This is a genomic window from Halomarina halobia, assembly GCF_029338575.1.
Lineage (GTDB): Archaea > Halobacteriota > Halobacteria > Halobacteriales > Haloarculaceae > Halomarina > Halomarina halobia.
Genome location: NZ_CP119992.1, coordinates 2633866 through 2689655, shown reverse-complemented (window position 1 = coordinate 2689655; position 55790 = coordinate 2633866). Strand labels below are relative to the sequence as shown.

Genomic DNA, 55790 nt, shown 5'->3' with positions numbered 1-55790 from the left:
ATGCGGCCGGGGACCGCCCCCTCGAACAGGCGGACGGGGAGGTCGCCGGCCACGACGGCGTCGTCGGTCGTCGCGGTGGCGCGCTCGTCGGCCGCGAGGTCGTGGCCGCGGCGGTCGCCGTAGTCGATCGGTTCGGGGGTCGCCTCGAACGGCGCCCCGTCGCAGTAGGCGATGACGCAGCGGAAGTACGCCCGCGTCGCCCCTGCCCGCCTGGCGAGTTCGCCGACGCGCTCGACCCCCAGCGTCTCCTCGACGTAGGCGGAGTACGGCCCGGGGAAGCCGCCGAGTCCCTCGACGAACAGTCCGGCGTCGTCCACGATGACGGGGCCGCCGACGTGCGCGTACGCCTCGCGCGCGCCGCGGGCCGCGATCGGACCGAGTTCGTCGGCCTGGATCTCCGTGTAGTCGAAGGCGACCGACTCGACCGCGTCGAGGTAGTCGCGCGCCTCGCGCACCTTCCCCTCGTTGGTCGTGACGTAGCTGAGCATACCGAAGGTGAGCCGGGAGGGTGAAAAGAGGCGTCGATCGGCGCGTCAGTCGACGATGACCTCGACGGGTTCGTCCTCCGTGAGCTCGTCGCGCTCCTTCGCGCTTCGCTCCTGGTAGATCAGCGCGCCCGCGACGCCGAGGACGATCCACGAGCGCCAGTTGGCGAGGTTGAGCGTGTAGCCGATGCCGAACGGCTTCTCGACGAGCATGCCCTCGTCCGGCCGCCAGTACGCCGAGAGCATACGCCCGAGGCTGGGACGTTCGAAGTTGTACGGAACGCCGAACAGTTCGCCGGATTGCGGTCGGTCTGCCATAGCACACGATACGGTCGCGGGCACTAAGTCGTTTGCCACCGCACCGCCGCAGGCGCGGGTACTGTGTAAGGTGGGAGGGACCGATCGGGAATCGCCGACGCGATCCCCTCGAACGCCTCTCCCGCTCATCGAGCGGTCGGTCCCGGTCAGTCCCGCCCCTCCTGGGCGCTCGTCAGACGGCCGCTCGTGTGAACACTGCCGTCGCCTCCACGTCGCGGTCGACGGGGACGCGCCCGCGCTACTGATACCGCCCGCGGCCCTCGACCTCCCGCAGCTGCTCGATCACCGCGGGATCGCCCGCCTCGCGGTAGGCGGACTCGAACGCGTCGAGCAGCGGATCGGGGTCCGCCGCGGTGCCCGCGAGCGACTGTTCGAAAACGTGGAGGTCCACCGCGAAGTCCTCGACGTGGGTCGAGTGGTAACCGAGGCCGAAGTCGATGAGCCACGTCCGGCCGTCCACGCGGACGTTCCGGGTGGTGGGATCGCCGTGGACGACGCCCGCGCCGTGCAGGGTGGCGAGGTGGCGACCCACCGCCCGGACGTGTGCCTCGGTGAGTCGGTCGCGCAGGTCACAGTCGCCGACGCGCTCCATCGCGAGCGTCGCCTCGCGCGGGTCGATATCGCGGACGACCGGCGTCGGCACCCCGAGCCGACGCGCGTCGTGGAGCAGGCGCGCCTCGCCCCGGGTTCGCTCCCGGCGGAGGCGCGCGTCGAGGTCCGGGTGACGGTAGGCCCTCGGCTCGCGGCGCTTCACGACGGCGTCCGAGAGCGCGACGGTCGCCTCCGCGCCCCGCTGCGTTCCGGCGTCCGCCGGGTCCCCGGCGCGGGCGACGTCCTCGTCCGCACGCCAGGTGACGGGCACCTCGTCCGGGCGGAAGTTCGGGCGCACGCGGGACTCCTCGATGGAGATCGTATCGCCCGCGGCGGCCATCTTCGCGCCGAGGACGGCGATCATCCCCGCGTTGTCGCGGAGGAAGCGCGGTTCGGGGGCGTGAAAGCGCGCGCCGCGCTGGGCGCACATCTCGCCGAGCATCTCCTGGAGACGGGCGTTCTGCCCGACCCCGCCGCCGAGGACGAGTTCGTCGTTGCCCGTGAGCGAGAGCGCGCGCTCCGCGACCTCGGTGAGCATCCCGAAGACGTGCTCCTGCAGCGAGAAGCAGACGTCCTCGACGGCCGCACCGTCGTCGTACGCCTCCTTCGCCGCGCTCGTGATCCCCGAGAAGGAGAAGTCCATCCCCTTCACGACGTACGGGAGGGCGACGTACTCGCCCCGTTCGGCGGCGGCCTCGACCTTCGGCCCGCCGGGGTGCGACCAGCCGACGTGGCGGGTGAACTTGTCGATGGCGTTGCCGACGCCCGTGTCCATCGTCTCGCCGAGCACGCGATAGCGGCCGTTGTGAAAGCCGAGCAGGTGGGCGTTCGCGCCGCTGGCGTTCAGACAGACCGGCGAGTCGAAGCCCGCCCGGTGGCGGCCGATCTCGAGGTGTGCGAGCATGTGGTTGACGCCGACGAGGGGCACGTCGAGGCTGCCCGCGACGGCCCGCGCGGCGGTGCCGACGATCCGGAGGCAGGGACCGAGTCCGGGGCCGCGCGAGAAGGCGACGGCGTCGACCGACGGGGCGGAGTCACCTCCGGCCTCGGCCGCCGCGTGGTCGAGCGCCTCCCGGACCACCCCCGGGATGGCCTCGCGCATGTGCTCCGCGGCCTCGCGGGGATGGATGCCGCCGCTCTCGGGACGGTAAGCGTCGGTGAAAATCGCGGTTTCGTCGGATTCGACGGCGTGGACGGCGGCGGACGCCGCCCAGGCCGTCCCTTCGATGCCGAGGACCCGCACGTCAGCTTACAGCCACTCGGTGTAGCCGCACTTGCCGCAGTGCTTGCGGTCCTCGTGCTCGGCGAGGAAGGTGTCCCCACAGCGTGGACACTGCTCCTTCTCGGTCGTTCCGTCCTCCCCGTAGTACTCGTGACGCGGCATCTACGCCTCCTCCGCCTCAGCCTCGACCTCGGCGTCTCCCTCCTCGTCCGCGCCGATCTTGTTGCGGTCGAGCATGTACGCCTGCTCCACGTCGCGGGCGTGGTCGGGGGTCTCGTAGGTCTTCGCGTACCCGAGGGTCTTTCGCATGCCGTACTTCGTGTCCAGTTCGTGGATGACGACCTCGTCCGCGTCCTTGTTCAACTTCGCGGCGAGGCTGTCGCGGACGGAGAGTCGGGAGGGGGTCGCCTCGTCGTGGACGACCACGAACCGCACGTCGGAACGGTGCAGCATCGGGTTCGCCTCCTCCTCGATGATTTCGATGTCCATGGTTCGTTGCCCGTATTTCCTCCCGAGCCGGCTAAAAGGATTTCGAAGCGGTCAGTCGGGAGGAATACGAACACCGGCGGCCGCGAGCGGTCGCGGCGACCACCTCGCGGCCGCGCACCGGAATCCGCGCGGACTACGACTCGAACCCGAGCGCCGCCTCCGCCCCGACGACGTCCCCCTCCATCTTCGCGAGGAACTCGCGCATGGCGGCGCGGACCTCCTCGTCCACCACGACGAGGACCATCCCCTCGCCGGGCTGGCCGTAGACGACGTTCGCCCCCGTCGGGGCGACGGCGATGGCGGGCACGGCGGCGAGGTCCTCCTCGCCGTCGACGACGAGGGCGGTGGTCCGGTCGCCCTCGACGGCCGCCCGGAGCGCGACGAGCAGGTCCCGCGAGAGGGTCGCCGCGGGGTTCTCGACGCGCACCTCGCGGTCGAACGGCGACAGGTCGACGCGCTCGTCGAGGGGCGTGCGCTTCGTCTGTCCGTCCACGAGCGCCACGTCGGGCACCGTCTCGCGGAGCAGGTGCTCGGTGACGACGTCGCCGACGGCGATCAGCGGCCCGTCGCCCGCGTCAGCGAGGAGGGCCGCCGCGTCGGTGTAGATCGGCCCGACCGGCTCCTTCAGTTCGGCGCGCAGCGCGTCGGGCAGGCGGAGCATCGGCCGGTCAGCGCACCTTCAGCGCGTAGGCCCCCGGCTCCGCCACGTCCATCTCCCGGGCGATCTCGCTCTTCTCCGGGTGGGCGATGATGACGTACCCGGCCCAGTCCTCGGAGAGGGAGGTCGAGCCGCAGACGACGCAGGACTGCTCCTCGCCGGCGTCCTGGACGCGGTGGCACTCGCGACAGACGAGTCGCTTCGCCATGCTCACTCACCCGCCGCGGCCTGCTCGTGCTTCTCGCGGAGCCAGCCGTGCTTGCCGAGGCCGGGCTGCTTCGCGGTCAGGCCGATCTTCGAGTCGCGGGGGTTGCGCTCGTCGATGCTCTTGGTGACGATGCGCGCGCGGACGGCGTCGCCGACGCCGAGCGCCTGATTCGACTCCCGGGAGGCGAGCTGCTGGCCCTCCTCGTCGAACGCGAGGTACTCGTCGGAGATCTGCGAGACGTGCAGCAGGCCGTCGACGGGACCGATGCCGATGAACGCGCCGAAGTTGACCACCTCGACGACCTCCCCGTCGATGACCTCCTGCATCTGCGGATCGAACGTGACCGCGTCGAACTCGGCGTCGTAGTAGACGCCGGGGCGGTTGGGGAGGACGGTCCCCTCGCCGATGTCGATGACCTCGACGACGCTCACGACGGAGCCGACCTCCTCGTCCATCCGCCCCTCGAGTTTGTCCTGCAGTAGTTCCTTCACCAACTGTTCCGAGACGTCGTCGAGGAACCGCGGGGGCACCTCGACCGTATCGCGTAGTCTGACCCTCTTGTACATGTTCAGTGGATTGCGAGTTTGTTTCGACCCCTTATACCGATTACCCCGACCGGGAGGCGGTCACGCAGGGGGCCGTCGTTCGTGACCACGTAGTCGCACGCCCCGCACTCGGCGAGTTCGACGAGCGCGTCGTCCGCGTACGTCGCGTCGGTGTCGACCGCCGTACAGCGTTCGGCGAGGTCGCGGCCGACCGAGGCGGCGGTCGCCTCGGTCCCGCTCCCTCGCGCGAGTTCCTCGAGTTCCTGGAGCACCGCGCGCGGGGTGAGACACTCGTACTCCCCGAGGAGACGGTCGAGTTCGTCGAAGACGCGAACGCCGTGCTCGACCGGCATCATCAGCGCGCTGGTGTCCATGGCGACCCTCATTCGGGACTCATTCGGTGAGCGTACCGATGCCGATGAGCCGCCAGCGCGTACCGACGCGCCGGTTGATCGCGATGATCGCGCCGGGGGTCGCGCAGACGGGACGCTTCAGCTTCACCTCGCACTCGTCGGTGCGGGCGCTGGTGACCGCCCCGACCGTGGTCGCCGTGCCGACGGTGAGCATGAGCGGTTCGCCCGTGCTGATGGGGTCGATGTCCTCCTCGCTCCCGACGAGACGGTCGAGCAGTTCGACGTCCATGGTGAACTGGTGCCACGTCGGCGGCAGGCTGCCGGGCGGTCCGGCGACCTGCCCGGCCAGCGAGTCGCCCTTCGTCAGCGACGGGTCCAGGCCCGTGCCGACGCCGAGGAGGCCGCCCGGGGAGACCTCGTCGACGATCTCGCCGCCCGCCTGGAGCGAGCGGATCGACGTGGTGACGGGCAGATACTCCGCCTGGCCGCCCTCCTCGACGCGCCGACCGGGACGGATCTCAAGTTCGTCGCCGACGCGCAGGCGACCCTGCGTGAGGCTCCCCCCGAGGACGCCGCCCATCAGCCCGTCGAAGGTGGTGCCCGGTCGGTTGACGTCGAAGCTGCGGGCGACCTGCATGCGCGCGTCGGCGTCGGGGTCGCGCTCGGGCGTCGGGATGGACTCCTCGATCGCCTGGATGAGGAGGTCCATGTTGACCTCCTGCTGGGCCGAGATCGGCACGACCGGCGCGTCCTCCGCGACGGTCCCCTCGACGAAGGCCTCGATCTCCCGGTAGTTCTCGCGAGCGCGATCGGCGTCCACGAGGTCGACCTTGTTCTGCGCGATGACGATGTTCTCGATGCCGATGATGTCGAGCGCCATCAGGTGCTCCGCGGTCTGGGCCTGCGGGACGGGTTCGTTCGCCGCGACGAGGAGGACGGCACCGTCCATCATCGCCGCGCCCGAGAGCATCGTCGCCATCAGCGTCTCGTGTCCGGGGGCGTCCACGAACGAGACGGTCCGGAGGACCTCGCTCTCGCTTCCGTCGGGACAGGTCTCCTCGACGGTGTAGCACTCCGGCGCGTCCATGCCAGGGCACTGCCGGAACGTCGCGTCGGCGTAGCCGAGACGGATGGAGATACCCCGCTTCATCTCCTCGGAGTGCTGATCGGTCCACTCGCCGCTGAGCGCCTGGACCAGCGTCGTCTTACCGTGGTCGACGTGGCCGACGAGTCCGATATTCACCTCCGGTTGACGGTGGTTCCCTGTCATGAAGTAATAGCGTGATATCGCCGCGTCGCGGATTTAACCTTGGCGGTTCACGGTGCCTCGGCCGTCCTCCGCCGTCGTCGTTCGGGGAGCACGCAAGGATCGGCGTCTCCGCTCGCCGCGCGGACGCCGTACGCCGTCTCCAACGATTCAGGCCGCGTAGGGCGGTCGGGGGCGTCGACCGTTCCCGTCGCGCGCGACGGTCGAGGCGACGGCTGACGCGCGTCGAACGGCCGTCTGACACCTGCGAAACGCCTTTAGGAGCGCTCCGCGACGTTCGCGGCATGCCACGCTGGCGACGACTCCCCGGCCTGCTCGCCGCGAGCCTCGCCGGGTTGGCCCGTCGAGGTCGTCGCTCGTCGCGCGACGACCTCGACGGGCGGGAGATCCCCGTCACCGAGGAGGAGTGACGCTGCCGGCCGCCCGTTGTGACGACAGTGGGCACCTCGGCCGGCGGCGGACAGCCGGCGGTAGAGCGACCGAAGCGACCTCGCGTTCCCGCGGACGAGCAGGCCGGGGGAGAGGACGACGTCGGCAATCGACGCCCGCGAACCGGGGGACTGACGCGGTTCGCTCCCGCGTGACTTTTCTCGCCGCCCGTCCAACGGCGACCGTGCGCGAGTTCGCGTTCGAGACGGCCCTGTGCGCCCGCCTGGAGAGCGAGGGGTGCCTCGTCAGCCGGCAGCTCGGAGTCGGTACGCGGGGGCGGCGCGTGCTCGACGCGCTGCTCGTCGAACCCGGCCCCGACTTCGACGCCCGGACGCGCATCACGCCCGAGCGCATCCCGGACGCGGCGATCGAGGCCGACGTCGGGACCGGGCGGGCGCGCTACTGGAAGGACTGCTTCGACTGTCACCCCGACCGCGCGCGGAGCGCCGTCGAGCGCGCCTGCGAGGTCGGGTTCTTCGAGCGCGAGCGGCGCTCGGGGCGCACGTACGTCAGGCAGACCGTACGCTACCCCAACTGGTTCTCGCGGCTCGTCGGGATCGAGAACAAGCCCGATCTCGGGCGGCCCGGCGACCTCGAGACGCAACTCCGGAAGGACGTGAGCCTCGCCGTCGTGGACGAGATCGTCCTCGCCACCGAGTCCTACGTGACGCGGGCGCACCTCAACCGCATCCCCGAGCCGGTGGGCGTCTGGCGGGTGCGGGGGGAGGCCGGCGCGTACGAGGTGGTGCGCGAGCCGACGCCGCTCCCGGTCCGCGGGGCGGGCGTCGAGGTGCTGGAGGAGCGCCCGAGCCGAACGAAGGTGCGCGTCGTGAGCGCCGGGGAGAAGGCCCGCCTGCGTCGCCGCCTCGCCGAGCGCGCCTACGGCAAGGGCTGGCGCGTCCCCTTCCCCGACTGCCCGCACGTCGAGGACCGACCGATCGCTGGCGTCGGTGGGATCCCGTACTGCACCCGCGAGGGGCGCGTCGTCGGCCCGGCCGACCCGTGCGCCTGCGCGGAGGGTGAGGGCGGGAGCGGCGAGGACGAGAGCGACGAGGCCCCCGACGTGGACCTGGACGCCCGCCGCGACGAACACTCGCCGTGGGTGCGCGACCCGGCGGGCGTGCGGCGCGAGCAGGTGGGATTGGATCGGTTCTCGTAGACGTTCAGCCGAGCGAGTACACGTCGTACCGTTCGAAGAGGTCTCGCGTCCGCTCGTCGCGGTGTGCGCGGAGGACGCTGATCCCCGCGATCTCGCCGTCCGCCGACTCCACGAGATCGCACGCGGCGCGCATCTGAGCGCCGGTCTCGACCCAATCGTCGACGACGAGTACCCGATCACCGCCGTCGAGCGCGCCTGCGGCGAGTTCGAGCGTCTTCCCCTCCCCGGAGTAGTCTGTCACCTCGCATCGGAGCATCTCGTCGTCGCGGAGCGGTAGCTTCCCGCCCTTCCGAACGGGGACGAAGCCGACTCCGGCCTCGCAGGCGGCGGCACCGCCGAGGACGAACCCGAGGGCCTCGATGCCGACGACGCGGGTGTAGTCGTCCGCAAACGGGTCCAGCAGGTCCGAGACGAGATTCGCGAACACATCCCCGTCGGCGAACAGCGGGGTCACGTCGTAGCGGCCGACGGCCTCGGTGTTCATCCGCTCGTAGTAGTACGCGTAGTCCATCGTCTACAGTACGTACCGCTCGCCGTCGACCGCCGCGGGGTCGCCGAACGCCTCCTCGGGGGTCGGGAAGTGTGAGACGTGGACGAGTCGCACCTCGGCCGCCCGCAGGTCGTCGGCGAGCGCGAGCGCCCCCTCGGTGGTCATGTGCTTCGTGCCGAACGTGCGCGCCACGCCCTCCTCGTCCTCGTGTCCCCCGCCGAGCGGGTGGTACTCGCAGAGGCGCGCGGGGACGATCGCGTCCGCGAGCAGGAGGTCGGGGTCGGCGAGCGCCGCGCGGGAGTCGTCGGGGATCCCGTAGCTCGTGTCCCCCGACAGGGAGAGCTTCGCGCCCGTCTCGGGGTCCTCGATCGCCAGGCCGTAGCAGAGCAACGGCGGGTGGTCCACCGGGACGAGCGTCACCCGGAGCCCGCACGCCTCGAACGGCTCGAACGGCGTCTCGTGGCGCACGTCGAGCTGATCGAGGTAGTCGAACTTCGAGGCGACCGTCTCCGCGACGCTCTCGCCGGTCTCCGGGTCCGTCTCGTCCGCGGCGTGAACCGGGAGGTCCCCGAGCAGGCGGTAGGCGTTGCCGAGGCCGTCGAGGTGGTCGAAGTGGACGTGCGTGACGACGACCTCGTCCGGAAGCGGCGTCTCGTGGGTGAGAAACTGGTGTCGGAAGTCGGGGCTCGCGTCGACGAGCAGCGACTCGCCCCGCCGCTCGTTCTCGACGTGGACGGAGAAGCGCGAGCGCTCGACCCCGCGCTCGCGAGCGGTCTCGCAGGTGTCGCACTCGCAGCCGACCGTCGGGGTGCCGGTGGTGTCGCCCGTCCCGAGGAGGGTGACGCGCATCCGTCAGGTCCCGTCGGCGGGGCGGTCGTGCGCGTGCGCGTGGTCGTGATCGTGACTGTGGCTGTCGTGACCGTTGCCCGCGATGAGCGCGTCGGGATCGCCGTTCATCATGTCCATGTTCTTCAGGTTGTCGCGCTCCTCGAACCCGGCGACGGCGTCCTCCAGGTCCCCCTGGGTGAGCGTCGTGCGCTCCTCGGTGAGCGCGTCGAGGACCGCCTCCCGGAGGACGAGGCGGAGGTCGCTGCCGGTGAGGCCCTCCGTCTCCTCGGCCAGCGCCTCGGGGTCGAAGTCCACGATCTCCATCTGCCGGGTGATGACCCGGAGGATGTCCGCGCGCATCTGGTGGTCCGGCTTCGGGAAGTTGACGATCTCGTCGAAGCGCCGCCAGGCGGCCGCGTCGAGCTGGTCGGGGTGGTTCGTCGCGCCGATGAGGAGCACCTCGTCCTGGATGAGCGAGATCTCGTCGATACTCTTCAGGAGCGTGTTGACGGCGCGCTTGATCGCCGCGTGCTCGTCGGAGGAGCGCGTCTTCGCCACGAAGTCGAACTCGTCCATGAAGAAGATGCAGGGGGCGAGCCGCTTCGCCACCTCGAAGGCCTTGTCGACGTTCTTCGCCGTCTCGCCGAGGTACTGGCTCGTGATCATCGACAGCTTCACCTCGACGAACGGCAGGTCGAGGTCGTGGGCGAGCGCGCGGGCGCTGGTCGTCTTCCCGGTCCCGGGCGGGCCGACGAACAGCAGCTTCCCGATCTCGCGCAGGCCGATGCTGGCGAGGTAGTCGCGGTGCTCGATGGCCTTCACGATCTTCAGGATCTCTCCCTCCTGGTCGGCGGTGAGCACGAGGTCGTCGAGGGTCATCTCGACCTCCTCGGGCGCGCGCACCTCCACGAGGTCGAGCATCTCCTCGTCCTCCTCGTCGAACATCTGTTCGAGCAGGCTGTCGATCCAGACGCGGTCGGCGTGGATCGGGCGGTTGCGCGCGAGGGCCGTCTCGTAGTCCACGCCCTCGAAGTCCTCCTCGAAGTAGAGCGCGAGCGTCGGGTTCGAGAGCAGCCGCTCCGCGGTGGTCCGCTCGCGGTACCACTTCTCGGCCATCCCGAGGTCGGTGAACTCGATCGCCCCCGAGAAGTCCTTCTTCTCGGTGAACATCAGTCCGGAGATGGCGTCCCAGGGGTGGCCGTACCCCGTCGCCTCCGTGATGGTCGTGGCGGTGACCGAGAGGGGACGTTCGATGCCGCCGGGCGCGGGCCGGCCCGTCGACTCGTCGGGTTCGGCGTCGGCGCTCCAGAAGGCGCGCCGGTAGGGCGGCGGGAGATCACCGGGGTCGAGCTCGCGGTTGTCGGAGTAGACGCGCGCGGTGAGCATAAATTCGACAATGTCGAGCGCCGGGCCGGTCATTTCCCGATTATTTGATTCGCAGGAGGTATAAGACCGTCGAAGACCGTCTGAGCGCCCGCACCCCCGTCAGCGACGCACAAACCCGCGATCGGTGGTCAGCAGTTGTTAGCAATTCGTACGGTGAAGTTTAACACTGTGAAGCTACTGGTGCGGGTATGGCAGATTCGACACCGGTCGTCGTCCGCGCGTACCGCACCCCGCAGGGGAAGGAAGACGGCGTCTTCGCCGACGTCCGCAGCGAGGACCTCTCGATCCCGCTCGTCGACGAGATACTCGCCGAGACGGGGCTCGCGGGCGAGGACGTCGACGACCTGATGTGGGGGTGCGCCCAGCAGCGCGGCGAGCAGGGCAACAACCTCGCGCGGGTCATCGCGCTCCTGTCCGACCTCGGCGAGTCCGTCCCGGCCACGACGATCAACCGCTGGTGCGCGTCGTCGGCGCAGGCGATCATCAGCGCGTCCGACGCGGTACGCGCCGGCCAGCGCGACGCCATCATCGCGGGCGGCGTCGAGAACATGTCCCGCGTGAAGATGGGCGAGAACACGGGGAGCGTCCACCCCCGGATGAACGAGTACTACAACGTCGCCGAGCTCTCGATGGGGATGACCGCGGAGAAGGTCGCGGAGGAGTACGACGTCTCCCGCGAAGCGCAGGACGAGTACGCCCTGCGCAGCCAGCAGCGCGCCGCCGAGGCGACCGACTCCGGTCGCTTCGAGGACCAGATCGTCCCGATCGACAACGGGGAGAAGCTGGTCACCGAGGACGAGGGCATCCGCCGCGACACCTCGCTCGAGGCCCTCGGAAAGCTCCCGACGGTGTTCAAGGCCGACGGCACGGTGACGCCCGGCAACGCCTCGCAGATCTCCGACGGCGCGGCGGCCCTGCTCGTCACGAGTAAGGCCTTCGCCGAGGAGCGCGGCCTCGAGATCATGGCCGAGGTGGGCAACAACAGCGTCGCGGGCGTCGATCCGACGGTCATGGGGATCGGCCCGGTCCCCGCCGTCCGGAAGCTGCTGGAGCGCACCGGCCGCACCGTCGAGGACTACGACCTCGTCGAACTCAACGAGGCGTTCGCCAGCCAGTGTCTCTACTGCCAGCGCGAACTCGGCATCGACGACGAGAAGTACAACGTCAACGGCGGCGCGATCGCCATCGGCCACCCGCTCGGCGCGAGCGGCGCGCGCCTCCCCGTCGCGCTCGTCCACGAGATGGCGCGGCGAGACGTGAACGCGGGCATCGCCACCGAGTGCGTCGGCTTCGGACAGGGGGCGGCGATCGAGTTCTTCCGGTAGAGGTTCACACCCCCATCTTTTCACCCACCGCGAGCGGAGCGAGCGGGCCGAGGAGCGACCCCCGGAGCGCTCACCCCGTTCGCGCTCCGACGGGAGTGACGACGTGCTTTTGATCGAGCTTTTGCCGAGCGCGCGCTCGGCAAAAGCTCGTCGAACGACGCGCGCCTCCTCACGTGAACAGTGTTCCGAATACGCACGGTTCGATTAGAACCGTCCTCGGCTGCCCGTTTCTCGATGAGAAGTACTTTCGATAGTCGGAGTGAACAGCCAGGACGCCCTACCGGTAGTGAGATGACGCCGATACTCGAGACGCGAAACCTCTCGCGGACCGTCGACGGCGAGCGCATCGTCGACGACGTCTCCGTCGAGATCCCCGAGTCGACGGTGCTCGTCGTCGTCGGCCCGTCGGGGTCCGGGAAGTCGTCGTTCCTCCGCCTGCTCGACCGGCTCGACGAGCCGACGGCGGGGACGGTGCTGGTCTGTGGCGAGGACTACCGGACGATCCCGCCCCGGGAGCTCCGCAGGCGGGTCGGCCTCGTCCCGCAGGATCCGGCGCTCGTCCCCGGGACGGTGTTCGAGAACGTCGCCCGCGGCCCGCGGCTCCGAGGCGACCCGGTCGACGAGTCGCGGGTCGAGGAGCTGCTCCAGCGGCTCGGCCTCGCCGGCTACGGCGACCGGGACGTCGAGGACCTCTCGGGCGGCGAGCGACAGCGGGTCGCCGTCGCCCGCACCCTGCTGAACGAGCCGGACGTTCTGCTGCTCGACGAGCCGACCTCCCACCTCGACTCGGCGGCCGAAGCGCGCGTCGAGGGCCTCCTCTCGGAGCTGATCTCCGACCTCGATCTCACCGTCGTGATGGTCACCCACGACGAGGAGCAGGCGCGGCGGATGGGCGACCGCGTGATGGTGCTGCGGGACGGACGCCTCGAACGGGTCGGCCCGGTCGAGGAGGTGCTCCCGTGATCGAGACCGTCGTCGAGCGGCTCCTCGAACAGCTCTCCGATCCCGTGCTCCTCACCGGGGTGACGCAGGTCGCCGCCGCGGGCGCGCTCGCGGCGATCGTCGTCGGGCTCTCGCGGTTCCGCGGGCTCGCGCTGGAGCGCGAACTCGGCGTCGCGCTGGCCCGGGGGCTCGTGCAGATCGTCGCGATGGGGTCGATCGTCGGCGTCCTGCTGACCGTCGATCTCGTCTGGAGCGGCGTCATCCTGCTGTCCATGATGGGCGGGGCGACGTGGATCTCGAAGGAGCGCGGCGAGGGGCTCCCCGGCGTGGTCCGCGTCTCCTTCGTCGCGATCGCCCTCGGCTCGGGGCTGGTGATCGTGACGATGACACTCGCCGGCGCGATCGAGGCGACGGTCCGCAACCTCGTTCCCGTCGGGAGCATGATCATCGCGAACGCGATGCAGATCAACTCGCTCGCGCTCGACCGGTTCAGGGGCGAGATCGCGTCCAACCGCGCCGAGATCGAGGCGGGCCTCGCCCTCGGCGCGCCGCCCGCGGCGGTCGTCTCCCGGCACGTCCAGACGGGCGTCCGGGCGTCGCTCATCCCCGTCATCGACTCGCTGAAGAGCCTGGGATGGGTGTGGATCCCGGGGATCATGGCCGGGATGATCCTCGGCGGGGAGAACCCGATCTACGCCGCCCTCTACCAGTTCGTCATCATGGCGATGATCTTCGGCGCGGGCGGCCTGACGAGCATGACCAGCAGCCTCCTGATCGGGAAGTACGTCTTCACGGAGGCCGAGCAACTGAGGGAGATCGACGACGGCGAGTGACGACGCGAAACGCCCGCTCCCGTCCGAGCCGTCCGCCCCACCGGAACGACTTACCCCGACGACACACCATCGAGAGGTATGCCCATTCCCGACTACGAGCACGCGACGGGACGCCACTGCGGCTCCACGTCCCTGCGCAACCTCTCTACCTACTACGGCTGGGGGTTCGACGAGCCGACCTGCTTCGGCCTCGCCTCGGGGCTCGGGTTCACCTACTTCGAACTCCCGAACTCGCCACACCGGGCCTTCTTCGGCCGGCCGCCGTACCTCGAACGCGCGTTCTTCGAGAACCTCGGTATCGGGTACGGGGAACGGTCGGGCGAGGACTGGGCGACGGCGTGGGACGAGATTCGGGCGCACGTGGATGCGGGCGACCCCGTGCTGGTCTTCGCCGACATCTACCACCTCGACTACTTCGGGACGGACACGCACTTCTCGCCGCACGCGCTGCTCGTCGTGGGGTACGAGCGTGAGTTCGAGCGCGAGGGGGAGAAGGAGGGGGCGGAAGACGAGGGCGACGGGAGCGAGGGGGGCGGAGGGGGCGACGGGACCGGAGGGGAGTACGTCGTCCTCTCGGACAGCGAGTTTCCGGAACCGCAGCGCGTGCCGGTCGAGTCGCTGCGGGCGGCGATGACCGTCCCGCCCGAGGAGGGATACCCCACCCGCAACCGCTACCTCGTCGTGACGGACCCCGAGATCCGGGTACCCGTGGAGAGGGCCGTCGCGACCGCCACGGAGGCGACGGCGCGGTACATGCTCGACCCGCGCGACGCGGTCCACGAGGTCGGCGAGTTCGGCGTCCACGGGCTCGACGGCGTCCGGGCGCTCGCCGCCGACCTCCCGGGGTGGACCGCGCTCCCCGACCCCGCCTGGACGACGCGCTTCGCCTACCAGAACGTCGAGCGCCGGGGCACGGGCGGCGGGGCGTTCCGCGGCCTCCAGCGCGACTTCCTCCGGACCGTCGAGCACCCCTACGGCGAGCGCGTGACCGAGGAGATGGCCGCGATCACGGACGCCTGGACCGACGCGGGCCAGACGTTGAAAGAGGCGAGCGAGGCGGACGGGGCGGAGCTATCGAGGGGGCTCGCGGCGGCGAGCGAGGCCGTCGCGGAACTCGCGGACCGGGAGGAAGCCCTCTACCGGTCGATCCTCGACTGAGCCTCCTCGACGCCGGCGGTCCACGGCGTCTCGCCGGTCACGTCGCCGGTCTCAGCGCTGGTCGGGGTGGCAGAACGTCATCGCCTCGCGGACGGCGTCGTGTCCGCCGAGAAGCGTGATCCGGTCGCCGTGCTGGAGTTCGAAGTCGGCGTCGGGCACCTGCGCGTCGCCGTTGCGACTGACCAGCGCGATGAGACAGCCCCCCGGGAGTTCCGGGCCGACCTCGCGGACGGTGCGGCCGACGAGGTCGTCTGCCGTCACCTCGATCTCCTGGACGTCGCCCGTGTCGCCGAGGCCGGAGACCCAGTTGGCGAGCGCGGGGCGCTCGATGAGGTCGTCGAGCGCCTGGGCGGTCGCCATCGTCGGCGAGATGGTCTTCACGCCGAGATCCTCGAACGCCGCGACGTTGTTCGGGTTGTTCACCCGGGCGATGACCCGCTCGATCTCGAAGCGGGAGTTAGCGAGCTGTGCCGCGAGGAGGTTCACGTCGTCGTCACCGGTCGCGGCCACCAGGGTCTTCGCGTTTCCGGCGCCGGCCGCCTGGAGGACGTCGGTGTCGGTGCCGTCGCCGATGTGAACGGTGTGACCCGCGTTGCGGGCCGTCTCTACCATCTCTCCGTCGTTGTCGATGATGACGACGTTCTCTCCCCTGTCTTCGAGGCGCTCCGCGAGCGCGCGGCCCACGGTTCCGCCTCCGATGATGAGTACGCGCATGGGTATGACGTCGAGGAATTCCGCGATGTACCGCGAGAGTCCCCCCTCGAAGAGGACCGTCGTGAGGATGACGAGAAAGACCGTCCCGGCGAGGAGCGTCGCCGCGGCGGCCTGCCCCTCCGCCTGCAACTGGACCGCGAACAGCGTGGCGACGGACGCGGGGATGATACCGCGTGGAGCGACGAGGCTCATGAACACCCGCTCGTTGAGGGTGAACCGACCGCCGATCGTCGAGACGAACACGAGCGCCGGGCGAATGACGAGCGCGACCGCGAGGACGACCGCGATACCGCCCAGTCCGAGCTGGACGATGTCCGCGAACCGAATGAGCGCCCCGAGTGCGATGAAGACGAACGAGAGCACGATGAGCGAGAGATCGCCCTTGAAGTCCTCGATGTCCTCCTCGTACGGGATGTCGAGGTTCCCGAGGATGATCCCCGCGGTCGCGACGGCGGCGATGCCCGCCTCGCCGCGAACGATGTCGGCGGCACCGTAGGCGACGAGTGCGCCCGCGAGGACGAGCAGGCGGGCGTTCTGGGGCGCGTTGCCGGGCGAGAGATCGACGTACCGGAGGCCGAACCGCAGCGCCGCGGCCATGACGATGCCGACGAAGACACCCACCCCGAGCCGGACGACGAAGTCCTCGAGGAGCGTCGGCCCGGTGACGCTCTCCAGGACGACCGCCTCGAAGACGACGACGGCGATGATCGCCGCCGTCACGTCGTTGACGATGCCCTCGGTCTCCATCGCGGCCTCGACGCGGTTCCGCGCGGGCACCACCTCGAGGATGGGCGTGATGACCGTCGGACCCGTCGCGACCAGCAGCGCCCCGATGAGAAACGAGAGGTCCCACGGGGCGCCGAGGGCGTAGCGAACGACGACGGCGGTGCCGACCAGCGCGATGGTGGCCCCGACCGTCACCAGTCGGACCGTCTCGCGGGGGGCCTGGCGGAGCTTATCGACGTGGAGATGGAACGCCCCCTCGAAGACGATGATGGCGACCGAGAGCCCGACGATGGCGGGGAGCGCGTCGCCGAACGCTCCCCGGGAGATGAAGCCGATACCGGCCGGGCCGAGCCCGATACCCGCGAGTATGAGGAAGATGATACTCGGGATCCGGAAACGGTCGCCCAGTAGCTGGGCGATCACGCCGACCGCGATGATGACCGCCACGAGGGGGATCAGTTCGCTCGACACGGTGCTCTCTACGAGCGGTTGACGTCCGCACGTGCTTAAAGAACACCGGTACGCCCTTCGATTCTCCGTCGATGGTGACTGCGCGACGGCGACGAACCGTCGCGGACCGCCTTCGACGCCGTTCGCTCACGCCCGCTAACCGGCGCGAGCGCCCACGGGACCCCTCATCGATCGCGAACGTCGAGATAGCGGAGGACGCCGCGCGCGTTCATCCTCCCCTCACCGCGGGCCTTTCGCTCACCCCAGACGTCGCCCATGCGCGCCGCCGTCGCGTCGGCGAAGTGCTCGGCGACGGCCGCGTCGTCGCCGAGGTCCGCGCGGACCGCCTCGACCTCCGCCACCCAGTCGACGAGGCGGTTCGCGTACGCCGCGAGGTAGCCGTCGGCCGGAGCGGGACCGTAGTGGGCGTAGAGCAGCGTCTCGGGGTCGAGCGATTCGATCATCTCCACGTCGGCGAGGCTCTGATCGAAGTCGAAGTTCGGCGGCGGGGTGGTCGGCTCGACCGCGTCGATCGCCGGAACGTAGATGCCGGCGGCGTCGGCGGTGAAGACGGCGCTCGCGTCGGGGAGTTCGAACACCACCTGGTGGGGGGCGTGTCCCGGGGCGTGATGGACGCGGAGTTCGCGGTCGCCGAGGTCGATCGCGTCGCCGTCGGCGAGCGTCACGACGCGCTCCTCGGGGACGGGCAGCGGGTCGGCGTAGAACTCCCACTGATCGCCGACGGCGCGCTTCGTCCCCTCGACGAGCCGCTCCGGATCGACGAGGTGCGGCGCGCCGATCCCGTGGACGTGGACCGACGCGTTCGGGCACTCGCGGGCGAGGTAGCCCGCGCCGCCCGCGTGATCGAGGTGGACGTGAGTCGGCGCGATGACCGCGAGGTCCTCGGGCGCGATGCCGAGACGCTCCATCGCGGCGAGGACGGCCCCGTAGTGCGTCCCCATGCCGGTATCGACGACCGCGGGCCGCTCCGCGTCGACGACGTAGACCGCGCCGTACGCCGGTCTGTCGTACAGTCCCACGTCGACGTAGTAGCAGCCCTCACACGCCTCCGTTCCCACCTCGTACAGGTCGCCGATCGCCATGCGTGAGTGGGCGTCCCGGGGAGGCAAAAGCGGTTCGGCGAGCCTCAGACCGAGAGCCAGCCGCCGTCGACGGGGTACGTCTGTCCGGTGACGTAACTCGCGGCGTCGGACGCCAGAAACACCGCGATCCCCTTGAGCTCCTCCGCGCGGGCGAGCCGCCCCAGGAGGGTTCGGCGCTCGATCTCCTCCGTGAACGCGGCCATCTCCTCCTCGGAGACGTCGACGTCGGCGAACAGCGCCGTCTCGACGAAGCCGGGGGCGATGGCGTTCACGCGGACGCCGTGGGGCGCGAGCGAGACGGCCATGTCCCGGGTGAGGTTGACCACGCCGCCCTTCGCCGCGGTGTACGCCGGCGACGCGCCGTTGAAGCTCCCGACGAGGCCGTAGATCGAAGCCGTGCTCGTGATGCTGCCGCCGTCCCCCGATTCGATGAAGTGCTGCGCCGCCGCGCGCGCCGTGAGGAACACGCCCGTGAGGTTCACCTCGACGACGCGCCGCCAGTCGCCGAGGTCGTGCTCGGCGAGGGGCGCGATCGCGCCGCCGACGCCCGCGTTGGGGAAGACCGCGTCGAGCCCGCCCAACTCGTTCGCTGTCTGCTCGACGGCGGCGGCGACGTCCTCCTCGCTCGTGACGTCCGCCGGGACGGCGATGGCGTCGGTCGGGAGCAAGTCGGCGGTTCGGGTCGCCGCGTTCCCGTCCACGTCGACGCACGCGACCGCCGCGTCCGCCTCGGCGAGCCCCTCCGCGTACGCGCGGCCGATGCCGCTGCCCGCGCCGGTCACGAGCGCCGTCTGGCCGGTCAGGTCGAACAGCTCGGGAAGTGTCTTCGCCATGGCTGGTCGTACTTGGTCCCACAGCGACAAGAAACGCGCCGCTGCGAGGTGCACCGTGCGACGGGGAGGCGGGGATGCGACATGCCTTAGTCGCGTCCGGGGGAAGCGGAAGACATGTTGAGCAGGCAGTTCGTCCGGGATCACCCGGACGTCGTCCGCGAGGCCGTAGAGAAGCGCGGGATGGACGAGGAGGTGGACCTCGACGCGATCCTCGAGATCGACGAGGAGTGGCGCTCGCGCAAGGCGCGCGGCGACGACCTCCGCCACGAGCGCAACCAGGTCAGCCAGCGCATCGGCGACCTCAAGCGCGAGGGCGACGAGGAGGCGGCGCAGGAGGCCATCGACCGCTCGCAGGAACTCAAGGCGGAGCTGGAGGACGTGGAGGCGCGCGCCGACGGGCTAGAGGCCGACCTCGAGGCCGCCCTCCTCGAACTGCCCCAGGTGCCCCACGAGAGCGTGCCGCCGGGGGGGAGCGAGGCGGACAACGTCGAACTCCGGCGGGAGGGGTTCGGCGACCTGCGCGACCTCCCCGACCCCGTCGTGCCACACTACGAACTCGGCGAGCGGCTGCGGATCATCGACGAGGCGCGCGGCGCGAAGGTGAGCGGGAGCGGCTTCTACTTCCTCACGGGCGACGGCGCGCGCCTCGAACACGCGCTGATCCAGTTCATGCTCGACGTCCACCGCGAGCAGGGGTACGTGGACGTCTTCCCGCCCGTCCCGGTGAAGACGACCGCGATGCGCGGCACGGGGCAGCTGCCGAAGTTCAACGAGGACGCCTACCGAATCGGCGGCAGCGAGTTCGACGAGTACGACGACGAGGACCTCTGGCTCTGCCCCACCGCTGAGGTCCCCGTGACGAACATGTACGCGGACGAGATCCTCCTGCGCGAGGACCTCCCGCTGAAACACCAGGCCTACACGCCGAACTTCCGGCGCGAGGCGGGCGAGCACGGCACCGAGACCCGCGGCATCGTCCGCGTCCACCAGTTCAACAAGGTCGAACTCGTCAACTTCGTCGAACCCGAGGAGAGCTACGACCGCCTCGAGGGGCTGGTCGAGGAGGCCGAGGTCGTTCTGCGGCGGCTAGGGCTTCCCTACCGCGTGATCGAACTGTGCACGGGGGATCTGGGGTTCACCGCGGCGAAGACCTACGACGTCGAGGTGTGGGCACCCGGGGACGACATGCCCGACGGCCCCGAGGAGGGCGGCCGCTGGCTCGAGGTCTCCTCGGCGTCGAACTTCGAGGCGTTCCAGGCCCGGCGCGCGGGCCTGCGCTACCGCCCCGAGCGCCACGAGTCGGCGGCGTACCTACACACGCTCAACGCCTCGGGACTCGCCCTCCCGCGCGTGATGGTCGCCGTCCTCGAGTACTACCAGAACGACGACGGCACGGTCACGGTGCCCGAGGCGCTCCGTCCGTACATGGGCGGCCAGGCAGTCATCGAGGGCCACGAGCCGGTCGGCGAGAGCGCCCTCGGCGCGAACGGCGGGTAGGCCGAGCGCCGTTCCCGCCGCCGCGGAATCGCCGACAGGGGGATAGCCGGGCGCGAGCTACCTTCACTCGTGAACGAGACGACAGACAGGCTCGTCCGCCTCGGACTCGTCGCGCTCGCGGCGCTCCTGCTCGCGCCGCTGGTCGCGATGCTGCTCGGCGGCTGGCCGATGACGGGCGGCTGGATGATGGGTCCCGACGGGGGCTGGGGCGGCCACGGCGGGTGGATGATGGGTACTGGCACCGCCGGAACGTGGTGGTGGGTCGGCGGCCTCCTCTGGTCGCTCGGCCTGATCGCCGTCGTCGTCCTCGCGTACGGCCTGTTCCGGGGGGCGACCGCGACCCAGGACGACGCGCTCGCCGAACTCCGTCGGGCGTACGCGCGCGGGGACCTCAGCGACGAGGAGTACGATCGCCGACGGGAGCGCCTCGGCGGCGCGGACTGACGCCGGACTGACCGGACCGTCGAGTCGCCCCTCGTACCGGTCCTCGGGGTAGAAAGTACTTACCGATCGACGGAGAGGTCGGGGGTATGCTCCGACGCACGTTCCTCGTGACGTTTGCGTCCGGCGCCGCCGCCGGGTGCCTCGACGCGTCCGACACGACGGCCACGGACGGGGGGAACGAGACGCTCGGACTCCGGGCGACGAGCGACACGAACGGTACGAACGAGACCGAGAGCGCGACGGTGGAGCGACGGTACCGGCGGTGCGACCGGGTGATCGTCCCGTACGCGTCGCTGCCCGACGACGTGCGCGCCGAGTTCGACGCGGCGCGCGAGGACGGGCGGTACGCAACCGACGGGACGCTGTATCTCCTCCAGGCGCTCGACCCCTCCGTGTCGTACGTCGAGCGCGACGGGACGTACTACCGCCCCGACGTGACCCAGGAGGGCGGGGAGACGGTGCTGCGGGTCGCCGTCGAGGATCGACCGACGCTCCCGACGGGCCGGACGCTCACCGTCGGTAACGGCCGCGAGGAACCGGTGACGGCGGCGATCGCGGACGACGGCCGCACCGTCGCCGGCCCGGAGGTCGTCGAACCCGGCGCGATCACGTCCTTTCGAAGGGAGGTCGTCGGTACGTACGCGCTCAGGGTGCGCGGCGAGGACGGATTCGCGGAGACGGTGAAGTGGCCCGTCTCGGAGCGCTACGCCTGTCCGACGGTGGCCGTCACCGACGACGGCCTCGACGTGACGATGGAGGAGACGACGCTCGAGGGCTGCTGGTAGGTCGCGGGCCGGCAGCGATCACCGCGCGTACGTCGTCAGCCCCGCCAGCGCGCCGTCCTCGACCGCGAACACGTCCACGAACCGGAACCACTCCTCGCCGTCCTCGCGGAGGAGGCGTCCCCGCACCGCGACCCCCTCGCCGCTCGTACCGTCTTCGCCGTCCGCGCCCTCACCCGAGAAGACCGCGTCGAGGACGTGCGTCGTGTCGGGGTCGGGGCGCTCCTCGCGCATGAACCGGACGAACGCGTCCCGACCCTCGATGGTCCGGTCGGGGCGGTCGTGGACGAATCCGGGGGCGAGGACGGTCGCGAGCGCGTCGTAGTCGGCCTCGTCGATGGCGCGGTAGTACTCGCGGGCGAGGTCGGCGGCGTCCATGGTCGCGGAAGGACCCCCCGGGTGATGAATCCGGGTGGCCCACCGCGGATCGACGGCCGAGGACCGGCGACCGGACTCCTCCCCGCGAAACCTCCGTCGAAGCGTGAACCCCCTCCCGACCAATTTATTACTATATCACGTTGTCTGCATATTATGGCGAATGCGCTTCTGGTCACGGTCGGCTGTCTACGCGCGGATCACGTCGGGGCGTACGGGTACGACCGTCCGACGACGCCGACGCTCGACCGACTCGCCGCGGAGGGGATCGCGCTCGACGGCTACGCGAACAGTCCGGGGACGCGCCGGGCGCTCCGGACGATCCACACCGGCGCGTACAGTCCCCAGTTCGACGGCGTCGGACTCCCCGAGGGGATCGACTTCACCCTCGCCGGGACGTTTCGAAGCGTGGGCTACGACACCGCCGGGTTCGCGTTCAACGGCTCTCTGACGCGCGACGACGGCTACCAGCAGGGGTTCGACCGCTTCGACGACGTCTCGACGTTCCGCGAGACGGACATCGACGCGCTGGATCGGCTGAAGGTCCGCGCGATCGAGCACCTCCCGAACGGAGCGCTCCGGCGACTCGCGCCCGCGTTCTACCGGGTGCGCGGCGCGGTCAACGACGGACAGTACCGTCCGGTGGTCGTCGACGCGGCGGTCGTCGACGCGGCGCGCGACTGGATCCGTTCTCGTGAGGGCGACTGGTTCGCGTGGGTCCACCTGACGGACGCCCACACGCCGTACGCCCGGTGGGACGACCACCTCGCGGCGCTCCGCGGCGACACCGACGTCGAGCACGTCGTCGACCCGAGCCGACACCTCGAAGCGGGCGGTACGGTCGATCGGGCGGCGATCGACGCGTACGACGCGGGGATCCGCAGCGCGGACGCGCAGCTCGCCCGGCTCCTCGACGCCGTCGACGACGGGACGACCGTCGTCGTGACCGGTGATCGCGGCGAGGAGTTCGGTCGCTACCACGACGTCCACACCGCGAGCCTCCACAGTTCCGTGACGCAGGTCCCGTTCGTCGTGCGGTCGCCCGCACTCGTCGACGGCGCGAACGGACGGATCGAGGCGACCGCCCAGCACGTCGACGTCGCGCCGACGCTCGCCGACGCGACGGGCGTCTCGCGGCGGGAGCAGTGGGTCGGCAAGTCCGTCCTGATCCCCCAGTCCGACGCGGGGCCGATCCACCACGCCGTCGCCGACGTGGCGGGCGTTCGCGTCGGGGAGTGGAAGCTCATCGAGGAACGTGGAACGGACGAACCCGCGCTGTACCGGACGCCGTACGGCGAGCACGACGGCGCGCCGACCGAGGACGACCGACGCGCCGACCTCGTCCGCGCGTTCGAACGCCACCGATCGTGGTGCGAGGAGCACCGGCTCGGGGCCGGGAAGAGCGACGACTACGACGGGACGAACGTCTCGGAGCCGGTCGAGTCGAACCCGAGGGACCTCGGATACGTCGAGTGACCGCGAGCGCCGACGCCGTCGGGAACCCCGACACCGCCGGGGGCTCGCGTCGACCGTGCGCGCTCTCCCGGGCGCTCGGCCGTTCCGTAGCGGAGCCGCTTACGCGGCGCTTTTCCCCCCGCGCCCGCTACTCGCGGCGTGCACCTCCACGTCCGCTACGAGGGCGACGACGACCCGAAGAAGTGCAGCGCGCGCAAGCTCGCACGCTTCGACCTCGCCGAGTTGCACCGCTCCTCGCGCGCCACGCCGCCGGGAATCGTCCTGAACCCGTTCGCGGAGCGGGCGCTCTCGCCCGCCGACGGCCGCGAGCACGAGACCCTCGTCGCGCTCGACTGCTCGTGGGAGACGGCCGAGGCGGAGGCGTTCCGACTGCGCGGCGACCACCGCGCGCTCCCCTTCCTGGTCGCGGCGAACCCGGTCAGCTACGGGACGCCCTTCCGCCTCAACACCGTCGAGGCGTTCGCCGGCGCGCTGTGCATCCTGGGCGAGCGCGAGCACGCCGAGCGGATCCTCTCGAAGTTCCGCTGGGGGCACACCTTCCTCGAACTCAACGACGAACCGCTGCGGCGCTACGCCGACTGCGCGGACTCCTCTGCGGTCGTGGCCGTCCAGCGGGAGTACCTGGAGGCGGGCGAGGAGTAACGGCAATCGCGGACGGGGCGGGTTCAGTACCCGACGCGGTCCCGGAGGGCGGCGAAGCGCTTGCGAACGACCGTCGGCGGATCGATGCGGTCGAGTTCCGCGCCGAGGTCGACGGCGTCGAGCGCGGCCGCAGCATCGGGAGTGTCGGCCCTGCTCAGCGCGTTGTAGAGGTACGACAGGCGCAGGAGGTCGAGCGCCCGCTGGACGTCGGCGTCGGAGCGAACGCGGAACGTGGTCCACGTCGAGTGAGGAACGACGTGGTGGGCCTCGGTCCAGCCCGCGTCAACGAGGGCATCGTGGACGAGTTTGGGGAAGGCGATGTCGACGGTCCCCGTGTAGTGGACGTGTCCTACCTCGCGCTCGCCGAGTCGGAACTCACGACCGCCGTAGCGGTGGTCGGCGACGGTGATCCCCGGCCAGCGCGCGACCTCGCCGATGACCTCCTCGACGCGCGAGGAAGAATCTAGATTGGTATCGATACTCATACCGGAGATACGGCGTTCGCGGATATGAACGCAGTGCCGGCAGACTGCCGACTGACGGCGGTTTCGGGCGCTACCAGCGGAACCCCCGTGGGTCGGCCGGCGGCGCGAGGGGGCTGGTCGGCAACCCCTCGGACACGTCGGGGTCGTTGTACGCGCCGGGGGCGACGTCGTTCGGTCCGTCGGGATAGAGAACCGACGCGAGCGCCTGCGCCTGGCCGCGCCCCACGTCGAGTTCGAACTGCCCGCCGCCGTAGAGGTTCATCCCCCGATCGAGGGCGTACTCGACGCTGTCGAGCAGCGACTCGACGGTGCCGAACCGGGAGGGCTTGACGTTGAGCCACGACGGCTCGAACGGGAGTTCGCGGATGCTCTCGACGCCCGTGATCGGCGCGTCCCACGAGACGCGCTCGGCGGCGTCCGTCACGATCGACTCCGTCCCCTCGACGATCGCCGGGTCCTCGACGACCGCCTCGGGGAACCCGCGGATCACCCGCCGGTAGAGCGCCGGGTCGGGCGTCTGGTCGACCTCCGTCCCGTGGTACTGGCCCTTCAGGTCGAGGATGCGCACCCGCCCCGTGGCCGCCAGCGCGTCGACGAGACCGTCGCCCCACTCGCTCGTCGGGTCGAGTTTGAACTCCGTGTCGGGGTAGCGCTCGAGGAGCGCCTCGACGCGGGCGACGGAGGGCGGCTCGCCGAGGCGCGTGCTCACGACGAACCTGACGGAGTCGTACGTCAGGTCGAGCGCGCTCGCGAGGTCGGCGTCGGCCTGCCGGAGCGCCAGGTCGAGCGCCGCGCTCTCGACCGCCCACCGGCGGTAGTGGTACCCCGTCTCCCGCTCGGGGGGCTCGGGGAAGAGCGCCTCGTCGTCCAGCGAGTCGGAGAACTCCGCGAACGTGTACTCGCCCGCGAGGTCCGCGTCGATCCCCGACCGGGCGAGGCGCTCGTGGTCCTCGGCGTCGTAGGTCACGTCCTCGCCCTTCCCCGTCTCGCCCCCGCCGCGGAGTGCGAACGTGGTCGTCGTGCGGTCGAACCCGGACGACGTCGCGCGCGTCTGCGTCGAGCGATCGTGGCCCTCTATCACCAGCGGGAGGTCGGCGAGGCGGTCGAACAGCGCCATACCGTCGAAAGGGCGGCGAGCCCCTTAGGTGCCCGCGTACCGTCGGTGGGCGACTCGCAATCCTTAACCGCGAGTATCGAGACGTTCGCACATGGCCAGTTTCCCGGAAGCAGAGAAGCGACTCCTCCAGAAGCAGATCTGCATGCGCTGTAACGCCCGCAACCCGCCGCGCGCGAAGCGCTGTCGCAAGTGCGGCTACAAGCACCTCCGCCAGAAGGCGAAGGAGCGCCGCGCGGTCTAAAACCACCTTTTGCTACGGTCGCCTGTCAGCGACACGCTTCACGGTCGCTGACGGCTCCCTGGCAAAATCTGGACCAAAAGCCTCGTTGTTCCCTTCGGTGACTCCTCGGCCCGCTCGTTCGCGCCTGCGGCGCTCACTCACGGCTGCCGCGCTGGCGTCAGCGGTGTTCAGGTTGCCCAGAGCGTTCGCTCCGTCCGTACCTTTATACCCGAGAGCGGGACCAGAGGCCCCCGTGACGTAACGTTCGTCGCGGGGTGCTCCGCGGTTGCGCGACCCCACACCCTGCGGGCAGCCCGCGGGGTCGCCTGCACGCCCACCTTTTACTGCGTTCACGAGAGCGAAGCTCTCGTGCAGCCAACCAGAACGCGGAGCGTTCTGGTGACGGTCGCCGGGCCCGACACGCTTCGCGGTCGCGCCCGACTCCCTGGTAAAAGCTGGACCAAAACCGCGTCTCACCCCCTCAGTCGCTCCGCTCCTTCGAGAGTTCGACGCGTCCGCTCGCTCGCCAGCGTCGCTGGCTCGCTCACGGATGCCACGCTGGCGACGGCGGTGGGATGGTTCGTCAGCGGCGCTGCTCCCCGGCGGAATCGAGGGGTCGTGAGCAAAGCGAACGAGAGCAGGCAGACGCTTCGCGTCCCGGCGTAGGCGAGCGTTCTCGGGGCAGGGGATCGACGGTTTTGCGAGCCGGGCGGGACTAGAGGGATCGCTGGAAGCCCGTCGATGGCCGGCGACAGCGCGAGCGGAACGCGGCGAGACGAGCGGAGCGAGTCTCACCCACTCAGTACTGCAGCGGAGCGGGGAGCGTGGCGAGCCGCCCGCAGCGAGAGACGTGCGAACGGCGCGAAGCGCCGTGAGCAGGGTCGTGAGCGCGAGGGCTTCGGAGGTGTTCGCGTCGCCGTTCGACGGGTCGAGGTCCCCGACGAGCGGTCAGCGCGTCGTTCACCTTCACTCCGCGAGCGCACCGCTGAAGTACGTCCGTCTCCACCCTCAGGCAATGAGCGACACAGGCTCCGGCCCGCTCCAGCCGGACCGTCCCGGACTCGACAGACCGTTTCGCGTGGACGCGCCGTTCGAGCCGGCGGGCGATCAACCGGAAGCTATCGAGCAGTTGGCGTCCGGATACGAGAGCGGGATGCGCGAGCAGACCCTCCTCGGCGTGACGGGGTCGGGGAAGACCAACACCGTCGCGTGGGTTATCGAGGAGGTGCAGAAGCCGACGCTGGTGCTCGCACACAACAAGACGCTCGCGGCCCAGCTCTACGACGAGTTCCGGTCGCTGTTCCCCGACAACGCGGTCGAGTACTTCGTCTCCTACTACGACTACTACCAGCCGGAGGCGTACGTCGAGCAGACGGACACCTACATCGACAAGGACGCCTCGATCAACGACGAGATCGACCGGCTGCGCCACTCCGCGACGCGCTCGCTGCTCACCCGCGACGACGTGATCGTGGTCGCCTCCGTGTCGGCGATCTACGGCCTCGGCGACCCGCGCAACTACGAGGACATGGCGCTGCGTCTCGAGGTCGGCCAGGAGATCGACCGCGACGAGTTGCTGGGCCGACTCGTGGACCTCAACTACGAGCGCAACGACGTGGACTTCACGCAGGGGGCGTTCCGCGTTCGCGGGGACACCGTCGAGGTGTTCCCCATGTACGGGCGCTACGCCGTCCGGATCGAGTTCTGGGGCGACGAGATCGACCGGATGCAGAAGATCGACACGCTGGAGGGGGAGTCGAGGGGCGAACAGCGGGCCGTGCTCGTCCACCCCGCGGAGCACTACTCGATCCCCGAGGACCGACTGGAACGCGCGATCGGCGAGATCGAGGAACTGATGCACGAGCGCGTGCGGTACTTCGAGCGCCAGGGCGACCTGCTCGCCGCCCAGCGCATCGAGGAGCGCACCACCTTCGACCTCGAGATGCTGCGGGAGGCGGGGTACTGCTCGGGCATCGAGAACTACTCCGTCCACCTCTCGGATCGGGACTCCGGCGACGCGCCGTACACCCTGCTCGATTACTTCCCCGACGACTTCCTCACCGTCGTCGACGAGTCGCACGTGACGCTCCCGCAGGTGAAGGGCCAGTTCGCCGGCGACAAGTCGCGCAAGGACTCGCTCGTGGAGAACGGCTTTCGCCTCCCGACGGCGTACGACAACCGCCCGCTCACCTTCGAGGAGTTCGAGGAGCGGGCCGGCGACCTGCTCTACGTGAGCGCGACGCCGGGGGACTACGAGCGCGAGCGCAGCGAGCAGGTGGTCGAGCAGATCGTCCGCCCCACCCACCTCGTGGACCCGCGGGTGGAGGTCTCGCCCGCGGAGGGACAGGTGGACGACCTCATGGCGCGCATCGACGGGCGCGTGGCCGACGACGAGCGCGTGCTGGTGACCACGCTGACCAAGCGCATGGCCGAGGACCTCACCGAGTACCTAGAGGAGGCGGGCGTCGCCGTCGAGTACATGCACGACGAGACGGACACCCTGGAGCGCCACGAACTCGTCCGCGGTCTCCGACTGGGGGAGTTCGACGTCCTCGTCGGCATCAACCTCCTCCGGGAGGGCCTCGACATCCCCGAGGTGTCGCTCGTCGCCGTCCTCGACGCCGACCAGCAGGGGTTCCTGCGCTCGACGACCACCCTGATCCAGACGATGGGTCGGGCCGCCCGCAACGTCAACGGCGAGGTGGTGCTGTACGCCGACGAGACGACCGACGCGATGGCCGACGCGATCGAGGAGACCCGGCGACGCCGCGAGATCCAGCGCGAGTTCAACGAGGAGCACGGCCACACCCCCCGGACCATCGACAAGGCGGTCGGCGAGACGAACCTCCCGGGGAGCAAGACGGACACCAGTTCCGTGGCGGGCGTCGAGCCCGACAGCCCCGAGGAGGCCGAGGAGTACGTCGCCGAACTCGAAGCCCGGATGCGCGAGGCGGCGGAGAACCTGGAGTTCGAACTCGCCGCCGACATCCGCGACCGCATCCGGGAGGTGCGGCGGGCGTACGAACTTGACCGGGAGGACGATGGCGTCCCCGCCCCGGAGGGCGAGTTCTAGGCGCGAGGAACCGCGACACCGCTTCCGACGGAACGGACCCCGGACGGCTACCTACGACGATCGAGGAGTGCGACCACGCGCGAGGACTACCGCTCGACGGCCTCCTCGTCGATCTTCCCGGTATCGTCCTCGATCTCGATCGGAATCGCGTCGGCGTCGAACTCCCCCGCGAAGTCGTCGAGCCCGAGCAGTTCGCGCGTCTCGGCGTCGAACGCCCGGCCCTCGAGGACCGGCGCGCCGTCGCGCGCGTCGCTCCCCGAGAGGTGCCTGCCGTAGCGCCCGAGCAGCGAGGTGAGCTCCTGCGGGAGGACGACCGTGGTGGAGGGCGACCGGCCGATGCGCTCGAGCGTCTCCATGCCCTTCTCGACGATGGCGCGCTCGCCCATCGACTCGGCCGCCCTGGCGCGGAGGACGGTCGAGACGGCGTCGCCCTGGGCCTCGAGGACACGCGCGCGCTTCTCGCCCTGCGCGCGGATGACGTTCGCCCGCTTCGCGCCCTCGGCGCGCTCGATGGCGCTGACCCGCTCGCCCTGGGCCTCGAGGATCATGGCGCGGCGGCGGCGCTCGGCGGCGCTCTGCTGCTCCATCGCGTCGACGACGCCCGAACTGGGTCGCACCTCGCGCACCTCGACCGCCTCGACGCGCACGCCCCACGCGTCGGTCGGCTCGTCCAGCTGCTCCTGGATCCGGGCGTTGATCGCCTCCCGACGGGAGAGCGTGTCGTCGAGGTCCATGTCGCCGAGCACCGCCCGGAGGGTGGTCTGGGCGAGGTAGAGCGTCGCCCGGCGGTAGTCGTCCACGCCGAGGAACGCCCGCTCGGCGTCCACGACGCGCACGTAGAGGACGGCGTCGGCCCTGACCGGCGAGTTGTCGCGGGTGATTGCCTCCTGGGTCGGTACGTCGAGCGCCTCCGTCCGCACGTCGAACCGGTAGGTGCGCGAGACGAACGGCGGGACGAAGTGGAGACCCGGGGCGAGCAACCCCCGATACGCGCCGAAGACGGTGAGCGCGCGCCGCTCGTACGCCTGCACGAGTTCGACCGCGCTCACGACGGTGGCGACGGCGAGTAGGAGAGAGAGGGCGACCGCGAAGACGGCGAAACTGACGAACCCCGCGACGTACGCGACCCCCAGCGCGGCGAGGGCCGCGACCCCGACGGCGGGCCGACCGGCCCCGCTCGGTCTGGGTCCCTCGACGGCGTTCAGCCACGCCGAGGCCCGCCCGAGTTCGTAGAACACGCCGCGCTGACTCATGTCCGAGGATTCGACCGAGACGGGGGTAAACGTTTCGGGCGAGTTACCTGTCACGCGTCCGCCGACGGCCGGCGGCGAGCGATTCCGAGGGGACCACCGGGACATCGCGCGACGGCTAGTACCCCTAGCTTATGCCCCGTGCCAACATGTCTAGTAGCGATGAACGTCGTCTTGCACTGTTCGAGCGGATCGGACGACGACCGGGGACACGCGCTCGCGAACGCGCGCAACCTCCTGGGCGACGACACCGTCCCCCTGGAGTCGGTCGCCTTCGTCGCCAACGGCGACGCCGTGTGGATGCTCGTCGAGGGATCGACGCACGCCGACGACGTGGCCGACCTCGACGGTGCCGTCGACTTCTACGCCTGCGGCAACTCGCTGCGGACGCGGGAGATCCCGACGGCCGACCTGCTCGCGGGCGTCGAACCCGGTAGTTCGGGGATCGGCACGGTCTCGAAGTTGCAGGCGTCGGGGTACCACTACGTCAAGGTCCCCTGACGGGTCGGGCGCGGCGACCGGACATCACACTATGACGATCCGCGGACTCCACCACGTGACGGCCTTCACCGAGTCGCTCGACCGCAACCTCGCGTTCTACCGGGACCTGCTCGGCCTGCGCCTCGTGAAGCAGACCGTCGCCACAGATGACCCGTACGCGCACCACCTCTACTACGGTAACGGGACCGGCGCGCCCGGAACGATCCTGACCTTCTCGCCGTGGTCCGACGCCGACGACGTCGAACAGCCCACGACGGGCGAAGTGACCGCCTTCGGGTTCGTCGTCCCGCCACAGTCCCACGGGTACTGGATCGATCGCCTCCGCGCCCACGGCGTCGAAGTGACCCGCGGCGAGCGGTTCGATCTGCCCGTGCTCTCGTTCACCGACCCCGACGGCCTCTCGCTGGAACTCGTGGCGGTCGACGGCGGCGTCGAGCCGTGGACCGGCGGGAGCGTCCCGACGACCGAGGCCGTTCGCGGGCTCTTCGGCGTCACCGTCGCCGTGGAGGACCCCGAGGCGACGGCGCGGTTCGTGGAGGACTCGCTGGGGTACGCGCTCGACGGGACGGACGGGGACCGCCTGCGCTACCGGAGCGTCGGGCGCGTGGGAAGCGTCCTCGACATCGTCCGCCGGGTCGAGACGGGGCCCGCGCCGGTCGGCCCGGGGCACGTTCACCACGTCGCGTTCCGCGTCGAGTCGGCGGCCGAGCAGGCCGAACTGGGCGAGGCCATCGCCGCGCTCGGGACGAACGTCTCGCCCGTGGTCGACCGACGGTACTTCCGGTCGCTCTACTTCCGCGAACCCGGCGGGTGCGCGTTCGAACTCGCGACCGACGACCCCGGCTTCACCGTCGACGAGGAGCCGAGCGAACTCGGGCGCGAGCTGATGCTCCCCGTCTGGCTGGAGGATCGACGCGAGGACGTGGAGGCGCACCTCTCGCCGTTCCCCGCCGAGCGCGGGACGGCGGACGCGGACTGACGGGGGCTCGCCCGTCGTCGAACCGGTCGACTAGAGCCGACGCCGCAGCGTCTCGGCGGTCTTCGGGCCGACCCCCTCGACGCTCGTCAGGTCCTCGACGGTCGCCTCGCGCACGTTCTCCACGCTGCCGAACCGCCGGAGCAGCCGACGCCGCGTCCGCGGGCCGACGCCGGGCACGTCGTCGAGCACGGTCCGCACCTCGTCGCGCAGCGTCTGGTGGTACTGGACCGCGAACCGGTGGGCCTCGTCGCGCACCCGCTGGAGCAGGTGGAGGTGGGGGGCGTCTCCCGGCCAGTCGTACGATCCCTCCGGCGTGATCACCCGCTCCTCGCGCTTGGCGAGGCCGACGGCTGGCACGTCCCACCCGGCGTCGGCGAGCGCCTCGCGGGCCGCCGCGAGCTGTCCCTCCCCACCGTCGATCAGCAGGAGGTCCGGGTCGGGGCGCTCGTCGCGCCCCGCGACCGCCCGGTCCGCCCGCCAGTGCACCAGATCACGCATGTTCGCGTAGTCGTCGTTGCGGTCGTCGAGCTTCTTCCGCCGGTAGTCGCCCTTCTTGGGCGAGCCACCGACGAACGCGACGTTCGAGCCGACGACCGCCCGACCCTGCGCGTGGCTCACGTCGAACCCCTCGATCCGCTCGATCCGCGCCGGGAGGTCGGGGTAGGCGGCCGCGAGCGCGTCAGCGAGGGCACCGGCCTCGTCGCGGCGACCCACGCCGCCTCGGGCGTTCTTCAGCGCGAGATCGACCAGCGTCGCCTCCCGCCCCGCGCCGGGAACGCGCAGCGAGACGCCCTCGCGCTCCAGCCACGCGGCGACCTCCTCGCCCTCCGGGCGCTCCGGGACGAGTAGTTCGTCGGGGAGCGCGCGCTCGGCGTAGTACTGCGGGACGAACGCGGCGAGTACGCCCGCGACGCCGTCCGTCTCGCCGTCGTCTCCGGGCGTCGAGAGGGTGTGGCGCTCGCGGTCGACGAGCTTCCCGTCCTCGCTGCGCAGGCGGGCGACGGTCGCCCGCTCGCCCTCGATTGCGACCCCGAGCACGTCCACCGTCCGCCGGTCGCGGGCGACGACCGCCTCGCCGCCGCCCCCGTGGAACGCCTCGACCGCGGCGAGGCGGTCGCGCAGGTGGGCCGCCCGCTCGAACTGCCGATCCTGGCTCGCCGCCTCCATCGCCCGGCGGATCGGGTCGGCCAGCACGCCCGCCTCCCCCTCGAAGAAGCGCTTCACCGACTCGACGTCCGCGACGTACCCCTCGCGGGTGATCTCCCCGGTGCACGGGGCCGTACAGAGGCCGATGTCGTAGTCCAGGCAGGGGCGGTTCCGGCCGGCGAACTTGTGGTCCGAACAGCCCCGGACGCCGTAGGTCTCGCGCAGCGCCTTCACCACGGTGTCGACCCGTCCCTTGTCGGTGTAGGGGCCGTAGACGGTGGCCGAGTCGTCCGGGTCGCGCGTCACCTCGATGCGGGGGAACTCGTGGTCCGTGAGCTGCACCAGCGGGTAGGACTTGTCGTCCTTCAGGCGGACGTTGTACCGCGGCTGGTGGCGCTTGATGAGGTTCGCCTCGAGCAGGAGCGCCTGCGTCTCCGTGTCCGTGACGGCGAAGTCGATCCCCCGCGCCCGCTCGACCATCCGACGGATGCGCGCGCTCCGCGGGTCGGCGTAGGAGCGCACGCGGGCGCGCAACTCGACCGCCTTCCCGACGTAGAGGACGACCTCGCGGTCGTCGAGAAAGAGGTAGACGCCGGGGGAGCGGGGCAACTCGCCCGCTCGCTCGCGCACTGCCGCCGAGTCCATTCACCGAAATCGAGGGCCGCGAGGGGTAAGAGGGTGACGCGTTCGCGCCGCACGCCGACCGCCGATGGCGAGGCCGCGACCATCGCGACACGGGGACGGCCGACGGGATACAAGTCGCCGCCGGACGAAGGGCGCGCCATGCCCGACGACGACGCGGACGGCGGGACCGTCCGCCTCTGGCTGGTCGAGCGCACCTACGACGACCGGAACCTCATCACGCTGGTCTACGCCACGCCGGACGGCGAGCGGTACCGGAAGCGAGAGCGGTCCGCGAACCTCCTCGGCGGCTCCGGCGGCGTGACCGCCGCGATCGAGGCCGACCCGGACGACCTCGCCGCCGTCGAGGACGACGAGACGCGCGAGCGCTACGCGAGGGAGGCGGCCCGGATGGCGGACCGACACGCCCCCGACGACACGATCTGACGTGGGGCGCGTGCACGAATGACTATCGAGGTATAAAAGCGGAGCAAAGACTTTCTGTTCCCCGACGCAAGTCGCGCCCGTATGCCCGCTATACAATCGAACGGCGTCACCAAGCGGTTCGGTGACGGCGTCGTCGCCCTCCGCGACCTCGACCTCACGGTCGAAGACGGCGAGATATACGGATTTCTCGGCCCGAACGGCGCGGGGAAGTCGACGACGATCAACGTCCTGCTCGACTTCATCCGGCCGACCGAGGGGACGGCGACCGTCCTCGGAATGGACGCCCAGCGCGAGTCGCAGGCGATTCGCGCCCGCACCGGCGTCCTCCCGGACGGGTACGACGTGTACAACCGCCTCACTGGCCGCCAACACGTCGAGTTCGCCATCGACTCGAAGGAGACCGACGACGATCCGATGGCCCTCCTCGAGCGCGTCGGCATCGCCGACGCCGCGGACCGGAAGGCGGGCGGCTACTCGAAGGGGATGACCCAGCGGCTCGTCCTCGCGATGGCGCTCGTGGGCGAACCGGACCTGCTGATCCTCGACGAACCCTCGACGGGACTCGACCCCAACGGCGCGCGGGAGATGCGCGACATCATCCGCGAGGAGAACGCCCGGGGCGCGACGGTGTTCTTCTCGAGTCACATCCTGGAGCAGGTCGAGGCCGTCTGCGACCGCGTCGGCATCCTCCGGGCGGGCGAACTCGTCGCCGAGGACAGCATCGAGGGGCTGCGACAGTCGATGGGCAGCGGCTCGACGCTCACCGTCCGCATGACCGCGGTGTCCGACGCGGCGGTCGCCGCCGCGCGCGACGTCCCCGGCGTGACCGGCGTCGCCGTCGACGGCGACGCGCTCGTCGTCTCGATCCAGGACGGCTCGAAGACGGCCGTCCTCACCGCCGTCGAGGAGGCGGGCGGCGAGGTTCGCGACTTCTCCACGGACAAGGCCTCGCTCGAGGAGCTGTTCGCGAGCTACACGGACGGCGACCGCTCGTCCCCGCGGCGCGACTCCGAGACCGAGGTGGAGGCGTGAGCTGGACCGCTGTCGCGCGGAAGGACTTCCACGACTCCGCGCGGTCGAAGTGGCTCTGGGGGCTGTCGGCGCTGTTCGTGCTGTTCGCGGCGGGCGTCGCGTACTTCTACAGCAACATCGCCACGCCCGGGAGCGGCGCGGAGGTCCTCGGCCTACTCGGGTTCCTGCTGCTCCCGACCGGCCTGCTCGTCCCCATCATCGGGCTGATGATCAGCTACAAGGCGATCGTCGGCGAGCGCGAGTCCGGCAGCCTCAAACTCCTCCTCTCGCTGCCCCACACGCGAAGCGAGATGATCCTCGGGAAGTTCGTCGGGCGCACCCTCTCCGTGGTCGTCGCCATCGCCGTCGGCTTCGCCGTCGCGGCGGCCGTCGTCGTCGCCGAGTACGGCAGCCTCGAACCCGGCGCGTACGGGCTGTTCGTGCTGCTGACGATGTTCTTCGCGCTCGTCTACATCGGTATCGGCATCGGCTTCTCGTCGTTCATGTCCTCCACGTCGAAGGCGCTCGCGGGCGCGGTCGGCCTGTTCGTCGTCCTCGAGTTCCTCTGGGACGTCGTCCCGCTCGTGCTCCTGTACGTCATCAACGGCTTCACGCTGACGCCGAGGACCCCACCGTCGGAGACGATCCAGAACCTCGTCACCTTCGTGTCGACGCTCTCGCCGAGCGCGGCCTACGGGAACGCCGCGCGGGCGCTCATCCCCGGCCTCGAGACGGGCGCGACGGACGTCCCGTTCTACCTCCAGGAGTGGTTCGGGCTGGTCGTCCTCGTGTGCTGGCTGGTCGTCCCCCTCGCGCTCGGCTTCGCCCAGTTCAACCGGGCCGACCTCTAGCGCGGCCTCAACCGTTTTTTCCCTCCCGCCCCGACCGGGCGCATGGTCGAGACCACGGCCGCGAGCGGCGACGGTACGGGGGGACCGCGGGGATGACCGGCAGGTGGCTCGGGGTCGCCCGCAAGGACTTCCGGGACGCGATCCGCTCGCGGACCCTGCTCTCGCTGACCGTGCTGTTCGTGCTGTTCGTCGCCGGGGCGAGCTTCCTCTTCGTCGAGGTGCTCCCGCTCCCGCTGAACTCGACGGGCGTGCTGCTGACGAGCCTCCTCACGCCGACGTCGGTGCTCGTGCCGCTGATCGGTCTGCTCGTCGGCTACCGGGCGGTCGTCGGCGAACGCGAGTCCGGCAGCCTCAAACTCCTCCTCTCGCTGCCCTACACGCGCGGGGACGTCCTGTTCGGCAAGCTCGTGGGGCGCGCCGGCGTCGTCTTCGTCTCCGTCGTCGTCGGGTTCCTGACGGGGGCGGTGGCCGTCCTCGCCCTGCTCCGCGGGTTCGACCCGTCCGTCTACCTCGCCTTCCTCGCCGTGACGCTGCTGTACGCGCTCGCGTTCGTCGCCATCGGCGTCGGCATCTCCGCCGCGACCGCCTCGACGACGCGCGCCGCAGTCGTCGCGTTCGGCGCGTTCGTGCTCTTTCAGTTCCTCTGGGGTCCGCTCAACGACCTGCTCGTCTACGCCGTCGACGGGACGTTCCCGGCGTTCGGCGCGGCGACCGCGCCCGACTGGTCGCAGTTCCTCCGACGGCTGAACCCGCAGGAGGCCTACGGCGCGGCCGCCCGCGTCGCCATCGGCACGGCGAACCGGGCCGCCGAGCCGGGATCCCAGCCGCTCTACCTGCGGGACGAACTGGGCCTCCCGATCCTCGCGCTCTGGGTCGTCGTCCCCCTCGCGCTCGGCTACCGGCGGTTCCGCCGGGCCGACCTGACGTGAGGACGAGAGTTTATAAACGAAGCCGCGGCCAGGGACCCCGTGCGCTGACCGTCACCGCGCGGCGTCCCGCGATCGCGCGACGCACCGCCGCGCGGCCGCCCTCGCGTCGCCTGTTCGCCCACACCCGTCCAGCAGCGGCTCCCCGCCTCACGCGCTCGCGGCGTCCACCTCGACGCCGCGCTCGGCCAGGAGCTCCTCGAACCCGTCCCGATCGAGCACCGGCACGTCCTCCTCCTCGGCGTCGTCGAGCTTGCTCCCCCCCGGGTTGTCGCCCGCGACCAGGTAGTCCGTGTTCCCCGAGACGCTGCTCGTGGCGTTCGCGCCGTGGCGTTCGACGAGCTCCTGGGCCTCGCCGCGCGTGTAGCCGTCGAGCGCCCCGGTGAAGACGAACGTGAGCCCGTCGAGCGCGTCGCTCGTCTCGACGTCCACCGCCTGCGGCTCGACGCCGCGCTCGCGCAGCGCCTCGATGACCTCGCGGTTCCGCTCGCTCCCGAAGAACTCGCGGACCTCCCGGGCGACGGTCGGCCCCACGTCGTCCACCTCCTGGAGTTCGTCCTCGTCCGCCGCCATCACGGCGTCGAGCGATCCGAACTCGCGCGCGAGCGAGGTCGCGGTCGTCGGCCCGACCTCGCGGACGCCGAGCGCCGCGAGGAAGGCGTCGAGCCGTGGCTCCTTCTTCGCCTCCAGCTCGTCGAGGAGGTTCCGCGCGCTCCGCTCCCCCCAGCCGTCGAGCCGCGCGAGGTCGGCCATCCGGAGGTCATAGAGGTCGGGGATCGACTCGACGAGCCCCGTCTCGATGAGCTGGTCGAGCCGCTGCTCGCCCAGCCCCTCGATGTCGAGGCCGCCGCGACTCACGTAGTGCTCGATGGCGCGCTTCAACTGCGCCGGGCAGGCGAGCCCGCCGGTGCAGAACGCGAGCGGGCCGTCGAACTCGACCGCGCTGTCGCAGACCGGACAGCGCTCGGGGAACTCGAAGTGCCCGTCGCCGCCGTTCTCGACCACCTCGTCCACGTAGGGGATGACGTCCCCCGCGCGCTGGATGCGCACCCGGTCGCCGACGGCGACGCCCAGCTCCGCGATCTGATCGGGGTTGTGGAGGCTCGCCCGCGAGACGGTCACACCCGACACGTCCACCGGGTCGAGCAGCGCCACCGGCGTGAGCCGCCCGGTCCGTCCGACCTGCACGACGATGTCGCGCACCGTCGTCTCCTCGGTGCGCGCGGGGAGCTTGTACGCGTAGGCCCACCGCGGCGCGCGGGAGGTCGCCCCCAGCCGGTCGCACTGCTCGAGGTCGTTCACCTTGATCACCGCGCCGTCGACCTCGTAGTCGAGGTCGTCGCGGTCCTCGACGAGGCGGTCGCGGTAGTCGATCGCGTCCTCGATATCGTCGGCGAGCGCGGCGCGCTCGTTGACCTTCAGTCCCCACGTCGGGAGCGCCGCCTGTCGCTCGCTGTGGGTCTCGAACCCGTAGGAGGAGTCGAGGACGTCGAAGAAGAAGCAGTCGAGCGGCCGCTCGGCGGTCACGGCGGGGTCGAGCTGGCGGAGCGTCCCCGCGGCGGCGTTGCGCGGGTTGGCGAAGGGTTCGTCGCCGCGCTCGACGCGCTCGCGGTTGTACGCCTGGAACGCGTCGCGGGGGATGTACACCTCCCCGCGGACGGCCAGGAACTCGGGGTAGTCCCCCGAGAGGCGGAGGGGTATCGAGCGGATCGTGCGGACGTTCGCGGTCACGTCGTCGCCGCGCCTGCCGTCGCCGCGCGTCGCCGCGCGCGCGTACCGGCCGTCCTCGTAGATCACCTCGATCGAGACGCCGTCGAACTTCGGCTCGCAGAAGTACTCCACCGAGCCGTCCGCGTAGGCGTCGAGCGACGACTGTCCCGACGACTCGCCGGCGGTCTGCGAGAGGCCGAGCAGTTCGTGAACGCGGCGGTCGAAGTCGTAGACGTCCGCCGCCTCGCCGCTCGAATCGATCGACAGCATCGGGGCGACGTGCTCGACGGTGTCGAACTCGTCGAGCGACTCGCCGCCGACCTGCCGGGTCGGGCTGTCGGCCGTCCGGAGATCGAAGGTCGCTTCGAGTTCCTCGAGACGGGAGAAGAGCGCGTCGTACGTTCGGTCGGGGATGACGGGGTCCGTCTCGACGTAGTAGCGCCGGTCGTGATAGCGGATGGCCTCGCGCAGCTGCTCGGCCTGCCGCCGCGCCGCCGCCTCCGTGAGGTCCTCGACCGGTTCGAACTCGGTCGGTGGGTCCTCGACGTAGGGGTTGTCGGGGGCCTCGCGAGCGTCCGTACTCATCGGTCAGGGATTGGACGGAGGGAGTTAAAAACGGGCCGTTCCGGCGGCGAAGCTTGCGAGGACGGGGAGGCTTATCCCCGAGCGGGCGGAGGGTGAGATATGTCGGAGGAGTTCCTCCTGCTGAATCCCGGTCCCGTCCCCCTCTCGGATCGCGTTCGACGGGCGATGGACGAGCCGATGGTATCGCACCGCTCGGCGGCGTTCGAGGCGACCTACGAGCGGGCACAAGACGGACTCGAGTACGTCTTTACGCGCTCGACACTCGACGAGCGTGCCACGGGCGAGGGAACGGCACTCGTCCTCAACGGGACGGCCACGATGGGTATGGAGATGGCCGTCGCCAACCTCGCAGACGGCGACAGCGAGGTCGTCGCGCTCGTCAACGGCAAGTTCGGTCGGCGATTCGAGCGCATCGCCGACCGCCACGCCCGCGTGACGCCAGTCGAGGTCGAGTGGGGCGAGTCGTTCGACCTCGACGCCGTCGCGGACGCGATCACCGACGGGACGGCCGTCGTCACGATGGTTCACAACGAGACCTCCACGGGCCTGCTCAACCCGGTGGCCGAGGTCGGCGCGCTCGCCCGCGAGCGCGACGCCCTGTTCGTCGTCGACGGCGTGACGAGCATCGGCGGCGACGAGTTCCGGATCGACGACTGGGGCGTCGACGTGGCGATCACGGACGCCCAGAAGGCGCTCGCCGCGCCGCCCGGCGTCAGCGCCGTGTTCGTCACCGAGCGCGCCGCCGCGCGCGCCGACGGCGAGTCCGCGCCGTTCTACGAGGACATGGAGTGGCACCTCCGGAAGGCCAAGCAGCACCAGACGCCCTTCACGAGCGCGGTACCGCTGTTCCGCGCGCTCGCAGAGGCGGTCGAGGAGATCGAAGCCGAGGGGATGCCGGCGCGCATCGACCGTCACCGCAGGCAGGCCCGGGCGTTCCGCGCGGGGTTCGATGCGCTCGGACTCGAACCGTTCCCGAACGCCGCGGGACCGACCGAGCGCTCGAACACGGTCACCGCGACGGCGCTCCCCGAGGGCGTCCGCGGCGACGACGCCGCGGCGTTCTTCGACGCGGTGAGGGAGCGCAACGTGAGCCTCTCCGGCGGACAGGCCCACCTCGGCGGCGAGATCTTCCGCGTCAGTAACATGGGGGGCCTCACCCCCGAGCAGGTGCTCCGGGGCGTCCGCACGGTCGGCGAGGCGCTGAACGACGCCGGCGTCGCGGCCGACGTCGAGGCGGGCGTCGCCGCCGCCGAGGGAGCGCTCGACTGACCCTCTCCCTCCCCGACCCCCCCGACTCACGGGCCGAACACCTTCGCCCCACGTTCTAACACTTCTCAGAGTAGTTTGCGCGCCTGACACATCCGTGACGCCGGCGAAAGAGAGGTAAGAGGTCAGTAAATAATTCCTATCTATCTGATTAAATCAGGATATAGAGAATGTTGGGAAATTTTATTTCACGTATCGTGACGAAATGTTCCGTCTAGGTTAAATATCTAGATATTTTATCACGGAATAAATAATGTAAGTCCACTCAATAGTTTAGATAGCAAAAATTTCATATCCCTTGTCTAAAGCAATCCCGACGAGTCAATGACTGGGAATCACCCTGATACTGACCAAGCGACAGGTGACGTAAAGGTTCTCGAGGACTCGCGGTTGAGCCTCGATCGGCGATCGTATCTCCGGATGGGAGCGGCCACGACCGCATCGCTCAGCCTGCTCGGGGTCGCCGGTACGGCGAGCGCCGAGGGAGCGAAGCGCCACGGCATCACCTTCGATCGGGTGGTGAACGCCGTCGACGACCTCGGCATGGACCCCAACGGTAACCGGCCGATCGACGACGCGCTCGAGAACGCCGCGGAGAGCGGGACGCTCATCGAGTTCCCGCCGGGCGAGTACCGCGCGACGAGAGAACACGCCTACTTCCAACTGGAGGACTTCGGCATCCGGGGTACGGGCGACAGCCGCCGTGACACGCAGTTCGTCTTCCCCGAGGGATACAACGACCGCTTCCTGGTGCTCCGGTGGGGTCGCAACCACCTCGTCGAGAACGTCACGCTCCAGCAGTACGAGGACGGCGAGACGTCGGTCGGGTGCGTCTTCGCGCCGACCGACGGCCTCCAGGTACACGACTTCGAGATCGCCGGCTACAACGCTCGAAGCGGCCAGCGGGGGCTCGCCGTCTACATCTACGACGAGGACGGCACCGGCGTCATCGACGGCTACGTCCGTCGCGGGGGCGGCGCGGTCGGCGACTACCCCTCCGGAACGCAGGCGATGTTCGTCGGGAAGTCCCACAGGGGAACCCTGTACGTTCGCAACGCGCACATCGAGGAGTCCGGCGAGAACGGCATCTACGCGAGTCGGACGAACGGGGACGTGCGCATCGAGAACTCGTTCTTCAAGAACAACGACATCGCCTCGGTCCGCATCGCCGGCGAGGGCTCCTACGTGAAGGGATCGACGTTCGTCGTCGACACTGACAGCGCCGAAAACGACCCCGAGGCGTTCGACAACGTCCGCGGCCTCTGGTGGGAGTCGGGCGGCTACGAGAAGGTGGGCGGCTACGCCGAGGACTGCGACTTCGTCCTCGAATCCGCCGACGTCAGCGGCGGGTTGCTGCGCGTCGCTCCCACCGCGGGCGCGATGACCGTCCGGAACTGCCGGTTCCGGAACGAGACGACCCACCCCTCGCTCCTCGCGCGAGCGCCGAACGACATGAACTCGACCGAGATCACCGTCGATGGCGTCAGCATCACCGGTCGGTCGGACGACCCGCGCCGCGGCGGGATCGAGATCGTCGAACGCTCGGGGTCGACCGTCACCGATTCGTGCATCAACCGGCAGGGGGGCAACGGCGTCGTCGTGCGCCGCGCCAGCGGCTGTACGGTCAAGGACTCCACCATCGACGTGCCCGGCGAGCCCGTCGTCGAGGACGACGCCGGCGTCGCCACCTCGAACATCGACGAGAGCGGCTCGTGTCCGCTCCCCGACGCCAACGGGAGCGGAGGATCGAGCGGCGGCTCCTCCGGCGACTCGGGGAGCGACGGCGACTCGGATTCCGACGCGGAGGCGGATTCCGACTCCGCGGAATCGTCGAGCGGCTCCGACACCGACGAGGGGGGCGAGGCCGGCGAGGGCGGCGAACCCACCGGCGACGGTGACGGCTCCGGCGGAGCGGACGGGTCCGACGACTCCTCGAACGAGTCCGGCGACTCCTCCGGGGGGAGCGCGCGGTCGACCGACGGGAACGCGACGGACGGGAACGCGACGGACGGGAACGCGACCAGCGGTAACTCGACCAGCGGTGGGACGGAGGGCGGTAACGAGACCGGCGGTAACGAGACCGACGGCGGATCCGCCGATTCGGGTTCCTCGGGCGACGGCTCGGGTGACGACGGCTCCTCCGACGGCGGCTCCCTCGAGACCGCGACGGCGGACGGCGACGGCGAGCGGTCCAAGTCCTCGAAGGGCGGATCGTCGTCCGACGACGACGGCGGTGATGACGGTGACGACGGGAGCGGCTCCGCGACCAGGTCGACCGGCGCGACGCCCCAGTCGCTCCCGAACGTCCTCTCGCTCAGGTCCAAGGCCGTCTCGCCGTACCGGATCGTCGTCGACGGCGCGATCGAACTCGACCCCGAGTTCGGCGTCGAGGACGTGGTGAGCGGCAACACGGCGCAGGGCGTCCTCGCGCGGGGCTGGGACGTCTACCGCTACTCGGGCGAGATCGTCACGTTCGACATCGACGGTCCGGCCGAGATCAGCCACAACGGCACCTTCGTCGATCCCGACGAGCTCGGGATCGACGGGAGCGACGAGAGCGGATCGGACGAGGAACTGCCCAACACCATCTCGATCAAGGGCGACGCCGGAGACCTCCTGCCGTACCACATCGAGGTCAGCGGCGACATCGAGTTCGACCCCGACTACGGCACCGAGGACCGGATCGCCGACGGGACGGCCGAGGGCGTCATCGCCACCGGCGGCTGGGACGTCTACCGCTACTCGGGCGAGATCGTCACGTTCGACGTCGTGGGCGACGCCGACGTGGAGGTCAACGGCGAATCGGTGGACGAGGCGTCGATCTGAACCGCTAACTAAACCGGACGATCCCTGCCGGGGACCGGTTCAGGCGCTCTCACGCTCGCTCTTTTCGCCGCGATCGAACACGCGGACGCGCTCGGGATCGACCCGCGAGAGCGCGGGGAGCGCCGCCACCGCGAGGGCGATCTCCGCGAGCCCCACGACTACGAAGGCGACGGTGAAGCCGAAGGCGGCGGCGAGCGTCCCGCCGCCGACGATGCCGACGAGGAAGCCGAGCGAGCCGACGACGTTGTAGCCGCCCATGGCGACCCCCCGCTCGCGCTCGCCCGCGAGGTCGGTCACGAGCGCCATCGTCGCGGGGGACATGAACGCCCCGGTGACCCCCGTCAGCACCAGCAGGAGGGCGACGAGCGACACGTCGGGCGCGAGGACGACGGCGACGACGACGATGCCGTACAGCGTCGAGCCGAGCGCGATGGGGATCTTCCGCCCGATCCGGTCCGAGACCACGCCCATCGGGTACTGGAGGAGCGCGAACGGCGCGAAGAACGCGCCGAGGAGGAGCCCGGTCGCCGTCGCGTCGAGGTCGAAGGCGGCGCGGAAGTAGACGGTCCCGACGAGCGCGAAGAAGCCCGCCGTCAGGCGGTCGATGAAGCCGAACGCGTAGGGGAGCGAGAGCGCCGGGCGCGACCGGAGGCGCACGAACGCCGCACCGACGCCCTCGCGCCCGGCCGGCGCGCGGTCGCCGACCAGCAGGACGAGCAGGCCCGGAACGACGAGGAGCGCGCTCGCGGCGACGACGGGCGCGAGCGGATCGAGGTCCGCGAGGCGGCCGCCGACCGGCGCGCCGAGCGCCGTCCCGAGCCCGATGGCGATCCCGGCCGCGCCCATGTTCCGGCCGTGGCCGCCGCCCAGGTCCATCAGCATCGTCATCGAGAGCGAGAACGCGCCGATGGTGAGCGCGCCCTGCGCGAACCGGACGAGGAGGACGGTCCCGAACGAGGCGTCCGCGAACGCGAGGCCGGCGAGCGCCGCGTAGCCGAGCGCGCCGCCCAGCGCCCCGGCCGTGATGAGCGGGACGCGGCGGCCGAGCGCGTCGCTGAGCGCCCCCCACGCGCCCGCGAAGAGGACGAACCCGGCGAACTCGGCCGCGAGGAACCACTTGCCCGCGTCGAGACCCGTCTCCGCGAGCGACTCGGAGGCGGGCGCGTCGGCCCACAGCGCGACGAGGTCGGTGATGCCCGGGTACAGAAGCACCTGGGCGAACAGGACCGCGAAGACGGTCGCGGCGAGGACGGTGCGCGTTCGTCGAACGGTCACGCGCCGAAGTACGAGCGGGAGGGTAGTATACTGTCGGTTGTCCCCGTCGAAGTGGTTCGTCAGCCCGAGGTGACGGGCGTCCTTACCGATCTCCAACTAACGGGATACCGGCGTCGGAGGGGCCGTGGGGACCACGGCGAAACACGCGGGCGCACGTGTGTATCGACGTTACCAATACTCAACGAGGGGACTCTATAGCGATGTCTCTATAAGCCTCTACAGGAATACTGTACGCTATGACGTCACGTGCTAATCGACGGAAGTTTCTGATCGGTGCGGGTGTCGCCGGCGCGTCACTCCTCGCGGGATGTACCGGCGGGGACGGCGACGGTAACGGCTCCGGGAACGACTCCGGCGGCGGCGGTGGATCCGACCGCCTCTCGTGGGACGCCGGCGGGACCGGCGGGACGTACTTCCCGCTGTCCAACAACTTCAAGAGCATCATCGAGGCCAACACCGACTTCTCGGTGGACGTGCGCTCGACGGGCGCGAGCGTCGAGAACGTCGGCAGCCTCTCGCAGGGCAACGCCGACTTCGCGCTCATCCAGAACGACATCGCCTACTTCGCGTACAACGGCGAGGGCATCGATGCGTTCAAGGACAACGCCATCGAGTCCCTCCGCGGCGTCGCGACGCTCTATCCCGAGACGATCCACATCGTCACGCTGGCCGGTACGGGGATCGAACAGCCCGCCGACCTCCAGGGGAAGACGATCAACACGGGCGACACCGGGAGCGGGACGCAGGTGAACGCGGTCCAGATCCTCGAGGCGCTCGGCGTCAGCGACTACCAGGAGCAGAACACCGGGTTCTCGCAGGCGACCGAACAGCTGAAGAACGGCGACATCGACGCCGCGTTCGTCGTCGGCGGGTGGCCCGTCGCCGCGGTCGCCGAACTCGCCCAGACGGAGGACGTGGTCATCGTCCCGGTGGAGGGGGAGAACCAGCAGGCCGTCCTCGACGCCGCGCCGTTCTACGCGGAGGACGAGATCCCGGCCGACACCTACGGCAACGAGTCGCCGGTACCGACCGTCTCGGTGCAGGCGATGATCGCGACGACCGAGCAGGTCCCGGCCGACACCGTCGAACAGGTGACCGCGGCCATCTTCGACAACACCGACCAGATCGACACCAAGCAGGAGTTCATCACGAAGGACACCGCCCTCGACGGGATGTCCATCCCGCTGCACGCCGGTGCCGAGGCGTACTTCGGCGAGGAGGGCGGCGACGGTAACGCGACGAACGACACCAACGCGACCGACGCGAACGCGACCAACGCGACCAACGCGACCAACGAGAGCGCCTGAACATGGGCCATCGTGATGTCGCGAAACGTATTCGGCGCGGCATCGCCCCTCGATAGCCATGCGCGCCGCCGTTCGGGTACTGGCGGTCGTCCTCCTCTGCGCGCTCGCGGTCGGCGGAGCCGCCGCGGTGCCGGTCGACCGGGCGCTCGTCGTCTCCGACGCCGAGACCGGCGAGCGGCTGCTCGTCGTCCCGGTCGAGGAGAACACGACCGTCGCGCTCGAGTACACCCACAGCGTCGAGAAGACGCGCGTGCTCGACGCCTACGCCGTCAGGGGCGACCGGCTCGTGATGACGCGCATGGACTTCCAGTCGTACGGCTGGGGGCTCCCGGCGGACGCGAACGTGACCGTCACCGACGGCGGGGACTTCACGTTCGATCCGGCGGGGAGCTACCGGGAGCTGTACGTGAACCCCGGCCGCGTCGCCGGCCACGAACTCCACGTGGGTAACGGGACGTACGACCTCGTCGGCCGCTCCGACGCACGGCCGGTGCGGCTCTCCGTCGACCGGCGCTCCGCGCTCGACATCGCCCTCTCGTTTCTATCATGACAGACGACACCGAAACACGGACGGATCGATCGGCCACCGGTAGGCGCGACGGGACGCCGCGCCCCCGACCGGACGGCGGAACCGCCGACGCCGCGGACGACGTGCTCTCCGAGGAGGAGCAGAAGCGACTCCGCCAGGAGGTAGAGCGGAGGCGCAGCCTGTCGGGGGCGGCCGCCGTCGCCGTCTCCGTCGTCGGCATCCTCTTCTCGGCGTTCCAGATGTGGATCGCCGCGCGGGGCCAGACGTTCAGGCTCGACCTCCCGTTCGGACTGGGCGTCGACCTCGGCCAGTTGCAGCTGCTCCAGGTGAACGCCATCCACGTGACGTTCGCGCTCGTGCTCGCGTTCCTCCTGTTCCCGGCCACGACCGGCGACGGGTTCCTCAGCGCGCGCCTCGGGCGGGTCGTCCCCGCGATGCGCGAGCGCCTCGGAGGCGACAGCCCGGCGACGCGCGCGGCGGCGGGCGTCCGCCGGGGCGTCCGCTGGTTCGCGGTCGATCCCGACTTCGAGCGGGTCACGCCTGTCGATTACCTGTTCGTCCTGTTCTCGCTGATGGCCGGCGGCTACGTCGCCACCGAGTTCGACGAGATCCAGAACCTCCGGCTGTTCGGCCTCGACAACGGCGCGCCGATCCAGGAGGTGTACGCGTTCCTCGAACTTCCGGTGCAGCTGATCGCGGCGCTCGGGATCCCGCTCGACACGTTCTCCTACGCCTACCTGGTGGGAATCCTCGGCGTCCTGATGGTGCTCGAGGCGACCCGCCGGACGCTCGGGATCTACCTGATGTTCATCGTCGCGGGCTTCATCGTCTACGCCCGGTACGGCTACCTCATCGAGCGCGACATGGCGTTCGTCGGCGTGCTCGCCATCCAGGAACTCTCGTGGCCGCAGGTGATCCAGAACCTCTGGTACAACGTCAACAACGGGGTGTTCGGCATCCCGGTGACGGTGAGCGTCCAGTTCATCTACATCTTCATCCTCTTCGGGGCGTTCCTCGAGACGAGCGGCGCGGGCCAGTGGTTCATCGACCTCGCGTACTCGGCGACGGGAACTCGGAAGGGCGGGCCCGCGAAGGCGTCGATCCTCGCCTCCGGGTTCATGGGCACCATCTCCGGGTCCTCAATCGCCAACACCGTCACGACGGGGGCGTTCACGATCCCGCTGATGAAGCGCACCGGCTACCGCCCCGAGTTCGCGGGCGCGGTGGAGTCCTCGGCGTCCTCCGGCGGTCAGATCCTCCCGCCGGTCATGGGAGCCGCCGCGTTCCTGATGATCGAGTTCACGGGAACGCCGTTCTCCGACATCATCACCGCGGCGGCCGTGCCCGCCGTCGTCTTCTTCTTCGGCGTCTGGGTGATGGTCCACCTCGAAGCCTCGCGGGCCGGTATCGGCGGGCTCTCGCCCGACGAGATCGTGGACACCGGAAGCCACCTCCGGCGGGGGTGGTACTACCTCATCCCGATCCTCCTCCTGCTCTACTACCTGTTGATCGCTCGGCTGTCGGTCGCGCGCTCGGCGTGGTTCACCCTCGTCGCCATCATGGCGCTGATCGCGCTCGTGGCGGCGTACAACGAGCGGACGCGGCTCCCCCTGCTCGGGACGATCGCGCTGCTCACGCTGGGCTCGTTCGCGGCGTATCTCACGCGGGGGACGGGCCTCGTCGGTCTGGTCAGGGGTGCGGGCGACGGCGGCGTCGGTCCGACCGTCGCGGCCTACGGCGCGCTCGGCGACCTCGGGACGATCGTCATCGTCGTGAGCGTGGCCACACTGCTGCTGCGCCCGCACCTCGACGCGCCGCTGCTCGAGTACGACCAGCAGGTCGACGACGCGGCCGAGGAGACCGCGGACCTGTTGAACCGCCCGCAACTGACGGACAACGCCCCGTTCAAGTACGGCGGGTTCGTCCTCCAGTCGATGAACGCCGGGGCGCGGACGGCCGTCGAGGTCGTCATCGCCGTCGCCGCCGCCGGCGTCATCCCCGGCGTCGTCGCGGTCACGGGGCTGGGGCCGAACCTCGTCTCGTTCATCGAGAGCCTGGCGGGCGGCTCCATCGTCCTCCTGCTGGTCGTGACGGCCATCTCGGCCATCATCCTCGGGATGGGGATGCCGACGACGGTGACGTACATCATCCTCGCGTCGCTGCTCGCGCCCGCGATCACCGACCTGAGCACGATCCCGATCCTCGCAGCCCACCTGTTCATCCTCTACTTCGGCGTCATCGCCGACATCACGCCGCCGGTGGCCGTCGCCGCCTACGCGGCGAGCGGGATCGCCAAGTCCGATCCGTTCAGGACGGGCGTCGAGGCGTTCTCGCTGTCGCTCAACAAGGCCATCGTGCCGTTCGCGTTCGTGCTCACCCCCGGCATCCTGCTCATCAGGGGGAGCGGCGACGAGGCGACGGTCGTCGGACTGGGCGCGGTCTCCGACCCGGCGTTCTTCCTCCTCGAGGTGCTCGTTCCCATCGCGGGCGTGTTCCTCGGCGTCGTCGCGCTCGGCGCGACCGTCATCGGCTTCTTCTACAGCCCGGTGGGGCGCGGCCAGCGCGCCCTGTTCGCGCTCTCGGCGTTCCTGCTCATGACCCCGAAGCTGCTGCTCAACGTCGGCCTCGACCTGCTCGGACTGGTCGGGGTCGCCGTCGGGATCGGCGATCCGCTCCTGCTCGACCTCGTGCTCCGCGGCCTCGGCGGCGCGCTCTTCGGCGCGCTCGCGGTCGTGAATCGCCGGGGGGCGGCGGGCGAATCCGCGTCCCCGGAGGAGGTCGTCCCGGCGACCGACTGACCGCCGCGTCGCCTCCACCGTCCCAGTTCCCCGCCCGCTCCCGTCTCCCGCGCTCACCGCTCGCTTCCGCTTCCGTCCCGCCGAGGGGCGCGGCACCCCCGGCGGTGAGTTTATGCGCTCTGCACATAAGCGGCGATCATTGCCGTAACTGTGGGTTATAGATTCGTCCGGACGTATGCACAGCACACATGAAGGACGAGACTCCGCTGGGGTTCGGGACTCGCTGCGTCCACGCCGGGCAGCGCGCGGACCCGGCGACGGGGGCGGCGGCCCCGCCGCTGTATCAGACTTCCTCCTACGAGTTCCCGGACGCGGACACGGCCGCGGCCCGGTACGCGCTGGAGGACGACGACCACGTCTACTCGCGCATCAGCAACCCGACCGTCGGGCTGCTCGAGGACCGCCTCGCGTCGCTGTCGGGCGGCGTCGGCGCGCTCTGCACCGCCTCGGGAATGGCCGCGCTCGACGCCGCGACGCTGGTCCTCGCCGAGAGCGGCGACAACGTCGTGAGCGCCGCCTCCATCTACGGCGGGACCCACGCCTACCTCTCGCACACGGCCCGCAGGCGGGGGATCGAGGCGCGGTTCGTGGACACGCTCGACGTTGACGCCTACGCCGAGGCGATCGACGGGGACACCGCCTACGTCCACCTCGAGACCATCGGCAACCCTTCGCTCGTCACCGCGGATCTCGAGCGGATCGCCGACGTGGCCCACGCGGCGGGCGTTCCAGTACTGGTGGACAACACGTTCGCGACGCCGGCGCTCTGTCGGCCGATCGAGCACGGGGCGGACCTGGTCTGGGAGTCGACGACGAAGTGGATCCACGGCTCGGGCACCACCGTCGGCGGCGTCCTCGTCGACGGCGGCACCTTCCCGTGGGAGGAGTACCCCGAGAGGTACCCCGAGGTCGGCGGCGCGAACCCCGCCTTCCACGGGCTGAACTTCGCCGAGCGCTACGGCGAACGGGCGTTCACCGAGGCCGCCCGCCAGCGCGCGCTCCGGTCGCTCGGCGACGGGCAATCGCCCTTCGACGCCTGGGTCACCCTCCAGGGACTGGAGACGCTCGCGCTCCGGATGGAGCGCCACTGCGCCAACGCGCAGGTCGTCGCCGAGTTCCTCGCGGACCACCCCGACGTGGCGTGGGTCACCTACCCGGGACTGGAGTCCCACGAGACCCACGGCCTGGCCACCCGGTACCTCGACGGCGGCTACGGCGGCGTGATCGCCTTCGGCCTGGAGGACGGCTACGAGGGCGGCAAGCGCCTCTGCGAGGACGTACGCCTCGCGCGCTTCCTCGCCAACATCGGCGACGCCAAGACGCTCGTCATCCACCCGGCGAGCACGACCCACGCGCAGCTGGACGAGGCGGCCCAGCGTGCCAGCGGGGTGACGCCCGACCTCGTCCGCCTGTCGGTCGGCATCGAGGATCCGGAGGACATCGTCGCGGACCTGGAGCGGGCGATAGGCACATGACCGAACGCGTCTCCCTCGGCCCCTTCGAGTTCGCCTGCGGCGAGTCGATCCCCGACCTCGAACTCGCCTACGAGACCTACGGCGAGTACGACGGCGGGAACGCGGTGCTGGTCTGCCACGCGCTCACGGGGAGTGCCCACGTCGCAAACGTCGCGCGGACCGGAGCGGAGGAGTCGGGCGTGCGAGGCGGCGGCGGTCGAACCGCGCGCGACACCGACGGCCAGGCCCGCGCCTGGTGGAACGACGTCGTCGGCCCGGCGAAGGCGATCGACACGACGGAGTACTTCGTCGTCTGCGCGAACGTCCCCGGCTCGTGCTACGGCTCGTCCGGTCCGCCCGCGACGAACCCCGAGACGGGCGAGCCCTACGGAACGGACTTCCCCGCCGTCACCGTCGCCGACTGGACCAGGGCGCAGGCGCGCCTGCTCGACCACCTCGGCGTCGACCGCCTGCACGCCGTCGTCGGGGGGAGCGTCGGCGGGATGAACGCCCTCGACTGGGCGAAGCGCTACCCCGACCGCGTCGACCGCGTCGGCGCGATCGCCACCGCCGCGCGGCTCGACCCGCAGTGTCTCGCGATCGACGCCGTCGCCCGCCGCGCCATCACGTCCGACCCCAAGTGGGAGGGCGGCGACTACTACCCCGGCGACGGACCCACCGAGGGCCTCGGCCTCGCCCGCCAGCTCGGGCACGTGATGTACCTCTCGAAGAACTCGATGGACGCGAAGTTCGGTCGCCGGGCCGCCGGGCGCGCCGTCCCGGACACCTTCCCGGCGGACCCCGGCGCGGGCTTCTTCACCTACCGGGACGTGGAGTCGTACCTCGACTACCAGGCCGAGCGCTTCGTCGACCGCTTCGACGCCAACAGCTACCTCTACCTGACGCGGGCGATGGACGACTACGACCTCGCGGAGGGCTACACCTCGGACGCGGACGCGCTCGCCGCCTTCGACGGGCAGGCGCTCTGCGTCTCCTACACCGGCGACTGGCACTTCACCGTCGAACAGGCCGAGACGGTCGCCGAGGCGTTCCGCGCGACGGGGACGCCGACGGCGCACCACATCATCGAGTCGGACCACGGCCACGACGCCTTCCTCGTGGAGCCGGGGAAGCTCGGCCCCGCGCTGCGCGGCTTCCTCGCCTCCGGCGTGCGCGCCGGCCCGATCACCGACACCGCGAGTTCCACCGACCGGCCGAGCCAGTTCGCGCCGGTGCACACGAGCCTGTTCAGCTGACCGGGGCGCGACGGCGCTCCTCGATCGCCTCCTCCAGCGCGTCGGCCCGCTCGTCGGTGAGAACGCCCGCCAGATCGAGCAGCGAGCGTTCCCCGGCGAGCCTGAAGATCACCTCCGAGAACGTCTCGTCCTCCCGCTTGTGCGCCGCGAGGCGCTCGTACGCCTCCTCGGAGAGCCGGATGCTCTTCGACACGTGCAGACAGTCGTATGCAGGGCCGGTTTCAACCCTCCCCGACCGTCCCCGAGTGATCGCGATACACCGGCGACTGTTCGCGTGCCCGCGGCTCACGAGCGGAGCGTCACGACGGCGACCGTCCCGAGGACGGTCGCGAGGACGTACGCAGGATGCGCGATGGCGAGATCGACCGCCAGCGCCGGGAGTTGTGCCTCCGGCGCGACGGCCGGACCGCGCAGCGCGTCTCGGGCGATACCGTAGAGGCGACCCGCCGCCAGCAGGGCCGCGATCCCGCCGGCCACCCGAAGCGGATTGTCGCTGATCCAGCCCAGCACCCCGGCAGCTACGCGACGCGGAAGCCCGACGAGCCACGACAACACCATCGCACGCCCACGGATGTCACCTCGTATGATAAACCTTCGTCAGACGCTCATCGCGCTAGACGACCCGCCGCGTCGAGAGGACGTCCGCGAGTTCGGCCATCGACTCGACGACGACGTCGCAGACGGGCGCGACGGCCGGCTTGGGGGCGAAACCCACTGCGAGGCCGGCGACCTCGAGCATCGGGAGGTCGTTCGCGCCGTCGCCGACCGCCGCCGCGTCCGCGAGGTCGATCCCGAGATCCGCCGCGAGACCGGCGAGCGCGTCGTCCTTCGTCCCCTCGACGAGCGGCCCCTCCACGTCGCCGGTCAGTTCGCCGTCGACGATCGGGAGGCGATTGGCGACGACCGAGTCCACGTCCACGCCCCCGGCGTCGAGGGCGGCCCGGACGCCCCGCTCGAACCCCCCGGTGAGAATAGCGACGTGGACGCCCGACTCGCGGAGCGTCCGAATCACGTCCGCCGCGCCCGGGCGGAGCGCGACGTCGCCGTAGGCGCGCTCGGCGGCCGCCTCGGGCAGGCCGTCCAGGAGCGCGGCGCGCTCGCGCAGGCTCGTCGCGTAGTCGATCTCGTCGTTCATCGCCCGCTCGGTGATGGCCGCCATCTCCGCGGCCACCCCCCGCTCGCGGCCGAGCAGTACCGTCATCTCCGAGTCCGAGAGCGTCCCGTCGAAGTCGAACGCGACGAGGTCCATGTCGAGCGGTGGGTCCCGGGGGGCTTGAAACCCGCCGAAACCGGACGCCTGCAAGGATAGCCGCGGTCGCAAAGGGTTATCCCCACCGACCATCAGGGGCAGACATGAAGATACTGGTGACGGACCCCATCGCCGACGCGGGGTTGGAACGGCTCCGCGAGGCGGGCTACGAGGTCGTCACGGCCTACGACGTCGAGGGTGCGGAACTGCGAGAGGAAGTGCGCGACGCCGCCGGGCTCATCGTCCGGTCGGGAACCGAGGTGACCGAGGACGTCCTCGCCGCCGCCGGTGAGCTCGTCATCGTCGGGCGGGCCGGCATCGGCGTGGACAACATCGACATCGACGCCGCCACCGACCACGGCGTCATCGTCGCCAACGCCCCCGAGGGGAACGTCCGCGCCGCCGCGGAGCACACCGTCGCCATGGCGTTCGCCGTCGCCCGGTCGATCCCGCAGGCCCACGCCCGCCTCAGAACGGGCGAGTGGGCCAAGGGCGAGTACCTCGGCACCGAGGTGAACGACAAGACCCTCGGCATCGTCGGCCTCGGACGCGTCGGCCAGGAGGTCGCGCGGCGGCTGAGCGCCCTCGGGATGGACCTCGTCGCCTACGATCCGTACATCAGCGCGGAGCGCGCCGACCAACTGGGCGCGGAACTCGCGGACCTGGAGGAGGTGCTCGACCGCGCCGACTTCCTCACCGTCCACACGCCCCTCACGCCGGAGACGGCGAACCTCATCGGCGAGGAGGAACTGCGTCGGCTCGGCGGGGGATACGTCATCAACTGCGCCCGGGGCGGGATCGTCGACGAGGACGCGCTCGCCGCGGCCGTCGAGGAGGGCGTGATCGCCGGGGCCGCCCTCGACGTGTTCGCGGCCGAACCGCTCTCCGAGGACAGCCCCCTGCTCGACGTCGACGACGTGATCCTCACGCCCCACCTCGGCGCGAGCACGGAGGCCGCCCAGGAGAACGTCGCCACCAGCATCGCGGACCAGGTGATCGCCGCGCTGAACGACGAGCCGGTGTTGAACGCGCTCAACGCCCCGTCGGTGGACAAGCGCGCCTTCCCCCGGGTCCGGCCGTACATCGAACTCGCGGAGACGGCCGGACGCATCGCCGTCCAGCTGTTCGAGGGGCGGGTCAACGCCGTCGAGGTGGAGTACGCGGGCACCATCGCCGAGGAGGAGGTCGAGATCGTCACCGCGAGCGCGCTCAAGGGCGTCTTCCGCCCGCTCGAACTGCGCGTCAACACCGTGAACGCCCCGCGCGTCGCCGAGGAGCGCGGCATCGACGTGACGGAGTCGAAGACCAGCCAGTCGGACGTGTTCCAGTCGCGGGTGAGCGTCATCGTCACCGACGGCGAGGACGACATCCGGGTCTGCGGGACGCTCTTCGCGGGCGACGACCCGCGGATCGTCCAGATCGACGGCTACCGCGTGGACGCCATCCCCCACGGCCACATGCTCGTCGCGCGCAACTACGACAAGCCGGGCGTCATCGGCCTCATCGGGACCGTCCTCGGCGAGAACGACATCAACATCGCAGGGATGTTCAACGGCCGCGAGACCATCGGCGGCGAGGCGCTCACCGTCTACTCGCTCGACAGCGAGGTGCCCGACGAGGTCATCGACCGACTCGAGGAGGACGAGCGCATCATGCGGGCGCAGTACCTCGCGCTCAACAACCACGCGAAATAGGGCAGAGGACATTTCTACCCCTGGCGGACTGAAAGGGCGAGCGCTCTGAACGAAGTCCGAACCCGCAAGCACTGGAGCGACCGGAGGGAGTGAAGTCGTTCGAGAGAGCGAAGCTCTCTCGTGATGACGAAAGGCGCTGCGCGCCTTTCGAACCACGCGCAGCGTGGTTCGCACGAGTTCAGAGCGCGAGGGCTTTCGAGGTGTTCTCGGCTACTGTCGAGTCGGAACCGTGACCTCGAAAGCCCTCGCGCTCTCGGGTCGGGGGGCTCGCTGCGCGCTCTCTCGCTCCGCTCGTTCGCGTGCTTACTTCGCCCGCCTTCCCCGAGAGCGCTCGCCCTTTCAGTCCGCCAGGGAGTTCATTTCGTCACACCTCACCTCGTCCCGGTCACGACGTCCACGCCAGTTCCAGCTGCAGCGTCGCGGTGCAGGTCGGTTCGCGGTCGGTGTCCTCGCGGCCCTCGTCCTCCAGGTACCCGCGACAGCGTCCGAACTCGACGATGTCCATGAGGTGCGCGGGCGATCCACACTCCGGGCAGTCGAGGTAGTAGCCGTCGTCGGCCTCGTGCCATGCGTCCGGTTCGAGTTCCATGCGGGCGGTCTCCTCCATCACGGTCGTAACTACTCGTTCGACGGGGATGTGACTACCGGCGGTCGTCGGGAAACGCTCGATCCCGAGGATCAGTCGCCGCCGAACGGCGCGGTCGGTCGGTACGGTCGAACGGCGCTCCCCGGCGTCAGCCGAGGTGGTCGAGCACCGCGTCCGCGTCGTTGGGCACCGGCTCGGGTTCCGTCCCGGCGGCCGCGGCGGCGTCGGGGTCCTTCAGCAGGTGGCCCGTCGTGAGACAGACCACGTCCTCGTCCGCGTCGACGACGCCCGACTCGCGGAGCTTCCGGAGGCCGGCGACGCTCGCGGCGGAGGCGGGTTCGACGCCCACCCCCTCGCGGGCGAGGTCGCGCTGGGCGTCGGTGATCGCCCCGTCGGTCACGGCGACGGCGGTGCCGCCCGTGGCGCGGATGCCGGGCAGGGCCTTCGGCGCGTTGACGGGGTAACCGATGCGGATGGCCGTCGCGCGCGTCTGGACGTCGTCCCAGCGCTCGACCGCCTCGCGTCCCTCCTCGATCGCCTCGACCAGCGGGGCGGAGCCCTCGGCCTGCACGGCGGTGATCTTCGGCACGTCGTCGTCGGTGAGCGATCCCGCGCGGACGAGTTCGCGCAGCGCCTTGTAGAGCGCCGCCGTGTTACCGGCGTTCCCGGCCGGGAGGACGATCCGATCGGGGTAGCGCCCCTCGTCGGCGTGGAACCCCTCCAGGAGTTCGAAGAAGATGGTCTTCTGGCCCTCGAGGCGGAAGGGGTTGAGCGAGTTGAGCAGGTAGGCCTCCCCGCGCTCAGCGAGCGCCTGAACGACCTCGAGGCAGTCGTCGAAGTTGCCGTCCACCTCCAGGATGCGCGCGCCGTGGAGGCTCGCCTGCGCGATCTTTCCGGCCG

At 70.4% G+C, this 55790-nt stretch carries 55 protein-coding genes (2 of these 55 only partly in view); 27 read left to right on the top strand and 28 right to left on the bottom strand.

The window, feature by feature from the left end; all coding sequences use genetic code 11:
• The 10 genes from P1K31_RS14225 to P1K31_RS14180 all read right to left on the bottom strand — a co-directional run.
• Positions 1-488, bottom strand: the 5' portion of a protein-coding gene (locus P1K31_RS14225) for a non-canonical purine NTP pyrophosphatase (RefSeq protein ID WP_276303990.1). 160 nt of this gene lie to the left of the window's left edge; 488 of the gene's 648 nt are visible here — the first part of the coding sequence; it begins with the start codon at positions 486-488; its stop codon lies beyond the left edge, outside the window.
• 45 nt (positions 489-533) lie between these two features.
• A complete protein-coding gene (locus P1K31_RS14220; protein ID WP_276303989.1) occupies positions 534-803 on the bottom strand; it encodes a DUF5808 domain-containing protein in 270 nt (89 codons plus the stop codon).
• A 238-nt stretch (positions 804-1041) separates the two neighbouring features.
• A complete protein-coding gene (locus tag P1K31_RS14215; RefSeq protein ID WP_276303988.1) occupies positions 1042-2637 on the bottom strand; it encodes a bifunctional N(6)-L-threonylcarbamoyladenine synthase/serine/threonine protein kinase in 1596 nt (531 codons plus the stop codon).
• Positions 2638-2643: 6 nt separating this feature from the next.
• Positions 2644-2778 carry a 30S ribosomal protein S27ae gene (locus P1K31_RS14210; RefSeq protein ID WP_276303987.1) on the bottom strand — a complete coding sequence of 45 codons (135 nt, stop codon included), beginning with the start codon at positions 2776-2778 and terminating at the stop codon, positions 2644-2646.
• Complete coding sequence (locus tag P1K31_RS14205) at positions 2779-3105, bottom strand: 30S ribosomal protein S24e (protein ID WP_276303986.1); 327 nt, start codon at positions 3103-3105, stop codon at positions 2779-2781.
• A gap of 133 nt (positions 3106-3238) precedes the next feature.
• Positions 3239-3766: a GTP-dependent dephospho-CoA kinase family protein gene (locus P1K31_RS14200; RefSeq protein WP_276303985.1), complete on the bottom strand. Its 528-nt coding sequence runs from the start codon at positions 3764-3766 to the stop codon at positions 3239-3241.
• 7 nt (positions 3767-3773) lie between these two features.
• Positions 3774-3971 carry a transcription elongation factor subunit Spt4 gene (gene spt4, locus P1K31_RS14195; RefSeq protein ID WP_254545595.1) on the bottom strand — a complete coding sequence of 66 codons (198 nt, stop codon included), beginning with the start codon at positions 3969-3971 and terminating at the stop codon, positions 3774-3776.
• A 2-nt stretch (positions 3972-3973) separates the two neighbouring features.
• On the bottom strand, positions 3974-4537 hold the full coding sequence (locus P1K31_RS14190; protein ID WP_276303984.1) for a DNA-directed RNA polymerase: 564 nt from the start codon (positions 4535-4537) through the stop codon (positions 3974-3976).
• Positions 4538-4539: 2 nt separating this feature from the next.
• A complete protein-coding gene (locus P1K31_RS14185) occupies positions 4540-4890 on the bottom strand; it encodes a type II toxin-antitoxin system VapC family toxin (RefSeq protein ID WP_368410815.1) in 351 nt (116 codons plus the stop codon).
• 19 nt (positions 4891-4909) lie between these two features.
• Positions 4910-6139, bottom strand: a complete 1230-nt coding sequence (locus P1K31_RS14180; protein ID WP_276303982.1) for a translation initiation factor IF-2 subunit gamma — start codon at positions 6137-6139, stop codon at positions 4910-4912.
• Positions 6140-6420: 281 nt separating this feature from the next.
• On the opposite strand from P1K31_RS14180, the gene P1K31_RS14175 reads away from it, so the two are divergent.
• The gene (locus P1K31_RS14175) at positions 6421-6546 is read left to right on the top strand and encodes a hypothetical protein (RefSeq protein WP_276303981.1); all 126 of its coding nucleotides are present in this window, start codon (positions 6421-6423) and stop codon (positions 6544-6546) included.
• Positions 6547-6749: 203 nt separating this feature from the next.
• Complete coding sequence (locus P1K31_RS14170) at positions 6750-7724, top strand: DUF5787 family protein (RefSeq protein ID WP_276303980.1); 975 nt, start codon at positions 6750-6752, stop codon at positions 7722-7724.
• Between the two features lie 4 nt (positions 7725-7728).
• Here the strand turns inward: P1K31_RS14170 and P1K31_RS14165 are convergent, their stop codons facing one another.
• The 3 genes from P1K31_RS14165 to P1K31_RS14155 are packed head-to-tail and all read right to left on the bottom strand — an operon-like array spanning position 7729 to position 10461.
• Entirely contained in the window at positions 7729-8235 is a 507-nt protein-coding gene (locus P1K31_RS14165) for a phosphoribosyltransferase family protein (protein WP_276303979.1), read from the bottom strand.
• A 3-nt stretch (positions 8236-8238) separates the two neighbouring features.
• On the bottom strand, positions 8239-9063 hold the full coding sequence (locus tag P1K31_RS14160) for an MBL fold metallo-hydrolase (protein ID WP_276303978.1): 825 nt from the start codon (positions 9061-9063) through the stop codon (positions 8239-8241).
• A gap of 3 nt (positions 9064-9066) precedes the next feature.
• The gene (locus P1K31_RS14155) at positions 9067-10461 is read right to left on the bottom strand and encodes an ATP-binding protein (RefSeq protein ID WP_276303976.1); all 1395 of its coding nucleotides are present in this window, start codon (positions 10459-10461) and stop codon (positions 9067-9069) included.
• Between the two features lie 155 nt (positions 10462-10616).
• On the opposite strand from P1K31_RS14155, the gene P1K31_RS14150 reads away from it, so the two are divergent.
• From P1K31_RS14150 to P1K31_RS14135, 4 genes are all read left to right on the top strand, one after another.
• Positions 10617-11753 (top strand): thiolase family protein, encoded by a 1137-nt coding sequence (locus tag P1K31_RS14150; RefSeq protein ID WP_276303975.1) that lies wholly within the window; start codon positions 10617-10619, stop codon positions 11751-11753.
• A 291-nt stretch (positions 11754-12044) separates the two neighbouring features.
• A complete protein-coding gene (locus tag P1K31_RS14145; protein ID WP_276303974.1) occupies positions 12045-12716 on the top strand; it encodes an ABC transporter ATP-binding protein in 672 nt (223 codons plus the stop codon).
• Positions 12713-13528, top strand: coding sequence for an ABC transporter permease (locus tag P1K31_RS14140; RefSeq protein ID WP_276303973.1), 816 nt, complete (start codon positions 12713-12715; stop codon positions 13526-13528). The genes P1K31_RS14145 and P1K31_RS14140 overlap by 4 nt, the downstream gene beginning before the upstream one ends.
• A 78-nt stretch (positions 13529-13606) precedes the next feature.
• Positions 13607-14686, top strand: coding sequence for a BtrH N-terminal domain-containing protein (locus P1K31_RS14135; protein WP_276303972.1), 1080 nt, complete (start codon positions 13607-13609; stop codon positions 14684-14686).
• Between the two features lie 51 nt (positions 14687-14737).
• Here the strand turns inward: P1K31_RS14135 and P1K31_RS14130 are convergent, their stop codons facing one another.
• The 3 genes from P1K31_RS14130 to P1K31_RS14120 form a co-directional block, all read right to left on the bottom strand.
• Positions 14738-16597, bottom strand: a complete 1860-nt coding sequence (locus P1K31_RS14130) for a cation:proton antiporter domain-containing protein (RefSeq protein ID WP_276303971.1) — start codon at positions 16595-16597, stop codon at positions 14738-14740.
• 164 nt (positions 16598-16761) lie between these two features.
• Entirely contained in the window at positions 16762-17679 is a 918-nt protein-coding gene (locus tag P1K31_RS14125; protein ID WP_276303970.1) for an MBL fold metallo-hydrolase, read from the bottom strand.
• Positions 17680-17723: 44 nt separating this feature from the next.
• Positions 17724-18512: an SDR family NAD(P)-dependent oxidoreductase gene (locus tag P1K31_RS14120; protein ID WP_276303969.1), complete on the bottom strand. Its 789-nt coding sequence runs from the start codon at positions 18510-18512 to the stop codon at positions 17724-17726.
• A gap of 114 nt (positions 18513-18626) precedes the next feature.
• On the opposite strand from P1K31_RS14120, the gene serS reads away from it, so the two are divergent.
• The 3 genes from serS to P1K31_RS14105 all read left to right on the top strand — a co-directional run bounded on the left by serS (position 18627) and on the right by P1K31_RS14105 (position 21238).
• Positions 18627-20009 (top strand): serine--tRNA ligase, encoded by a 1383-nt coding sequence (gene serS, locus P1K31_RS14115; RefSeq protein ID WP_276303968.1) that lies wholly within the window; start codon positions 18627-18629, stop codon positions 20007-20009.
• Positions 20010-20078: 69 nt separating this feature from the next.
• Positions 20079-20453 (top strand): SHOCT domain-containing protein, encoded by a 375-nt coding sequence (locus P1K31_RS14110; protein WP_276303967.1) that lies wholly within the window; start codon positions 20079-20081, stop codon positions 20451-20453.
• 86 nt (positions 20454-20539) lie between these two features.
• A complete protein-coding gene (locus P1K31_RS14105; protein ID WP_276303966.1) occupies positions 20540-21238 on the top strand; it encodes a hypothetical protein in 699 nt (232 codons plus the stop codon).
• Between the two features lie 18 nt (positions 21239-21256).
• On the opposite strand, the gene P1K31_RS14100 is transcribed toward P1K31_RS14105, so the two are convergent.
• Positions 21257-21613 (bottom strand): nuclear transport factor 2 family protein, encoded by a 357-nt coding sequence (locus P1K31_RS14100; protein WP_276303965.1) that lies wholly within the window; start codon positions 21611-21613, stop codon positions 21257-21259.
• Positions 21614-21766: 153 nt separating this feature from the next.
• Here P1K31_RS14100 and P1K31_RS14095 point away from each other — a divergent pair, with 153 nt between their 5' ends.
• Positions 21767-23086, top strand: a complete 1320-nt coding sequence (locus tag P1K31_RS14095; RefSeq protein ID WP_276303964.1) for a sulfatase — start codon at positions 21767-21769, stop codon at positions 23084-23086.
• Between the two features lie 138 nt (positions 23087-23224).
• Complete coding sequence (locus tag P1K31_RS14090; protein ID WP_276303963.1) at positions 23225-23728, top strand: DUF367 family protein; 504 nt, start codon at positions 23225-23227, stop codon at positions 23726-23728.
• A gap of 23 nt (positions 23729-23751) precedes the next feature.
• Here the strand turns inward: P1K31_RS14090 and P1K31_RS14085 are convergent, their stop codons facing one another.
• Positions 23752-24213 (bottom strand): luciferase domain-containing protein, encoded by a 462-nt coding sequence (locus tag P1K31_RS14085; protein ID WP_276303962.1) that lies wholly within the window; start codon positions 24211-24213, stop codon positions 23752-23754.
• Positions 24214-24283: 70 nt separating this feature from the next.
• Positions 24284-25330: a hypothetical protein gene (locus tag P1K31_RS14080; RefSeq protein WP_276303961.1), complete on the bottom strand. Its 1047-nt coding sequence runs from the start codon at positions 25328-25330 to the stop codon at positions 24284-24286.
• 91 nt (positions 25331-25421) lie between these two features.
• On the opposite strand from P1K31_RS14080, the gene P1K31_RS14075 reads away from it, so the two are divergent.
• The gene (locus P1K31_RS14075) at positions 25422-25571 is read left to right on the top strand and encodes a 50S ribosomal protein L40e (RefSeq protein ID WP_276303960.1); all 150 of its coding nucleotides are present in this window, start codon (positions 25422-25424) and stop codon (positions 25569-25571) included.
• A 994-nt stretch (positions 25572-26565) separates the two neighbouring features.
• Entirely contained in the window at positions 26566-28623 is a 2058-nt protein-coding gene (uvrB, locus tag P1K31_RS14070; protein WP_276303959.1) for an excinuclease ABC subunit UvrB, read from the top strand.
• Between the two features lie 86 nt (positions 28624-28709).
• Here the strand turns inward: uvrB and P1K31_RS14065 are convergent, their stop codons facing one another.
• On the bottom strand, positions 28710-29876 hold the full coding sequence (locus P1K31_RS14065) for an SPFH domain-containing protein (RefSeq protein WP_276303958.1): 1167 nt from the start codon (positions 29874-29876) through the stop codon (positions 28710-28712).
• Positions 29877-30035: 159 nt separating this feature from the next.
• Here P1K31_RS14065 and P1K31_RS14060 point away from each other — a divergent pair, with 159 nt between their 5' ends.
• Positions 30036-30374, top strand: coding sequence for a DsrE family protein (locus P1K31_RS14060; RefSeq protein ID WP_276303957.1), 339 nt, complete (start codon positions 30036-30038; stop codon positions 30372-30374).
• 31 nt (positions 30375-30405) lie between these two features.
• Positions 30406-31353 carry a ring-cleaving dioxygenase gene (locus P1K31_RS14055; protein ID WP_276303956.1) on the top strand — a complete coding sequence of 316 codons (948 nt, stop codon included), beginning with the start codon at positions 30406-30408 and terminating at the stop codon, positions 31351-31353.
• A gap of 30 nt (positions 31354-31383) precedes the next feature.
• Here the strand turns inward: P1K31_RS14055 and P1K31_RS14050 are convergent, their stop codons facing one another.
• On the bottom strand, positions 31384-33144 hold the full coding sequence (locus tag P1K31_RS14050; protein ID WP_276303955.1) for an excinuclease ABC subunit C: 1761 nt from the start codon (positions 33142-33144) through the stop codon (positions 31384-31386).
• Between the two features lie 33 nt (positions 33145-33177).
• Between P1K31_RS14050 and P1K31_RS14045 the strand changes: the two genes are divergently transcribed.
• From P1K31_RS14045 to P1K31_RS14030, 4 genes are all read left to right on the top strand, one after another.
• Positions 33178-33567 carry a DUF7967 family protein gene (locus P1K31_RS14045; protein ID WP_368410814.1) on the top strand — a complete coding sequence of 130 codons (390 nt, stop codon included), beginning with the start codon at positions 33178-33180 and terminating at the stop codon, positions 33565-33567.
• A gap of 81 nt (positions 33568-33648) precedes the next feature.
• The gene (locus P1K31_RS14040) at positions 33649-34599 is read left to right on the top strand and encodes an ABC transporter ATP-binding protein (RefSeq protein ID WP_276303954.1); all 951 of its coding nucleotides are present in this window, start codon (positions 33649-33651) and stop codon (positions 34597-34599) included.
• Entirely contained in the window at positions 34596-35429 is an 834-nt protein-coding gene (locus P1K31_RS14035; RefSeq protein WP_276303953.1) for an ABC transporter permease subunit, read from the top strand. The genes P1K31_RS14040 and P1K31_RS14035 overlap by 4 nt, the downstream gene beginning before the upstream one ends.
• 92 nt (positions 35430-35521) lie before the next feature.
• Positions 35522-36358 carry an ABC transporter permease subunit gene (locus tag P1K31_RS14030; RefSeq protein WP_276303952.1) on the top strand — a complete coding sequence of 279 codons (837 nt, stop codon included), beginning with the start codon at positions 35522-35524 and terminating at the stop codon, positions 36356-36358.
• A gap of 147 nt (positions 36359-36505) precedes the next feature.
• Here P1K31_RS14030 and ligA read toward each other — a convergent pair whose 3' ends face one another.
• Positions 36506-38650, bottom strand: a complete 2145-nt coding sequence (gene ligA, locus P1K31_RS14025) for an NAD-dependent DNA ligase LigA (protein ID WP_276303951.1) — start codon at positions 38648-38650, stop codon at positions 36506-36508.
• Between the two features lie 99 nt (positions 38651-38749).
• On the opposite strand from ligA, the gene P1K31_RS14020 reads away from it, so the two are divergent.
• Both P1K31_RS14020 and P1K31_RS14015 read left to right on the top strand, forming a co-directional pair.
• Positions 38750-39919, top strand: a complete 1170-nt coding sequence (locus P1K31_RS14020; RefSeq protein WP_276303950.1) for a pyridoxal-phosphate-dependent aminotransferase family protein — start codon at positions 38750-38752, stop codon at positions 39917-39919.
• A 417-nt stretch (positions 39920-40336) separates the two neighbouring features.
• Complete coding sequence (locus P1K31_RS14015) at positions 40337-42742, top strand: right-handed parallel beta-helix repeat-containing protein (RefSeq protein ID WP_276303949.1); 2406 nt, start codon at positions 40337-40339, stop codon at positions 42740-42742.
• Positions 42743-42781: 39 nt separating this feature from the next.
• Here the strand turns inward: P1K31_RS14015 and P1K31_RS14010 are convergent, their stop codons facing one another.
• The gene (locus tag P1K31_RS14010) at positions 42782-44017 is read right to left on the bottom strand and encodes an MFS transporter (protein ID WP_276303948.1); all 1236 of its coding nucleotides are present in this window, start codon (positions 44015-44017) and stop codon (positions 42782-42784) included.
• A 236-nt stretch (positions 44018-44253) separates the two neighbouring features.
• On the opposite strand from P1K31_RS14010, the gene P1K31_RS14005 reads away from it, so the two are divergent.
• The 5 genes from P1K31_RS14005 to metX all read left to right on the top strand — a co-directional run bounded on the left by P1K31_RS14005 (position 44254) and on the right by metX (position 51361).
• Positions 44254-45324: a TAXI family TRAP transporter solute-binding subunit gene (locus P1K31_RS14005; RefSeq protein WP_276303947.1), complete on the top strand. Its 1071-nt coding sequence runs from the start codon at positions 44254-44256 to the stop codon at positions 45322-45324.
• 58 nt (positions 45325-45382) lie between these two features.
• Complete coding sequence (locus tag P1K31_RS14000) at positions 45383-45874, top strand: DUF1850 domain-containing protein (RefSeq protein ID WP_276303946.1); 492 nt, start codon at positions 45383-45385, stop codon at positions 45872-45874.
• On the top strand, positions 45871-48651 hold the full coding sequence (locus tag P1K31_RS13995) for a TRAP transporter permease (RefSeq protein WP_276303944.1): 2781 nt from the start codon (positions 45871-45873) through the stop codon (positions 48649-48651). The genes P1K31_RS14000 and P1K31_RS13995 overlap by 4 nt, the downstream gene beginning before the upstream one ends.
• Positions 48652-48839: 188 nt before the next feature.
• Positions 48840-50126 carry an O-acetylhomoserine aminocarboxypropyltransferase/cysteine synthase family protein gene (locus tag P1K31_RS13990; protein WP_276303943.1) on the top strand — a complete coding sequence of 429 codons (1287 nt, stop codon included), beginning with the start codon at positions 48840-48842 and terminating at the stop codon, positions 50124-50126.
• Positions 50123-51361, top strand: a complete 1239-nt coding sequence (gene metX / locus P1K31_RS13985) for a homoserine O-acetyltransferase MetX (protein WP_276303942.1) — start codon at positions 50123-50125, stop codon at positions 51359-51361. The genes P1K31_RS13990 and metX overlap by 4 nt, the downstream gene beginning before the upstream one ends.
• Here the strand turns inward: metX and P1K31_RS13980 are convergent.
• The 3 genes from P1K31_RS13980 to serB all read right to left on the bottom strand — a co-directional run bounded on the left by P1K31_RS13980 (position 51354) and on the right by serB (position 52610).
• Positions 51354-51554: an antitoxin VapB family protein gene (locus P1K31_RS13980; protein WP_276303941.1), complete on the bottom strand. Its 201-nt coding sequence runs from the start codon at positions 51552-51554 to the stop codon at positions 51354-51356. The genes metX and P1K31_RS13980 overlap by 8 nt on opposite strands.
• 92 nt (positions 51555-51646) lie before the next feature.
• Complete coding sequence (locus tag P1K31_RS13975) at positions 51647-51919, bottom strand: hypothetical protein (protein ID WP_276303940.1); 273 nt, start codon at positions 51917-51919, stop codon at positions 51647-51649.
• A 55-nt stretch (positions 51920-51974) separates the two neighbouring features.
• A complete protein-coding gene (gene serB / locus P1K31_RS13970) occupies positions 51975-52610 on the bottom strand; it encodes a phosphoserine phosphatase SerB (RefSeq protein ID WP_276303939.1) in 636 nt (211 codons plus the stop codon).
• A 104-nt stretch (positions 52611-52714) separates the two neighbouring features.
• Between serB and serA the strand changes: the two genes are divergently transcribed.
• Complete coding sequence (gene serA, locus P1K31_RS13965; protein ID WP_276303938.1) at positions 52715-54304, top strand: phosphoglycerate dehydrogenase; 1590 nt, start codon at positions 52715-52717, stop codon at positions 54302-54304.
• Positions 54305-54689: 385 nt separating this feature from the next.
• Here serA and P1K31_RS13960 read toward each other — a convergent pair whose 3' ends face one another.
• Positions 54690-54911: a hypothetical protein gene (locus tag P1K31_RS13960; RefSeq protein ID WP_276303937.1), complete on the bottom strand. Its 222-nt coding sequence runs from the start codon at positions 54909-54911 to the stop codon at positions 54690-54692.
• A 127-nt stretch (positions 54912-55038) separates the two neighbouring features.
• Positions 55039-55790, bottom strand: the 3' portion of a protein-coding gene (thrC, locus tag P1K31_RS13955) for a threonine synthase (protein WP_276303936.1). 499 nt of this gene lie beyond the right edge of the window; 752 of the gene's 1251 nt are visible here — the last part of the coding sequence; its start codon lies beyond the right edge, outside the window; the stop codon is at positions 55039-55041.

Coding starts and splice junctions, on each gene's coding strand:
- P1K31_RS13960 (WP_276303937.1), bottom strand. CDS start 54,911: ATGGAGGAGACCGCCCGCATGGAACTCGAACCGGACGCATGGCACGAG.
- P1K31_RS14080 (WP_276303961.1), bottom strand. CDS start 25,330: ATGGCGCTGTTCGACCGCCTCGCCGACCTCCCGCTGGTGATAGAGGGC.
- P1K31_RS14000 (WP_276303946.1), top strand. CDS start 45,383: ATGCGCGCCGCCGTTCGGGTACTGGCGGTCGTCCTCCTCTGCGCGCTC.
- P1K31_RS14145 (WP_276303974.1), top strand. CDS start 12,045: ATGACGCCGATACTCGAGACGCGAAACCTCTCGCGGACCGTCGACGGC.
- P1K31_RS14155 (WP_276303976.1), bottom strand. CDS start 10,461: ATGACCGGCCCGGCGCTCGACATTGTCGAATTTATGCTCACCGCGCGC.
- P1K31_RS14075 (WP_276303960.1), top strand. CDS start 25,422: ATGGCCAGTTTCCCGGAAGCAGAGAAGCGACTCCTCCAGAAGCAGATC.
- serB (WP_276303939.1), bottom strand. CDS start 52,610: ATGGACCTCGTCGCGTTCGACTTCGACGGGACGCTCTCGGACTCGGAG.
- P1K31_RS14040 (WP_276303954.1), top strand. CDS start 33,649: ATGCCCGCTATACAATCGAACGGCGTCACCAAGCGGTTCGGTGACGGC.
- P1K31_RS14050 (WP_276303955.1), bottom strand. CDS start 33,144: ATGGACTCGGCGGCAGTGCGCGAGCGAGCGGGCGAGTTGCCCCGCTCC.
- P1K31_RS14185 (WP_368410815.1), bottom strand. CDS start 4,890: ATGGACACCAGCGCGCTGATGATGCCGGTCGAGCACGGCGTTCGCGTC.
- P1K31_RS14180 (WP_276303982.1), bottom strand. CDS start 6,139: ATGACAGGGAACCACCGTCAACCGGAGGTGAATATCGGACTCGTCGGC.
- P1K31_RS13990 (WP_276303943.1), top strand. CDS start 48,840: ATGAAGGACGAGACTCCGCTGGGGTTCGGGACTCGCTGCGTCCACGCC.
- P1K31_RS14065 (WP_276303958.1), bottom strand. CDS start 29,876: ATGAGTCAGCGCGGCGTGTTCTACGAACTCGGGCGGGCCTCGGCGTGG.
- P1K31_RS14020 (WP_276303950.1), top strand. CDS start 38,750: ATGTCGGAGGAGTTCCTCCTGCTGAATCCCGGTCCCGTCCCCCTCTCG.
- metX (WP_276303942.1), top strand. CDS start 50,123: ATGACCGAACGCGTCTCCCTCGGCCCCTTCGAGTTCGCCTGCGGCGAG.
- P1K31_RS13975 (WP_276303940.1), bottom strand. CDS start 51,919: ATGGTGTTGTCGTGGCTCGTCGGGCTTCCGCGTCGCGTAGCTGCCGGG.
- P1K31_RS14190 (WP_276303984.1), bottom strand. CDS start 4,537: ATGTACAAGAGGGTCAGACTACGCGATACGGTCGAGGTGCCCCCGCGG.
- serS (WP_276303968.1), top strand. CDS start 18,627: ATGTTGAGCAGGCAGTTCGTCCGGGATCACCCGGACGTCGTCCGCGAG.
- P1K31_RS14120 (WP_276303969.1), bottom strand. CDS start 18,512: ATGGCGAAGACACTTCCCGAGCTGTTCGACCTGACCGGCCAGACGGCG.
- P1K31_RS14015 (WP_276303949.1), top strand. CDS start 40,337: ATGGGAGCGGCCACGACCGCATCGCTCAGCCTGCTCGGGGTCGCCGGT.
- P1K31_RS14105 (WP_276303966.1), top strand. CDS start 20,540: ATGCTCCGACGCACGTTCCTCGTGACGTTTGCGTCCGGCGCCGCCGCC.
- P1K31_RS14060 (WP_276303957.1), top strand. CDS start 30,036: ATGAACGTCGTCTTGCACTGTTCGAGCGGATCGGACGACGACCGGGGA.
- P1K31_RS14160 (WP_276303978.1), bottom strand. CDS start 9,063: ATGCGCGTCACCCTCCTCGGGACGGGCGACACCACCGGCACCCCGACG.
- P1K31_RS14005 (WP_276303947.1), top strand. CDS start 44,254: ATGACGTCACGTGCTAATCGACGGAAGTTTCTGATCGGTGCGGGTGTC.
- P1K31_RS14210 (WP_276303987.1), bottom strand. CDS start 2,778: ATGCCGCGTCACGAGTACTACGGGGAGGACGGAACGACCGAGAAGGAG.
- P1K31_RS14125 (WP_276303970.1), bottom strand. CDS start 17,679: ATGGCGATCGGCGACCTGTACGAGGTGGGAACGGAGGCGTGTGAGGGC.
- ligA (WP_276303951.1), bottom strand. CDS start 38,650: ATGAGTACGGACGCTCGCGAGGCCCCCGACAACCCCTACGTCGAGGAC.
- P1K31_RS14200 (WP_276303985.1), bottom strand. CDS start 3,766: ATGCTCCGCCTGCCCGACGCGCTGCGCGCCGAACTGAAGGAGCCGGTC.
- P1K31_RS14095 (WP_276303964.1), top strand. CDS start 21,767: ATGGCGAATGCGCTTCTGGTCACGGTCGGCTGTCTACGCGCGGATCAC.
- serA (WP_276303938.1), top strand. CDS start 52,715: ATGAAGATACTGGTGACGGACCCCATCGCCGACGCGGGGTTGGAACGG.
- uvrB (WP_276303959.1), top strand. CDS start 26,566: ATGAGCGACACAGGCTCCGGCCCGCTCCAGCCGGACCGTCCCGGACTC.
- P1K31_RS14100 (WP_276303965.1), bottom strand. CDS start 21,613: ATGGACGCCGCCGACCTCGCCCGCGAGTACTACCGCGCCATCGACGAG.
- P1K31_RS14055 (WP_276303956.1), top strand. CDS start 30,406: ATGACGATCCGCGGACTCCACCACGTGACGGCCTTCACCGAGTCGCTC.
- P1K31_RS14085 (WP_276303962.1), bottom strand. CDS start 24,213: ATGAGTATCGATACCAATCTAGATTCTTCCTCGCGCGTCGAGGAGGTC.
- P1K31_RS14175 (WP_276303981.1), top strand. CDS start 6,421: ATGCCACGCTGGCGACGACTCCCCGGCCTGCTCGCCGCGAGCCTCGCC.
- spt4 (WP_254545595.1), bottom strand. CDS start 3,971: ATGGCGAAGCGACTCGTCTGTCGCGAGTGCCACCGCGTCCAGGACGCC.
- P1K31_RS14030 (WP_276303952.1), top strand. CDS start 35,522: ATGACCGGCAGGTGGCTCGGGGTCGCCCGCAAGGACTTCCGGGACGCG.
- P1K31_RS14165 (WP_276303979.1), bottom strand. CDS start 8,235: ATGGACTACGCGTACTACTACGAGCGGATGAACACCGAGGCCGTCGGC.
- P1K31_RS14135 (WP_276303972.1), top strand. CDS start 13,607: ATGCCCATTCCCGACTACGAGCACGCGACGGGACGCCACTGCGGCTCC.
- P1K31_RS13995 (WP_276303944.1), top strand. CDS start 45,871: ATGACAGACGACACCGAAACACGGACGGATCGATCGGCCACCGGTAGG.
- P1K31_RS14220 (WP_276303989.1), bottom strand. CDS start 803: ATGGCAGACCGACCGCAATCCGGCGAACTGTTCGGCGTTCCGTACAAC.
- P1K31_RS14150 (WP_276303975.1), top strand. CDS start 10,617: ATGGCAGATTCGACACCGGTCGTCGTCCGCGCGTACCGCACCCCGCAG.
- P1K31_RS14205 (WP_276303986.1), bottom strand. CDS start 3,105: ATGGACATCGAAATCATCGAGGAGGAGGCGAACCCGATGCTGCACCGT.